At 65.7% G+C, this 55,740-nt stretch carries 57 protein-coding genes and 1 pseudogene (2 of these 58 cut by a window edge); 21 read left to right on the forward strand and 37 right to left on the reverse strand.

Features of this window, described 5'->3' with window-relative positions:
- Window positions 1-439, forward strand: partial view of a tRNA (N6-threonylcarbamoyladenosine(37)-N6)-methyltransferase TrmO gene (gene tsaA / locus I6J77_RS15435; protein ID WP_204109701.1) — the 3' portion only. Its footprint begins 134 nt before the window's first position; the window shows 439 of its 573 coding nt (coding positions 135-573); its start codon lies off the left edge, out of view; it ends in the stop codon at window positions 437-439.
- On the opposite strand, the gene I6J77_RS15440 is transcribed toward tsaA, so the two are convergent.
- Window positions 434-679 (reverse strand): hypothetical protein, encoded by a 246-nt coding sequence (locus I6J77_RS15440; RefSeq protein ID WP_204109702.1) that lies wholly within the window; start codon window positions 677-679, stop codon window positions 434-436. The genes tsaA and I6J77_RS15440 overlap by 6 nt on opposite strands.
- 374 nt (window positions 680-1,053) lie before the next feature.
- Between I6J77_RS15440 and I6J77_RS15445 the strand changes: the two genes are divergently transcribed.
- Window positions 1,054-1,857, forward strand: coding sequence for an META and DUF4377 domain-containing protein (locus tag I6J77_RS15445; RefSeq protein WP_204109703.1), 804 nt, complete (start codon window positions 1,054-1,056; stop codon window positions 1,855-1,857).
- 23 nt (window positions 1,858-1,880) lie between these two features.
- On the opposite strand, the gene I6J77_RS15450 is transcribed toward I6J77_RS15445, so the two are convergent.
- From I6J77_RS15450 to I6J77_RS15460, 3 genes are all read right to left on the reverse strand, one after another.
- Window positions 1,881-2,255: a hypothetical protein gene (locus I6J77_RS15450; protein ID WP_239309043.1), complete on the reverse strand. Its 375-nt coding sequence runs from the start codon at window positions 2,253-2,255 to the stop codon at window positions 1,881-1,883.
- A gap of 148 nt (window positions 2,256-2,403) precedes the next feature.
- A complete protein-coding gene (locus I6J77_RS15455; RefSeq protein WP_204109705.1) occupies window positions 2,404-4,596 on the reverse strand; it encodes a M3 family metallopeptidase in 2,193 nt (730 codons plus the stop codon).
- 142 nt (window positions 4,597-4,738) lie between these two features.
- Window positions 4,739-4,933: a hypothetical protein gene (locus I6J77_RS15460; protein WP_204109706.1), complete on the reverse strand. Its 195-nt coding sequence runs from the start codon at window positions 4,931-4,933 to the stop codon at window positions 4,739-4,741.
- Window positions 4,934-5,183: 250 nt separating this feature from the next.
- Between I6J77_RS15460 and I6J77_RS15465 the strand changes: the two genes are divergently transcribed.
- Complete coding sequence (locus I6J77_RS15465) at window positions 5,184-5,591, forward strand: DUF4087 domain-containing protein (RefSeq protein ID WP_239309045.1); 408 nt, start codon at window positions 5,184-5,186, stop codon at window positions 5,589-5,591.
- Window positions 5,592-5,631: 40 nt separating this feature from the next.
- Here I6J77_RS15465 and I6J77_RS15470 read toward each other — a convergent pair whose 3' ends face one another.
- The 3 genes from I6J77_RS15470 to I6J77_RS15480 form a co-directional block, all read right to left on the reverse strand.
- Window positions 5,632-6,555 carry a M14 family metallocarboxypeptidase gene (locus I6J77_RS15470; protein WP_204109707.1) on the reverse strand — a complete coding sequence of 308 codons (924 nt, stop codon included), beginning with the start codon at window positions 6,553-6,555 and terminating at the stop codon, window positions 5,632-5,634.
- Between the two features lie 57 nt (window positions 6,556-6,612).
- Window positions 6,613-7,128: a DUF3016 domain-containing protein gene (locus I6J77_RS15475; RefSeq protein ID WP_204109708.1), complete on the reverse strand. Its 516-nt coding sequence runs from the start codon at window positions 7,126-7,128 to the stop codon at window positions 6,613-6,615.
- Window positions 7,129-7,285: 157 nt separating this feature from the next.
- Entirely contained in the window at window positions 7,286-9,049 is a 1,764-nt protein-coding gene (locus I6J77_RS15480) for a diguanylate cyclase (RefSeq protein ID WP_204109709.1), read from the reverse strand.
- Window positions 9,050-9,294: 245 nt separating this feature from the next.
- Here I6J77_RS15480 and I6J77_RS15485 point away from each other — a divergent pair, with 245 nt between their 5' ends.
- Window positions 9,295-9,735: a CHRD domain-containing protein gene (locus I6J77_RS15485; RefSeq protein WP_204109710.1), complete on the forward strand. Its 441-nt coding sequence runs from the start codon at window positions 9,295-9,297 to the stop codon at window positions 9,733-9,735.
- A gap of 52 nt (window positions 9,736-9,787) precedes the next feature.
- On the opposite strand, the gene I6J77_RS15490 is transcribed toward I6J77_RS15485, so the two are convergent.
- The gene (locus I6J77_RS15490; RefSeq protein WP_204109711.1) at window positions 9,788-10,807 is read right to left on the reverse strand and encodes a hypothetical protein; all 1,020 of its coding nucleotides are present in this window, start codon (window positions 10,805-10,807) and stop codon (window positions 9,788-9,790) included.
- Window positions 10,808-10,978: 171 nt separating this feature from the next.
- Here I6J77_RS15490 and I6J77_RS15495 point away from each other — a divergent pair, with 171 nt between their 5' ends.
- The 3 genes from I6J77_RS15495 to I6J77_RS15505 all read left to right on the forward strand — a co-directional run bounded on the left by I6J77_RS15495 (window position 10,979) and on the right by I6J77_RS15505 (window position 13,312).
- Window positions 10,979-12,373 carry an Hsp70 family protein gene (locus I6J77_RS15495; protein ID WP_204111514.1) on the forward strand — a complete coding sequence of 465 codons (1,395 nt, stop codon included), beginning with the start codon at window positions 10,979-10,981 and terminating at the stop codon, window positions 12,371-12,373.
- 113 nt (window positions 12,374-12,486) lie between these two features.
- Window positions 12,487-12,978 carry an SRPBCC family protein gene (locus I6J77_RS15500; RefSeq protein ID WP_204109712.1) on the forward strand — a complete coding sequence of 164 codons (492 nt, stop codon included), beginning with the start codon at window positions 12,487-12,489 and terminating at the stop codon, window positions 12,976-12,978.
- Window positions 12,962-13,312 carry a helix-turn-helix transcriptional regulator gene (locus I6J77_RS15505; protein ID WP_204109713.1) on the forward strand — a complete coding sequence of 117 codons (351 nt, stop codon included), beginning with the start codon at window positions 12,962-12,964 and terminating at the stop codon, window positions 13,310-13,312. The genes I6J77_RS15500 and I6J77_RS15505 overlap by 17 nt, the downstream gene beginning before the upstream one ends.
- 9 nt (window positions 13,313-13,321) lie before the next feature.
- Here the strand turns inward: I6J77_RS15505 and I6J77_RS15510 are convergent, their stop codons facing one another.
- A complete protein-coding gene (locus I6J77_RS15510; protein ID WP_204109714.1) occupies window positions 13,322-14,311 on the reverse strand; it encodes a mechanosensitive ion channel family protein in 990 nt (329 codons plus the stop codon).
- 247 nt (window positions 14,312-14,558) lie between these two features.
- On the opposite strand from I6J77_RS15510, the gene I6J77_RS15515 reads away from it, so the two are divergent.
- Complete coding sequence (locus I6J77_RS15515; RefSeq protein WP_204109715.1) at window positions 14,559-14,900, forward strand: cupin domain-containing protein; 342 nt, start codon at window positions 14,559-14,561, stop codon at window positions 14,898-14,900.
- A 39-nt stretch (window positions 14,901-14,939) separates the two neighbouring features.
- Here I6J77_RS15515 and I6J77_RS15520 read toward each other — a convergent pair whose 3' ends face one another.
- The gene (locus I6J77_RS15520; RefSeq protein WP_204109716.1) at window positions 14,940-15,479 is read right to left on the reverse strand and encodes a DinB family protein; all 540 of its coding nucleotides are present in this window, start codon (window positions 15,477-15,479) and stop codon (window positions 14,940-14,942) included.
- 116 nt (window positions 15,480-15,595) lie between these two features.
- Window positions 15,596-16,393, reverse strand: coding sequence for a hypothetical protein (locus I6J77_RS15525; RefSeq protein ID WP_204109717.1), 798 nt, complete (start codon window positions 16,391-16,393; stop codon window positions 15,596-15,598).
- A 186-nt stretch (window positions 16,394-16,579) separates the two neighbouring features.
- On the opposite strand from I6J77_RS15525, the gene I6J77_RS15530 reads away from it, so the two are divergent.
- Window positions 16,580-17,212, forward strand: coding sequence for a hypothetical protein (locus tag I6J77_RS15530; RefSeq protein ID WP_204109718.1), 633 nt, complete (start codon window positions 16,580-16,582; stop codon window positions 17,210-17,212).
- 136 nt (window positions 17,213-17,348) lie between these two features.
- On the opposite strand, the gene I6J77_RS15535 is transcribed toward I6J77_RS15530, so the two are convergent.
- From I6J77_RS15535 to ggt, 3 genes are all read right to left on the reverse strand, one after another.
- On the reverse strand, window positions 17,349-17,555 hold the full coding sequence (locus I6J77_RS15535) for a hypothetical protein (protein WP_204109719.1): 207 nt from the start codon (window positions 17,553-17,555) through the stop codon (window positions 17,349-17,351).
- A 46-nt stretch (window positions 17,556-17,601) separates the two neighbouring features.
- The gene (locus I6J77_RS15540) at window positions 17,602-18,864 is read right to left on the reverse strand and encodes a phosphatidylserine/phosphatidylglycerophosphate/cardiolipin synthase family protein (RefSeq protein ID WP_204111515.1); all 1,263 of its coding nucleotides are present in this window, start codon (window positions 18,862-18,864) and stop codon (window positions 17,602-17,604) included.
- 155 nt (window positions 18,865-19,019) lie between these two features.
- Window positions 19,020-20,834, reverse strand: a complete 1,815-nt coding sequence (gene ggt / locus I6J77_RS15545) for a gamma-glutamyltransferase (protein ID WP_239309049.1) — start codon at window positions 20,832-20,834, stop codon at window positions 19,020-19,022.
- 98 nt (window positions 20,835-20,932) lie between these two features.
- Here ggt and I6J77_RS15550 point away from each other — a divergent pair, with 98 nt between their 5' ends.
- The 4 genes and pseudogenes from I6J77_RS15550 to I6J77_RS15565 all read left to right on the forward strand — a co-directional run bounded on the left by I6J77_RS15550 (window position 20,933) and on the right by I6J77_RS15565 (window position 24,284).
- Entirely contained in the window at window positions 20,933-22,156 is a 1,224-nt protein-coding gene (locus tag I6J77_RS15550) for a serine hydrolase (protein WP_204109720.1), read from the forward strand.
- Between the two features lie 102 nt (window positions 22,157-22,258).
- Window positions 22,259-22,414 (forward strand): annotated as a pseudogene (locus tag I6J77_RS15555) (HupB); the annotation flags it as partial.
- 135 nt (window positions 22,415-22,549) lie between these two features.
- Window positions 22,550-22,966, forward strand: coding sequence for a VOC family protein (locus tag I6J77_RS15560; RefSeq protein WP_056718159.1), 417 nt, complete (start codon window positions 22,550-22,552; stop codon window positions 22,964-22,966).
- A 10-nt stretch (window positions 22,967-22,976) separates the two neighbouring features.
- Window positions 22,977-24,284: a glycoside hydrolase family 2 gene (locus I6J77_RS15565; protein ID WP_204109721.1), complete on the forward strand. Its 1,308-nt coding sequence runs from the start codon at window positions 22,977-22,979 to the stop codon at window positions 24,282-24,284.
- A gap of 35 nt (window positions 24,285-24,319) precedes the next feature.
- Here I6J77_RS15565 and I6J77_RS15570 read toward each other — a convergent pair whose 3' ends face one another.
- From I6J77_RS15570 to I6J77_RS15680, 23 genes are all read right to left on the reverse strand, one after another.
- Window positions 24,320-25,942, reverse strand: a complete 1,623-nt coding sequence (locus tag I6J77_RS15570; protein WP_204109722.1) for a cyclic nucleotide-binding domain-containing thioredoxin-disulfide reductase — start codon at window positions 25,940-25,942, stop codon at window positions 24,320-24,322.
- Window positions 25,943-26,048: 106 nt separating this feature from the next.
- Window positions 26,049-26,411, reverse strand: coding sequence for a UBP-type zinc finger domain-containing protein (locus I6J77_RS15575; RefSeq protein WP_204109723.1), 363 nt, complete (start codon window positions 26,409-26,411; stop codon window positions 26,049-26,051).
- 90 nt (window positions 26,412-26,501) lie between these two features.
- A complete protein-coding gene (locus I6J77_RS15580) occupies window positions 26,502-26,927 on the reverse strand; it encodes a GFA family protein (RefSeq protein WP_204109724.1) in 426 nt (141 codons plus the stop codon).
- A gap of 200 nt (window positions 26,928-27,127) precedes the next feature.
- Entirely contained in the window at window positions 27,128-27,961 is an 834-nt protein-coding gene (locus I6J77_RS15585; RefSeq protein ID WP_204109725.1) for a hypothetical protein, read from the reverse strand.
- Window positions 27,962-28,089: 128 nt separating this feature from the next.
- A complete protein-coding gene (locus tag I6J77_RS15590) occupies window positions 28,090-29,073 on the reverse strand; it encodes a hypothetical protein (RefSeq protein WP_204109726.1) in 984 nt (327 codons plus the stop codon).
- A 517-nt stretch (window positions 29,074-29,590) separates the two neighbouring features.
- Window positions 29,591-29,962: a hypothetical protein gene (locus tag I6J77_RS15595; protein ID WP_204109727.1), complete on the reverse strand. Its 372-nt coding sequence runs from the start codon at window positions 29,960-29,962 to the stop codon at window positions 29,591-29,593.
- Between the two features lie 140 nt (window positions 29,963-30,102).
- Window positions 30,103-30,657 carry a WG repeat-containing protein gene (locus tag I6J77_RS15600; RefSeq protein ID WP_204109728.1) on the reverse strand — a complete coding sequence of 185 codons (555 nt, stop codon included), beginning with the start codon at window positions 30,655-30,657 and terminating at the stop codon, window positions 30,103-30,105.
- Between the two features lie 106 nt (window positions 30,658-30,763).
- Window positions 30,764-31,252: a GNAT family N-acetyltransferase gene (locus I6J77_RS15605; RefSeq protein WP_204109729.1), complete on the reverse strand. Its 489-nt coding sequence runs from the start codon at window positions 31,250-31,252 to the stop codon at window positions 30,764-30,766.
- Window positions 31,253-31,340: 88 nt separating this feature from the next.
- Window positions 31,341-32,516 carry a hypothetical protein gene (locus tag I6J77_RS15610; RefSeq protein ID WP_204109730.1) on the reverse strand — a complete coding sequence of 392 codons (1,176 nt, stop codon included), beginning with the start codon at window positions 32,514-32,516 and terminating at the stop codon, window positions 31,341-31,343.
- Window positions 32,517-32,897: 381 nt separating this feature from the next.
- Window positions 32,898-33,383, reverse strand: a complete 486-nt coding sequence (locus I6J77_RS15615; protein WP_204109731.1) for a DUF4440 domain-containing protein — start codon at window positions 33,381-33,383, stop codon at window positions 32,898-32,900.
- Window positions 33,370-33,822, reverse strand: coding sequence for a hypothetical protein (locus tag I6J77_RS15620; RefSeq protein ID WP_204109732.1), 453 nt, complete (start codon window positions 33,820-33,822; stop codon window positions 33,370-33,372). Before I6J77_RS15620 ends, I6J77_RS15615 begins: the two co-directional genes overlap by 14 nt.
- A 230-nt stretch (window positions 33,823-34,052) precedes the next feature.
- A complete protein-coding gene (locus tag I6J77_RS15625; RefSeq protein ID WP_204109733.1) occupies window positions 34,053-34,769 on the reverse strand; it encodes a hypothetical protein in 717 nt (238 codons plus the stop codon).
- 247 nt (window positions 34,770-35,016) lie between these two features.
- The gene (locus I6J77_RS15630; RefSeq protein ID WP_204109734.1) at window positions 35,017-35,406 is read right to left on the reverse strand and encodes a TonB family protein; all 390 of its coding nucleotides are present in this window, start codon (window positions 35,404-35,406) and stop codon (window positions 35,017-35,019) included.
- 183 nt (window positions 35,407-35,589) lie between these two features.
- Window positions 35,590-35,952, reverse strand: a complete 363-nt coding sequence (locus I6J77_RS15635) for a hypothetical protein (RefSeq protein WP_204109735.1) — start codon at window positions 35,950-35,952, stop codon at window positions 35,590-35,592.
- An 86-nt stretch (window positions 35,953-36,038) separates the two neighbouring features.
- Window positions 36,039-36,380, reverse strand: a complete 342-nt coding sequence (locus I6J77_RS15640; protein WP_204109736.1) for a transposase — start codon at window positions 36,378-36,380, stop codon at window positions 36,039-36,041.
- 423 nt (window positions 36,381-36,803) lie between these two features.
- Window positions 36,804-37,232, reverse strand: a complete 429-nt coding sequence (locus I6J77_RS15645; RefSeq protein ID WP_204109737.1) for a hypothetical protein — start codon at window positions 37,230-37,232, stop codon at window positions 36,804-36,806.
- A gap of 92 nt (window positions 37,233-37,324) precedes the next feature.
- Window positions 37,325-37,570 carry a hypothetical protein gene (locus I6J77_RS15650; RefSeq protein WP_204109738.1) on the reverse strand — a complete coding sequence of 82 codons (246 nt, stop codon included), beginning with the start codon at window positions 37,568-37,570 and terminating at the stop codon, window positions 37,325-37,327.
- A gap of 21 nt (window positions 37,571-37,591) precedes the next feature.
- On the reverse strand, window positions 37,592-37,927 hold the full coding sequence (locus I6J77_RS15655) for a hypothetical protein (RefSeq protein WP_204109739.1): 336 nt from the start codon (window positions 37,925-37,927) through the stop codon (window positions 37,592-37,594).
- A 660-nt stretch (window positions 37,928-38,587) separates the two neighbouring features.
- On the reverse strand, window positions 38,588-38,845 hold the full coding sequence (locus tag I6J77_RS15660) for a hypothetical protein (protein ID WP_204109740.1): 258 nt from the start codon (window positions 38,843-38,845) through the stop codon (window positions 38,588-38,590).
- Window positions 38,846-39,257: 412 nt separating this feature from the next.
- A complete protein-coding gene (locus tag I6J77_RS15665) occupies window positions 39,258-39,509 on the reverse strand; it encodes a hypothetical protein (RefSeq protein ID WP_204109742.1) in 252 nt (83 codons plus the stop codon).
- Window positions 39,510-39,742: 233 nt separating this feature from the next.
- On the reverse strand, window positions 39,743-40,489 hold the full coding sequence (locus tag I6J77_RS15670; protein ID WP_204109743.1) for an NrdJb: 747 nt from the start codon (window positions 40,487-40,489) through the stop codon (window positions 39,743-39,745).
- Between the two features lie 105 nt (window positions 40,490-40,594).
- Entirely contained in the window at window positions 40,595-41,296 is a 702-nt protein-coding gene (locus tag I6J77_RS15675) for a hypothetical protein (RefSeq protein ID WP_204109745.1), read from the reverse strand.
- A gap of 105 nt (window positions 41,297-41,401) precedes the next feature.
- Window positions 41,402-43,564, reverse strand: a complete 2,163-nt coding sequence (locus tag I6J77_RS15680; RefSeq protein ID WP_204109747.1) for an adenosylcobalamin-dependent ribonucleoside-diphosphate reductase — start codon at window positions 43,562-43,564, stop codon at window positions 41,402-41,404.
- A gap of 350 nt (window positions 43,565-43,914) precedes the next feature.
- Here I6J77_RS15680 and I6J77_RS15685 point away from each other — a divergent pair, with 350 nt between their 5' ends.
- The 8 genes from I6J77_RS15685 to I6J77_RS15720 form a co-directional block, all read left to right on the forward strand.
- Window positions 43,915-45,330, forward strand: coding sequence for a Do family serine endopeptidase (locus tag I6J77_RS15685; RefSeq protein ID WP_204109750.1), 1,416 nt, complete (start codon window positions 43,915-43,917; stop codon window positions 45,328-45,330).
- Window positions 45,331-45,553: 223 nt separating this feature from the next.
- Window positions 45,554-46,891: a substrate-binding domain-containing protein gene (locus I6J77_RS15690; protein WP_204109752.1), complete on the forward strand. Its 1,338-nt coding sequence runs from the start codon at window positions 45,554-45,556 to the stop codon at window positions 46,889-46,891.
- 8 nt (window positions 46,892-46,899) lie between these two features.
- The gene (locus I6J77_RS15695; protein WP_204109754.1) at window positions 46,900-47,604 is read left to right on the forward strand and encodes an HAD family hydrolase; all 705 of its coding nucleotides are present in this window, start codon (window positions 46,900-46,902) and stop codon (window positions 47,602-47,604) included.
- A 139-nt stretch (window positions 47,605-47,743) separates the two neighbouring features.
- Window positions 47,744-49,123: a M17 family metallopeptidase gene (locus I6J77_RS15700; protein ID WP_204109755.1), complete on the forward strand. Its 1,380-nt coding sequence runs from the start codon at window positions 47,744-47,746 to the stop codon at window positions 49,121-49,123.
- A 101-nt stretch (window positions 49,124-49,224) separates the two neighbouring features.
- Window positions 49,225-50,961 (forward strand): M1 family metallopeptidase, encoded by a 1,737-nt coding sequence (locus I6J77_RS15705; RefSeq protein WP_204109757.1) that lies wholly within the window; start codon window positions 49,225-49,227, stop codon window positions 50,959-50,961.
- Window positions 50,962-51,186: 225 nt separating this feature from the next.
- Entirely contained in the window at window positions 51,187-52,524 is a 1,338-nt protein-coding gene (locus tag I6J77_RS15710) for an aspartyl/asparaginyl beta-hydroxylase domain-containing protein (protein WP_204109758.1), read from the forward strand.
- Window positions 52,525-52,711: 187 nt separating this feature from the next.
- Complete coding sequence (locus tag I6J77_RS15715) at window positions 52,712-55,594, forward strand: TonB-dependent receptor (RefSeq protein WP_239309051.1); 2,883 nt, start codon at window positions 52,712-52,714, stop codon at window positions 55,592-55,594.
- A gap of 111 nt (window positions 55,595-55,705) precedes the next feature.
- Window positions 55,706-55,740, forward strand: the beginning of a protein-coding gene (locus I6J77_RS15720; protein WP_204109760.1) for a sulfotransferase. It continues 1,825 nt past the right edge of the window; the window shows 35 of its 1,860 coding nt (coding positions 1-35); it begins with the start codon at window positions 55,706-55,708; its stop codon lies off the right edge, out of view.

The raw sequence follows: 55,740 nt of genomic DNA on the forward strand, positions 1-55,740 counted from the left end.
CGAGGCCACGATCGAATTCGTGGCGGACTTCCCCGTGGCGGCCTATCGCGACCTGACCGGCTTCGAGCGGATCTGGCTGGTGTTCGCCTTCCATCGCAGCGAAGGCTGGAAGGCCGAGGTGCGCCCGCCCCGGGGCGGCGGCAAGCGCAGCGTGCTGGCCACGCGTTCGCCGCACCGACCGAATGCGATCGGCCTGTCGGCGGTGGAACTGGTCGCGGTGGGCGATGGCGCGCTGCAGGTGCGCGGCGTCGACCTGCTCGACGGCACGCCGATCCTCGACATCAAGCCCTACGTGCCCTACGCCGACGCCTTCCCGGCCGCGCGTGCCGGCTGGATCGACGCGATCGACGCCAGCCAGGGCCGGCACTCCGCCCCCGGCCCGCGCAAGCCGCGCGCGAAGACGGCCCGCGGCGACAAGGACGCGCTCAGCGGATCATGAGCAGCTGCCGCAGCAGGTGCTGCCGCCGCTGACGTGGATCTGCCGCGGTTCGGACACGCGGCTGGCCTGGTAGCCCGCTTCCTGCAGCGCGCTGATGACCTGGCCGGACGTCAGTTGCGCCGACACGTCGATCTGTCCCGCGGCGACATCGCCGGTGACTTTCGCGTTGGCGTCAAGGGCCCGCAGGATGGCGGCGATGGCGCCGGTGTCACCGGCAAGATCCTTCACTTCGAACAGCATCGGTACAGTCTCCAGGACAGGCGGCGGGACATCCGCCATCGGCCATATTGCCGACCCTTCGGGCCAGCCGCCCTGATCCCGGTCAGGCCGGTCCGAAACTGTGAGACCGGGCCTGGCTACCTTGCGCGAGCTGTCGCGAGTCCTTCGTCGCCGGCGCCCGACGCACCTGGCAGTGGTCGGTTCAAACCTTTGCCGCGCCCGGCCCCGCCTGGCGCGGCTTTTTTTGATCGCGGGTCCCGGCGAATCGGCTCCGTGCCAGCTGCCGCGATGCGCCGGCTCCCCCGCCACCGTGCTGCGTGCACTGATTCGGGGTTCACACGGGCTGCAGCATGATGCCGGCAAGGCATACGCCAGCCCAATCGTGGAGGCATCCCATGAAAATCCTGCTCTGGTCATCGCTGTTGCCCCTGACGCTCGCCGCCTGCAGTCCGTCCCATGCACCGGACCCGGCGGCAGCGGCGCCCGTGGCCACGACGGCACCGGCCCTGGGCGGCCATCACTGGCAGTTGCACGATGCCGTCGATGGCAACAACCAGCGCCTGGACGGGCTGTTCGACGGTTCCGGCAAACCCCTGCAACTGGACTTCACCGACGATCGCATCAGCGTCAGCCATGCCTGCAACGGCATCGGCGGCAGCTACAAGATCGTCGATGGCCACCTGCTCACCGGGCCGCTGATGCAGACCATGATGGCCTGCGCCGATCCCGTCCTCATGCAGCGCGAGAAGACCATCAAGCACGTGCTTGGGGCGAAGCCCGCGCTGATCACATCCAGCGCCGATGGCCAGACCCTGCTCAGCCTGGCCGCCGCCGACGGGACCACGCTGACCTTCGCCGGCCAGCCCACCGCCGAACAGCGCTACGGGGGTCCCGGCACGATCGAGTTCCTGGAGGTCGCGGCCGAACCGGTCAGCTGCCAGCATCCGCTGCCGCCGGCGAACAACTGCCTCCAGGTTCGCCAGCTGCATTACGACGACCAGGGTTTGCGGGTGGGCGATGCCGGCCCATGGCAACCGCTGGCGCAGCCGATCGAAGGCTACGAACACCAGCCCGGGGTGCGCAACGTGCTGCGGGTCAAGCGCTACGCATGGCCAAACCCGCCGGCCGGCGCAGCGTCGAGCGCCTATGTGCTGGACATGGTGGTGGAAAGCGGAACGGCGACCCCTGACGCGAAATAGCCGCCGTCACGACCGCCTTCGCTTCACCGCCGGGCGCCAAGCAGCCCGACGTGGTAGCCGGCGGCACGCAGCCTGGCGGTGGCCTTCGCGTTCAGCACCAGCAGCACGATCAGGCTCACCAGCGGCACGAACATCAGCACCAGCAGGATCACCCGGCTGGCCATCGAGAAACCCATGCCGGTGCACAGCTTGAACGTGCCCACCAGCGCGGCGCAGACCACCAGCACCAGCAGCAACGCGGCGAACAGGCCAAGCACGCCCTGCAAGGCGATGGCGGCGAAGTAGCCGAGGATCGCGTAGATGATCAGCCTCTGCGCGCTGGCCACCTGCTCGATGCCCGCGTCCGCCACGAAGGGTTCGGCCACGACGGCCTGCGGTGCCTGATACGGATTCTGCATGGTCATTCGGTTCCCCTGTGGATGTGTCGAAGTGGTGCCCGCCCGCTTGGGTCGCAGTATGCCCGAGCGCGCGCCACCCCACCGGAAAGGAAAAGGCCGCCCGGTGCGATCCGGACGGCCAATTCCTGATCAGCGGTGCGAGCGCGAATCAGTCCACCGACGCATCCAGACCGCGACGCTTCAGCAGCGGCTCGATCTGCGGTTCGTGGCCGGCGAAATCACGGAACAGCTGCAGCGCGTCCTTGCTGCCGCCGCGCGACAACAGGGTCGAGCGGAAACGGTCGCCGTTGGCGCGGGTCAGGCCGCCGTTGGCCTTGATCCACTCCACCGTGTTCGCGTCCAGCACCTCGGACCAGATGTAGGCGTAGTAACCCGCCGCGTAGCCGCCCATGATGTGGCTGAAGTACGGCGTGCGGTAGCGCGGCGGCACCGCCGCGTAGTCGGTGCCGTTGGCCTTCAGCGCGGCCGCCTCGAACGCCATCACGCCGCCGGCTTCGGGGATCCTGTCCGCACCGACCTGGTGCCAGCTCTGGTCGAGCATCGCCGAACCCAGGTACTCGGTGGTGGCGAAGCCCTGGTTGAATTTCGAAGTGGCCAGCACCTTGTCCAGCAATTCCTTGGGCATCGGCGCGCCGGTCTGGTAATGCCTGGCGTAGTTGGCCAGCACGCCGGGCCAGTCGGACCACATCTCGTTCACCTGCGAAGGGAATTCGACGAAGTCGCGCGGCACGCTGGTGCCGCTGAAGTACGGGTACTGCACGTTCGAGAACATGCCGTGCAGCGCATGGCCGAACTCGTGGAACATCGTGGTCACCTCGTCCCAGGTCAGCAGGGTCGGGCCGCTGGCCGGCTTGGTGATGTTGAGGTGGTTGGCCACGACCGGCAGGTTGCCGGTGAGACCGGACTGCTGCACGTAGGAGTTCATCCACGCGCCACCGCGCTTGGACGGGCGCGCGTACATGTCGGCCAGGAAGATCGCCAGCTGCTTGCCGTCGGCGTCGAACACGTCGTAGACCAGCACGTCGGGCTGGTACACCGGCAGGTCGGTGCGCTGCCTGAAGCTGAGTCCGTAGAGCTGGCCGGCGGCGTAGAACACGCCGTTCTCCAGCACGTTCTTCATCTCCAGGTACGGCTTCAACTGGCTCTCGTCGAAGTCGTATTTCTCGGCGCGCACCTTCTCGGTGTAGTACGCCCAGTCCCAGGCCGCCAGCTGGAAGCTCGGCTCGCCCCTGGCCTTCTGTTCCTTGTCGATCATCGCCTGCAGCGCCGCGCCCTCGCGCTTCGCATTGGCCACCGCCGGCGGCGCCAGCCTGGTCAGCATCGCGTTGACCGCTTCGGGCGTCTGCGCCGTCTCGTCGGCCAGCACGTAGGCGGCGTAGGTGGGATAGCCCAGCATCTGCGCCTTTTCCGCCCGCAGCTTCAGCACCTGCGACACGATCGCGGTGTTGTCATACGCATTGCCGCGGCTGCCACGGGCCACCGACGCCTCGAAGATGCGCTGCCGCAACGCGCGGTTCTGCAGCTGCGCCAGCGGCGGCTGGCCGGTGGTGTTGAGCAGGGCGATCACGTACTTGCCGTCCAGCCCCTTCGCCTTGGCGGCGGCCGCGGCGGCGCCGATCTGCTCCTCGGTGAGGCCGGCCAGTTCTTCCTTCGTATCGACCGTCACCGCCGAATCGTTCACCTCGGCCAGCACGTTCTGGCTGAACTTGGTGCCCAGCCTGGCCAGCTCGCCGTTGATCTGCTTCAGGTGCGCCTTGTCGGCGTCGGACAGCTTGGCGCCCGCGCGCACGAAGTCGGTGTGGTAACGCTCGACCAGGCGCACGCCCTCGGCGTCCAGGCCCAACTGGTCGCGCGTGTCGTACAGCTTCTGGATGCGCGCGAACAACGCCGGGTTCAGCGAGACCGCATCGCGATGCGCCGCCAGCTTCGGCGCGTAGTCGGCCTGGATCGCCTTGCGCGCGTCATTGGTGTCGGCGCCGACCAGGCTGAAGAACACGGTCGAGGTGCGGTCCAGGATCTGTCCGGACTTTTCCAGCGCGACGATGGTGTTGTCGAACGTGGGCGCCGCGGCGTTGCCGGCGATCGCGTCGATCTCCTTCAGGTGCTCGGCCATGCCGCGGTCGAACGCCGGGCCGAAGTCGGCATCCCTGATCTTGTCGAACTGCGGATAGTGCAGCGGCAGCGGGCTTTCGCTGAAGAACGGGTTGCCGGCGTCAGTCGCCACCGTGTCGGTGTGCGCCTGGGTGCTGGCGGTTTCGCCCTTGCCGCTGCCGGCGTCGCTGCAGCCGGCCATGGAGCCTGACAGGGCAATGGCCAGGGCCAGCGCGATGGGATGCTTCATGGATGGTGTCCCGTTGATGGTGGACACCCGATCCTAATCGAAGGCCGCTGCCATCACCCATGACTAAAGTTATGGACACGGAGCAAGCCGCGTGCCGGCAGCAGCGTGGACCCTGATGGAAGCAGCCACCAGGCCATTCGCCTCAGGCATCGGGACAAGTTGTCGCACTCGTCGCCTTGGCGCAGCCCGGCGTCGTGGCCGACTGGATCGCGGAATGCTGCGCGCCGGCCAGTGTCACCGTGCGGGGCGAGGCGGTCAGCATCGCGCCCATCACCAGGGTGCACAGGGCGAAGCAGGCGACGAACAGGCTGGCGAGGATCATCGATTCGAATTTCATGGGATGGCTCCGATCATCAGGCGAAAGTGCCTTGTGATGTATCCAGAGCAATCGCCGTGCCAACCCGAAAATTTCTCGCAAGTCGTTGTTTTCATGTAGTCATCCGGGATCGGTCGCCGATCAGCGGAGTTGTCCGCGGACATCGTCCACCCGATTCCGGACAGCCACGCCTCGCGAAATGACTGGCCCATCGCAGATCGCCCGCAGGCGCCACGCTATCCTGCCGCCAGACTTGGCACCGGGAGTCGGCATGCGCGTGTCATCGACAGGACTGCTCCGCGTGATGCTGGCCATCGCGCTGTGCGGATGGATGCTGACGCCGGCGCTGGCCACGGACCATGGAGCGGGTGTGCGGCGCTGCGGCTGGTTCGAGAATCCCACCCCGGGCAATGCCACGCTGACCGATCGCGATGGCGAATGGGAAATCGGCATCCAGGGCGGCCACCAGGCCGACGGCGACTGGCCCGAATTCAGCGATGCGCAGTGGGTGGAAACCAACGGCCATTATGGTTACGGCTGCGCCTGCATGACCATGACGACCGACCACCAGCAGCACACCGTGTTATCGATCGGCAGCGCCACGGGCAGGCCGCTCGCCGTGTGCCGCGGCGACAGGCATCTGCACGAACCCGTGCACGCGTTCGACGACGAAAACTGAGGTCGCGGCCAGACGCCGATCGTCGATCGGCGCAACGCTTTCAGCGCGGGTGCGCCAAGGCGAAATCGATCGCGGCGCAAACCGCCGCCGCCTGCGCGGCGTTGCATTGTTCCGGCGTTGCCCGCGGGCTGTCCGGATAGACCTCGGTGGTGGTCTTGTAGGTCGCCTCGGTGATGCCTGCGCACAAACCCAGCTCGCGCAGCGCGTACTGGATGACGCCTTCGGCGACCACCGGTGAACCGATGATCTCGCCGTGTTCGTCGGCCGGCGCGATATGCGTAACCTTCGCCACCGCCTCGATGATCGAGCGCTGGAAGGCGGGCTGCGGATGCGCCGTATCGTCGACCAGGTAGAAGCCGTCGGGGATTTCGCCCGGCTCATGCGGCAAGCCGTCGCGCGCGGCCAGCGCGGGGCGGAATTCGGACTCGTCGCTGTCGGTGGTTTCGTGCAGGTCGATATGCATCAGCACGCGATTGTGCAGCGGCGCCACCATGGACATCAGCGCCGCCGATTCCGGCGCCGGGCTGTTCGCGCGGAACGAACGGTTCGGGTCCAGCGCAGCGGGATTCCAGCGGTGGATGCGCTCGTACGCCCACGGGCTCACGCAAGGCGCCACCACCAGGTTGGCCCGCCCGGCGTAATCCGCCGCGTGACGGTCGAGGAAAAGCAGGGCGCCATGCACGCCGCTGGTTTCGTAACCATGCACGCCGCCGGTCACCAGCATGGTGGGCAGCGCATCGTTCCAGTCGCGACTGCGCACGACGAACAGCGGGTAGCTGGCCGGCGGATAGTCCAGCCGGCCGTACTCCGCTACGTCGAAACGCGGGCGCAGCCTGTCGATGACGCTGACGACTTCGGCCTGATAGCCGCGCTTCACCGCCTGGCTCTCGCGCCACTGCGCGACCTCGGCGTCGCCCCAGCGCACGCCGGGGGTGCCGATCGGATGGGAGGTCGGATGGTTCATCGCGCTGCTTGCTCCGCTGGCTGTCGAGACCCCCGGCACTTTATCACCAGCCCGGAATCAGAGCCCCGCCGCACCCTTGCGCAGCCAGCGGTCGACCAGCGCCTTCTCGTAGCGCAAGCTGTCCTGGTCGACGGCGCTCGCGCGGGCCATGAAGGCCAGGTCACGCAGGCTGCGACTGCCGCTGCGCAGCACCTTGCCGTCGGCGCCGTACAGGGTGAAGTCCAGATCGATGCGCGGCGGGTAGATGTCCTTGACGATGCGCACGTTGTTGAAGTCCGGGCCCCGCCAGGGCTCGTACTCTCCCGCCAGATCGACGTCGGTCACCTCGACGTCCAGCCGCTGGCCGGGCGCCAGGATGCGGGCCGCACGCTGCGCGATGTAAGCCTTGAGCGGCTTCAGGTACGCATCGGCATCGTTCGCGTTCAGTCCGAAGCTGCGCTTCGCCTCGGTGAAGTGCGCAGGGTCGCGGTAATGCACGCTGACGTTGTCCGGTGGCTGCGCCGCCCGCGCGGCCATCGCGGACAGGGCAAGCAGGACAAGGCACGACAGGCGCGACAACGAAAAGAACGTCATGGCGATTCTCCGGAGGCTGGCCAGGTGATGGCCGACGATCGGTTGGCAGTATAGATCCGCGCGACATGGGCTCACCGCAGCCGGCTGCTGCAGAGTGCGAACACAGCCGTCGATTCCACAATGCCGCGGCGTGGCGGATGCGCTTGTCGAAGAGTGATCAGTGCCGCCCCGCCTTCCCCCGCGCCTCGCGCTTGCGGTACAGCTGGTGGTCGGCCTCGGCCATGCCCTGATCCAGCGTGACCTCGTGGCCGAAGGTGGACCAGCCCAGGGTGAACGCGATCGGCGCGTCGGCGCGATCGTGCTCGATGCGCGACACCACGCCTTCGACCGCGCCATCGGCGGCATCGCCCAGCAGCACCATGAATTCGTCGCCGCCCAGCCTGATCACGGCATCGCCGGGCCGGACGTGGCGTGACAGGAAATGCGCCATCGCCACCAGTACCTCGTCGCCGCGCTGATGGCCGTAGGTGTCGTTGACCTGCTTGAAGTGGTCCAGATCGATGACGATGCAACCCCAGCGACCCTGCGTGCTTCGTCTGGCGACATCGTCGAGGAAGCGCCGGTTGTAGCAGCCGGTCAGCGGGTCGCGCACCGACATCTCGTGCAGGTTCAACGCCTGTTGATACTGTTCGGTGATGTCCTGGGCGTGGCCCAGCACGTAGGGATCTTCGTCCTCGTCGTCCAGCATGTTCTGGTACTGCCAGATGCGCAGCGTGCCGTCCTTCGCCACCAGTTCCAGCACGCCTTCGTCGCGATCGCTGCGGAACATCCGCAGCAGGTAGGCGCGGAATGCCGCATGGCGCTCCGGCCGCATGAAGTCGGTCAACGGGCGACCCAGCAGTTCGCCGATCGAGTAGCCCAGCGAACGCGCCGCGGCGGGATTGACCGAAAGCAGCACACCCTCGTAGTCGTGCGTGCAGATCAGCCCCAGGCTGTACTCGAACAGCTTGCGGAAACGGCGATCACTGGCTTCCAGCGCGGTGACCACGCGCCGGCGAATGCTCACGTCCTGGATGGCACCGACCAGACGCACCGGCTTGCCGTCGTCGTCAAACAAGATGCTGCCGATCGTGCGCACCCAGATCTTGCGGCCGGTCGCGGTCACCAGCGGCAGTTCCAGGTCCCAGCCCGTGCGATCGGCGGTGCCCTTGGTCATCGCCGCGGAAATCACCTCGCGCGCCTTCGGCGGGTAGAACGCCAGCGCCTCCTGGACGGTGGGTCGATAGCCGGCCGGCACTTCGTGGATGCGGCAGGTCTCGTCGGTCCACTGCACTTCATCGGTACCCAGATCGACCTGCCATCCACCCACTCCGGCAAGACGGCCGGTGCGATCGAGGAAGGCCTCGCTGGCGCGCAGTTTCTGACCAAGCCGGGCAGCCTCGTCGCCGCCCTGCGGGGCAGACCCGGTCACGGCGGGATGGCGCTCCAGCGCCAGCATGCGCAGCTCCAGCGCCTCGCTCGCGACCAGCGCCAGTGACAGCAAGGCCTGGCGCTGCGCTTCATCGAGCGAGCGCGGTTCGCGATCGAACACGCACAACGCGCCCACCCGCAAGCCGTCGCCGAGCTGCAGTGGCGCGCCGGCATGGAAGCGCACGTGCGGGCTGCCGGTGACCAGCGGATTGTCGGCAAAGCGCGGATCGGCCCGCGCATCGACCACTTCCATCAGCCCCTCGGCCAGCATCGCGTATTCGCTGAAGTCGCCGGCGCGCGGCGTCTTGTCCAGTCCGGCAAGCCCGACGCGGGACTTGAACCACGGCCGCTCCCCGTCGACCAGGGCAAGCAACGCCATCGGCGCCCCGGTGACCAGGGCCGCGCTGCGGGTCAGTGCGTCGAACAGCGGTTCGGTCCCGGAATCCAGCACGGACAGTGCGTGCAGGCGGGCCAGTCGTTGCGCTTCCTCGGCAGGAACCGGAGCGGGCATGCCATCTCTCTCAAAAGGCCTGGCGCGAGTATCGACCGGAGCAGAGCAAGGTTCCGTGATTCGTTCGCCTGTACATGTGGCTTGCGCACGACAGACCCGGCCCGGCCGCCCATCCGTTGTCGCCACGTACACACGCCGCGGACCACAGTGGGCGGCGCTTCGACTGCCATGGAAGACATCGCCTCAAACCGCCCGGCAGCCCCGCCGGGCACAGTCCGTACCAACGACTACCGGAGGAACCGATCATGCATCAGACACTGCGCAAGATCCTGCCATTGGCCGCCGCCGCACTGCTGGCGTTCTCCACCGTCGCCGCCGCGAAGGACGTCTCGCTCAGCGGCGATTTCGCCGGCGAGAACGGTGCCACCAACCAGCCCAGCGGGCACGTCAGCGCCACCCTGGACACGGTGACCCACCAGCTCAGGTACACGATCGAATACCAGGGTTTGAGTGGACCGGTCACCATCGCGCACTTCCACGGTCCGGCCGGTCCGGACGTGGCCGCGGGCGTGATGCAGCTGATCCCCGGCCCGTACCAGAGCGGCATGAGCAACAGCGTGACCATCGATGCCGCGACCCAGTCCGCCCTGCTCAACGGACTGACCTACGTGAACCTGCACACCAAGGCACACCCGAAAGGCGAGGCGCGCGCGCAGATGACGGTCAGTCCGTCGCCGGGGATGTAGGCATCAGGACCTGTGATTGCCGGGGCGAGACCCGGCAATCAGCTGGCCTGGCCTAACGCGCCCACAGGCGCATGATCCACGGCCACGCCATCAGCAGCACGATCAGCAGCAGGAACAGCGCCAGCATCCAGCGCTGCTTCTTCGCCTGGCGCCTGTGCTCGGCGGCGATCAGGGCCATGTCGGCATTCATCTGCGCCATCGCCTGTTCCATCTGCTCCGGATGGGCCAGCGTGGCCGCCATCGCACCCGGCTCGTCCAGGCGCGCAGCAAGGGCACCGGCCCGCTTCATCGCCTCGTTGTAGGCGTCCGACTGCAACGGGCTCCATTCGTAGTCGTTGCCCGTCGACTGCTTCCACAACTGCCGGGCCAGTGCGTACACCGCTGCCGGCGGGTCCTTTTTCGACGGCAGGCTCACGTTGACCACGCCCCTGGCCAGGGCTCCGAGATGGAACACCGCAAGCAGACGATCGGTCCAGTGGATGCGCGGCGCCACGCGCGCGAACCGCTGCACGCGAAACATCAGGAAGAAGCTTTCACTGCCGTTGCGCTGCGTCACCGTGCGCAGGCAGATGCCGGACACTTCACGCCAGGGAATGCGCCCGGTCAGCGGGGTGGCAAAGCCGACGCCGTCCAGCTCCAGCGCCGGCTGTCCCACGCCCGCCAGGGCACGCAGCAGGAGCAGCAGGCCCATGGGCACCAGCAGCACGCCGAGCATCAGCGGGATGACGTCGTGCCTGACGTCGGCCGACGCCATGATCACGACCGCCACGCCGAGCAGGGCCAGCAACAAGCCGGCGAGGACGTAGCGAAGTCCGCCATGCACCTGCAGCGTCTGCGACGAACCGGCCGGCCTGCGCGCGAACTCGTCGATGCGTTGCTGGATCGCGGCGCGCTTGTGCTGCTCCGCGCGCCGCTCGCGTCCACGATCACTGAAGTACGCCAGGGCGATCAGCGCAAGGCCAAGTACCAGCAGCAACAGCGCCAAAGCCGGCTGGTTGCGCCACAAGACCAGGCCGCTGCCCGCGGCGATCACGCCGAAAATCACCAGGAAAAGATTGACCAGCTGCAACATCGCGTGACCTGCACCGCTCCATGGCGAGGCGGCCATTGTGGGGAGGCGCAGCACCGCCCGGCAAGCGGGAAGGCGGGAAGCCGTGACCCCGTCCACGCAACGTTCGCTGTTTGGGTTGTCGACCGGCCGGCCTCATACTGCGCGGCTGCGATCAGACATCCCGTGACTTCCATGCTTATCGGTATCGACTTCGGCACCAGCTATTCGGCGGCTGGCGCCATCATCGACGGCGAACTGCAGCTGGTGCGCTTCGGCGACACCGAGCAGTTCCGCACCGCGGTGTATTTCCCCGAGCTGGTGCCCGACCCGGCGGACTTCCAGCTGACGCCCGAACTGCAGGCGCAGCTGGAAGTGGAGCTGCGCCTGGCGCGCACCCGCCAGCGCGAGATGGCGTCGGCTGCCGCCGCGCGCGGGCAGACCCCGGCGGTACGCGGCGAAGGCGACCTGCAGCGCGAGGCCCTGCGCGTGGTGCGCCGGCAGTGGATGGAGCAGCAGACCCGCGAGGCCACCGCCTCGGTCGCCAGCTTCCAGCACGCGCTGTTCGGCGAAGAGGCGGTGGAAGGCTACCTGGACAGCGGCGGCGGCAACCTGATCGAGTCGCCCAAGTCGATGTTCGGCTATCGACTGGACCCGCAGGTGCGCAAGGTGATCGTGCACATCGCCACGCACATCCTCGAACACATCAGGCTATGCGCCAGCCGCCAGTTCGGCGTGCCGGTGCGTGGTGCGGTGATCGGCCGTCCGGTGGAGTTCCGCAGTTCGATGGGTGCGCAGGGGTCGCAGCAGGCGATCGATATCCTGCGCGAAGCGGCCGGCGTGGCCGGCTTCGACGAGGTGAGCTTCCTGGAAGAGCCGGCCGCGGCAGCCATGCACTATCACCGGAGCCTCGACGCGCGACAGCACGCGCTGATCGTCGACATCGGCGGCGGCACCACCGACGTGGCGCATGCCGAACTCGGCGGCGGCGCGGCGCCACGCATCGCGCGCAGCTGGGGCCTGCCCAAGGGCGGCACCGACCTCGACGTGAGCCTCAGCCTGCACAGCTTCATGCCGCTGCTGGGCAAGGACAGCGTGCGCATCCCGCAGCACCAGTTCGTCGAAGCGGCCAGCGTGCACAACCTGCCCAAGCAGCGCGAGTTCCGCCGGCAGGACTATCGCCTGGTGGACGAGCCTTACGGCACGCGCTTGCGCGCCCTGCAGGAGCTCGGCGCCACCACGCGCCTCAACCAGCTGGCCGAACGCACCAAGATCGTCCTGAGCAGGACACCCGGCCATCGTGTCGAGCTGGACTTCGTCGAACCCGGTCTTGCCGTCGATGCCGGAAGGGAAGATTTCGACGCAGCCATCGAACCCTTCCTGGGCCAGCTCGAACGCACGCTGGAACGCGTGCGTGGCGACCTGACCGAACTGCCCGCCAGCGTCTTCCTCACCGGCGGCAGCTCGCGCTCGCCGCAGATCAGCACCCGCGTGCAGGCCTGCTTCCCGGAGATTCCGCTGGTTCATGGCGACCCGTCGCTGGGCGTGGTCTCCGGCCTGGCCGTGGCGGCAAGCGAACTCGGCGGATAACTACGCCAATCCGGAAGCGCCAAGGACAAGCCAACATGCAACTTTCAGGTTGCATGCATGAAAGCAGCGGATCATCATGCAACCTCCGGATTGCATGACATCGAGGAAGTTCCGTGAACACATCGACCGATCGCATCGAGCAACAGATCCTGCTGCACGCACCGCTGGAACGCGTGTGGCACGCGCTGGCCGACCCGGGCGCGCTCGGCGCCTGGTTCGGCATGGCCTTCGACGGGCCGTTCGTGGCCGGCCAGCCGGTGACCGGCAGGATCGTGCCGACCCAGGTCGACCCCGAGGTGGCCAGGCTGCAGGAACCCTACACCGGCACGCCATTCAGGCTCCTGATCGAGCGCATCGAGCCGATGCGGGCGTTCGCCTGGCGCTGGCATCCCTACGCCGTCGACCACGACACCGACTACGAGCAGGAGCCGACCACGCTGGTCACCTTCGGGCTTGAAGTCGTCGAGCACGGCACCTTGCTGCGACTCACCGAGTCGGGTTTCGACCGCCTGCCGCCGGCACGCCGCGCCGACGCGCTGCGCGCGAACGAGGGTGGCTGGACCATGCAGATGAGCAACATCGCCCGCTATGTCGCCGCGCACTGACCGCGCCCGCCGAGCCGCGGCGCTGGCCAGGAGCGCGCCGATCTTCGCCGCGCTGGGCGATGCCACGCGGCTGCGCCTGGTTGCGACGCTGTGCGCCGGCAGCGCGATGTCGATCGCCCAGCTCACCGTCGGCACCACCATCACCCGCCAGGCCGTCACCAGGCACCTGACCGTGCTGGCCGAGGCCGGCCTGGTCCAGGACCTGTGGCGCGGTCGCGAGCGCCTGTGGGCGTTCGAACCGTCGCGGCTGGACGAGGCGCGCAAGGCGCTGGACGCGATCAACGCCGAATGGGCCGGCGCGCTGTCGCGGCTGCAGCGCTTCGTGGAGCACTGAAGACTCGGCTCAGCGGTTGTCGCCCCTGGGAAAGCGCACGCGGTCCGGCTGGGTATTGAGTTGCTGCAACATCACCAGCAGCAGGCGCGACTTGACGCTGCCGGCGTGTTTCGGATCCACCACGTAGCGCACCCGGGCGTCGATCCAGGTATTGGCATTGACCCTGAACAGCACCGTGGGCCGCTCCTTCACCTCCACCTCGTCTACCGGCGTCCTGGCCAGGATGTCGCGATACGTGCGCACGCGCCGGATCATCGCCTCGCCCAGTTCCCTTTCGGCCGCCTGCTGCATCACCTCGCTGACAAAGGCGAGGTCGCTGTCGTAGGCGATCTGAAACGATATCTCGTCCCAGATGTAGGGAAACATTTCCCACGAAAAGTTGTAGACGGCGCTGGTCAGCACGTTGGCATTGGGAAACTTGACCAGCCGTCCGCTGGGGTGGCTGCTGGACACGTACGGCCCACCCACCTCCCACAGCGTGGTATCCAGATAGGTCACCTCGATCACGTCGCCGGTGGCTTCGCCGATGCTGATGCGATCGCCCACCCGATACGGCCGGCGCGCCAGGATGTAGATCCAGCCGATGAAGCTGGTGATCGGCGTCTGCAGTGCAAAACCCAGCACCAGAGAGATCAGTCCCAGCGATGCCACCGCCGCGTACCAGTTCGCGAACAGCATCGACACGACGATCAGCGCGATCAGCACGAACACCACCAGCCCCGCGATCCGCTGCAGGTTGTAGCGGGTCACCGCATTCTCGATCCGGTCGATCGCCCTGGCGCGGATCAGTCGCGCCAGCGCCAGGATCAGCACGATCGCCATCAAGCCGACCACGATCCGGCGCAGCGGAGGAAGATAGCGCGGCGCCAGTGGCACCAGGTCGAGCCGAAGCACGTAGTAGATCGCCGCCAGTACCAGCAGGAGGATCGCGTACGCGCCCAGCCACAGCGCATGGCCGCGACTTGCGGCCGCGTATTTCGTACTGGCGTCGTTGCCCATGCGTACCCTCCGATCTCCGCCACACGCTGCCATCGCACGCGTGTTCGGTGTGTCGACGAGCGCGCATCGCTCGTCGGTGCGCCAGCCGTATGGCAGCGATGAGGGAGCCGGCTGCCTCACCACCATTTCACCGCGCCCGGCACAGGCTAGACGCTACCCCGCTTTCCTGAGCCGGCAAACAACCACGTTCCAGCCACGACGCCGGGTCATGTCATCCGGGTTTCGCAATGCTTCGAAGAGGTGCGTCATGCAATTGAAGAGACTGACCCTGCAGGACGGGTTCGAGGTGGCGGGCACCGTACGTGAGGTGCAGGGCGCGCAGATGGTGCTGGCACCGGGAAGCAGCACCGGCGGCCCCGGCAACCGCCATGCCGGGGCTGACCAGTGGCTCTACGTGGTTTCCGGGAGCGGCGCGGCCATCGTAGAGGGCGAGCAGCATTCGCTGCGAGCCGGCACGTTGCTGGTGATCGAGCGTGGCGAGGCCCACGAGATCCGCGCTACCGGAGACCAGCCGCTGTCCACCGTCAATTTCTATTCGCCCGCAGCCTATGCCGACAACGGCGATCCGCTGCCGGCGGGCGAGGCGTGACGTCACGCGGGCTGTTCGCGTTCCGTGACGCTGTCCGGCTCAGGCCGCGCACTCCGGAATCAGCGCGGAGAGGTCGGTCACGCCGACGTCGATGCCGAGCTGGCTGAACAAGGTGGTGACCTGGCCCCGATGATGGGTCTGGTGGTTGAACACATGGCGCAGCACCAGAGCACTGGTCTTGACGTGCCTTTCGCCAGCGCTGTTGGCATAGCTCAGGGGCTGCGCGTAGAGCTCGTCGGTCGCTTCGGCGGTGAACGCGATGATGGCCTCGTCCAGTGCCTCGCGATCGGCGCGCAGCGCGGCGAAGTCGGGAAACGTGATGCCACGGACCAGCGGCGGCAGCGGCGCGGCGCGCACCGGGTCCAGCGAGGCGAGTCCGGGCATCGCCCCGGCGAAGCGTTTCAGCCAGTGCATGTCGGCCGCCAGGATGTGTGCCAGCGTGGCCAGGATCGAGCCGAAGAAGGCGCCCCGATCCGCCCGCAGTTCCGCCTCGTCCAGGTTCGCGGCCGCCGCATACAGGCGCGCATTCATCCACTGGTTGTAGCGGGCCATCAGTTCGAAATCGGATTTCAGGGACATCGTTTTCCTCGCGACATGGGGATGGGAGACGGGGGTGGCCGTTCGTGCTTATCGCCTCAATCCGCTGCAACCGACATGCCGCGGCAGGCGCGAGATTCCTGTGTACTACGGCGACATCAGATCCGCCCCGCGCCAGTCAGCCGGCGAGCCAGCGCCAGCACCAGCATCCATCCGACACTGCACGCACCCCACAACACAATCTCGAATGGCCAGAGGTTGTGCGAGGTGGGATCGCGAACGACGTCCACGAAAAGACGCAACACCACGAACACCATCCCCAGCAGGGGCACGGCCGCAGCCCATCGCCAATGCCGGCGCCATCGCCACAGCCCCCACAGCGGCGCGGCGAAGCCCAGCACGCCCAGTACGCACATCGCCAGCATGAAGCCGCTGAAAAGCGCGACGTCGCCGGCGCTCGGCACCGTGTTCAGGTGCTTCTCGCGATCGGCGCGCTGCGCCGCGTCGTCGGCGGCTTCGAGTGTGCCGATCCACGCCGGTGCCGGCGCTTTCCCGGCGACCTCGGTGCTGCAGGTCACCGATACCGGGTAGACGGCCACCACGTGGGTGCCGCCGAACGATCCATCGCCGGCGCTGATTCGCACTTCGTCCACGCGCACGCCCGGGCTGGACAGGAAGAACCATCCCAGCGCTTCACCACTGCCTGCCGGATAGCTTCGCGACGGATTGCTGCCGGCATGGGCCGGCTTGCCTTCGAAGTACGGCCGCGCCCAGATCTTCACGGGCCGGTCGCTGCTGTAGTCGAGGTGCAGGTAGAAGTTCTGGTCGCGACCCAAGGTAACCACGTCGCCGGCAGGGTACGTCCCGGTCACCTTCACCAGGACTGGCGCCTGTCCGGCACCGACGCCACTCAGCGCCAGCGCCGCCGCGCACAGGATTGTCGTCCATCCGAACATCGCAGCCCCGGCCTTTCCGCTCGAAGAGAGCATAACAAAGCGGGGCGGCGCGTCTTCGGATCAGCGCGCGCCACGCTTGCTGAAAATCACGGCGTCCATTCCTGCAACTGCCGGCACGGGTGCGCGACACGTGGCCGGTGTGCCAAGAGTCGGCTGTGAACGCCTGAACGCGGGGATTAGAGTTGAGTGCATCAACTCAAGCCCCGGCCCCGCGCCACTCCGTCATCACGGGCGGACGGCGGCGTGGCTCACAGTCGAAGGAATGCACCGATGAACCGACCGAAACGATTCCACCCGTCGGGCGTTGCCCTGGCCGCGCTTGCCCTGCTCGTCGCGGGCTGCTCCGGCGTGGCCACCCGGGATATCGAAGCCGAGCGCGCTGCGCTGCATCGCGACCCTGTCAGCATGAACGCGAAGAATCTGCCGGAAGCGCACATCGACGCTTCCGGCGCGGTGAAGGTCGGCACGGATCAGCTGCCGCTGACCGACGGACAACGCGCGCTGACCCGCGATTACCGCGCCGCCGTGATCGAACTGGTTGACCTGACCCTGTCCGGCACCGCGCGGATCACCGATCACGCCATGAGCCGGGTGCTCCTTGCATCGCTGATCGGTCGGGGCGACGAGGCGGGGGAAAAGGTCGGCCGGCAGGCCGAAGCCATGGTCCACTCGCCGCAGTTCTGCCAGCTGCTGGACAAGGTGCAGCGGAGCCAGGACCGTATGGTGCAGTCGGTGGTGACGCTGCGGCCCTACGCGAAGATCGATGCACGCGCGGTCGAGAATTGCCGGGCCGGAAAGCCCTACGACGCCAGCATCTAGCCAGCGCGATGTGGCGGCGGCGCATGCGGGCGCTGCGAAAAGTTGCGGGCCGACCGCGATGCGTTCGTTGTGCGTCCTGTCTCATCCGCCTGGCCGCGCCCGATCCACCGACTCTTTCGCGGCGGGTGCCGCCGGCTCATTGATCGCTGGAACGGATCAGCGCCAGGCCCGCGGGGGTCAGCTGCAAGGAGGCCGGGGCGACTTCGCTCGCTTCCATCTGCAGGACCAGACCCGCCGCGATCAACCGTTCCGCGGCGGCCTCGTCCACGGTGGCAGCCTGCCCCTGCGCCACCCGGGCCAGGTTCTCGTAATCGCGTGGACCAGGTTGCGTTGGCATGGGCATGCGGGTTCTCCGGGTCGTGGTTTCGATCTCGCCCTGGCAATCGATGCTACAGCTGCGCGGACATGGTCGAGGACAGCCAGTCCGTGGCGCGCTGGCGCCACGGCCGTGCGCGCCACTGCGGCAGGGTCAGTTCGTGCGAGCGTGTCAGGTCCTGCTCGATCACGTCGATCATGTGCGCGGCAAACGCATGGTCGTAGATGGCGATGTTGGATTCGTCGTTGAGCTGGAACGAACGGTTGTCGAAGTTGGCCGATCCGGCGATGGTCAGATAGCCATCCACCACCATCAGCTTGTTGTGGAACAGCGACGGCTGGTAGCGGTGCATCCGCGCGCCGGCCTGCAGCATGCTGCCCCACTTTGCCTGCGAGGCGTCGCGCACCACCGTGCTGTCCACGTGGGGTCCGGGCACCACCAGGCGCACGCGCACGCCCCTGGCCAGCGCATCGCGCAGCGCGGTCAGGGTGAGCTGGTCGGGCACGAAGTAGGCGCATTCCAAGTCAATGCTGCGCCGCGCGCCGTTGATCGCCATCAGGTACATCAGCTGCATGTTCTGGCTGCCACCCTGGGGCGAGCTGGCGTAAGCCTGCACGTCGAGGTCGCCGCCGGCGGGAATGTCGGGGTAGTAGTCCGGACCAAGCAGGACCTCGCCGGTGGTGGCGAGCCAGTTGCTGCCGAAGATCGCCTGCATCTGCGCGGCCGCCGGGCCCTCCACGCGGAACTGCATGTCGCGCCAGTGATCGGGCTGGGTGCCGTCGCCGTCCCATGCGTCGGCGATGCCGACGCCGCCGTTGAACGCCACCTTTCCGTCGACCACCATCAGCTTGCGGTGGGTGCGGTTGTTGACGCGGTCGATCGCGTACCAGCTCAATGGATGGAAGTATTCGAAGCGCACCCCGCCGGCGCGCAGCGCGTCGATCACCTCCTGCTTCATGCGGGTGGAGCCGACCCAGTCGGCCAGCACGCGCACCTTCACGCCCGCCCGCGCCCGTTCCGTCAGCGCGGCAACGAACTCCTTCGAGACGTTGCCGGACCAGTAGATGTAGGTTTCCAGATTGATGCTGTGCCGGGCCGCGTGGATCGAGGCCAGCATCGCGGGGAAGATCTCCGCGCCATTCTGGAAGTCCTGCACCGCGTTGCCCGCGCTGACGCCGGTGCCCAGCAGTGCACCCAGCTCGCGCCGGAACTGCACGCTCTCCACCGCACTGACGTGGCCTGTGCGCTGCTGCAGGCCGCGCGTGTGCGGCCACAGGTTGAGCAGCACGATGCCCACCAGACACGCGGCAAGCACGCCCAGACCCAGCCACAGCAGACGCCGCCGCCATCGCACCGCTGAAACCATCGTGATTCCTCATCCGGCAGTGGCACCAGCCTGCCTTCGAGGATGCAACGGGAGCGTGATGCAGGCGCGTGGACCACGCTCAGCGCGAGCGGGGCCGTGTCACCGTTTCAGGCATCGCCGAATCACTAGTAACCCGCCGCCAGACCCGCCGGCCGACGCGGATCGTTGGCGCCCTCGAGCAAGCCGGTCTTCGGATTGAGCAGGATCGCCTCGACCGCACCGCCGCCGAACTGCTTGAACGTATAGCCCATCGATTCCAGCGTCTGCTGCGATTCGGGCGTGAGCAGGCCCTGGCCCGCGTAGACCACGTCGGGATACCACTGCTGGTGCAGGCGCGGCGCATTGACGGCCTGCTGCATGTTCATGCCGAAGTCGACCACGTTGAGGAAGCTGCCCAGCACCGAGGAGATGATGGTGGCGCTGCCGGGGCTGCCGGTAAGCATGAACGGCTTGCCGTCGCGCAGCACGATGGTCGGCGTCATCGAGCTCAACGGCCGCTTGCCCGGTTCCACCTGGTTGATCACGCCCTGCACCAGGCCGGCGCCGTTGGCCACGCCCGGCTTGCCGGTGAAGTCGTCCATCTCGTCGTTGAGGAAGAAACCGGTGTCGCCGGCGATCTGCTTGTTGCCGAACAGGAAGTTGACGGTGTACGTGGTGGAGACGGCGTTGCCGTCCTTGTCGACCACCGAATAGTGCGTGGTGTGGTTGCCTTCGGGTGCGCCGAGGCTGCCCGTGATCTCGGACGATGGCGTGGCCCTGTCCGGCTTGATGGTCGCGCGAAGCCCGGCCGCGTGTGCGTCCGAGAGCAGCGTGTCGATCGGGTTCTGCACGAAGGCCGGATCACCGAGGTAGGTGTTGCGATCGGCAAACGCGCGACGCTCGGCTTCGACCAGGTAGTGCACGCTGTTGACCGAACCGTAGCCCCACTTGGCCAGCGGGTACGGCTTGACGATCTGCAGGATCAGGCACAGCGTGGTGCCGCCCGAGCTGGGCGGTGGCGCCGACACCACGGTGTAGCCGTGGTATTCGCACTGGATCGGCTTCTCCCACTGCGCGGTGTAATCGGCGAAGTCGCGCAACGACAGGATGCCGCCGTTGGCGTCACTGCCCTTGACCACGGCGCGGGCGATCGGCCCTTCGTAGAAAGCCCGGGCACCGCCGTTCGCGATCAGCTCCAGGGTATGCGCCAGGTCCTTCTGCACCAGCCGCTCGCCGACCTTGAACGGCTTGCCGTGGTTGAGGAAGATCGCGGCCACGTTGGCATGTTTCGCGAGGCCGTCGTTGCCGGAACGCAGGCTGTCGACGTCGCCCTGCTGGAGGATGTAGCCCTCGCGGGCCAGCTTGATGGCCGGCGCGATGACCTGCTTCAGCGACATCGTGCCGTAGGCCTTCAACGCGGTGTCGAAACCCATCACCGTGCCGGGCACGCCCACGCCGAGATAGGTGTCGGTGCTGCGGCCTTCGACCACGTTGCCTGCGGCATCCTGGAACATCGTGGGCGTGGCCTTCGCCGGCGCCTTCTCGCGGAAGTTGAGGAACAGGTTGCGACCATCCTTCAGGTGGATGGTCATGAAGCCGCCGCCGCCGATGTTGCCGCAGCACGGATGCACCACGGCCTCGGCAAAACCCACCGCCACCGCGGCGTCCACCGCATTGCCGCCGCGCTTGAGGATGTCCACGCCCACCATCGTGGCCAGGTGCTGGGCGCTGACCACCATCGCATGCTTCGCGGTCACCGGCCTCGCGTGCTGCAAGGCCTCGCGCGTGTTGTCCGGCTCATGCCCGGTCTCGTCGGGATTGACCTGCTGGGCCAGCGCCGGGGCGATGAACGCCGTCAGCATCGCCACCAGCAGGGCGCGACGTGGCCAGCGGCGATGGTGGAACGCCTCGGCGGCGATGGCTGGGCTGCAATCGATGCGCGGCGTGTTCGTATCGGGCATGGGTTCATCCTCGGCAGTGATCGATCCAGCATAGCCCCACCCGCCCGCATCATGAAAAGCCGCAGTATCTTTCGGTAGCTTCCCGACTGGAGTGAATCATGGCCATGCGCTGGATCGTCTGTCTGCTGCTGCTTCTCTGCGCCGATGCCCGCGCGGGCAGGCCCGCGACCAGCGAGCCCGCGTCCAGCGAACCCGTGGCCAGCGTGCGCGTGGCGTTCGATCGCGACGGCATCACCGCCACGCGGGTGCATGGACTGGCCGACAAGTCCACCGGCCGCAAGCTCAGCGCGGACGATCCCGTGCGCATCGCCTCGATCTCCAAGCTGGTCACCACGCTGGGCGTGATGCGGCTGGTGGAGGCCGGCAAGCTCGACCTGGATGCGGACGCCTCCGCCCTGCTGGGCTGGCGCCTGCGCAATCCGGCTTTTCCGGAGGCGCCGATCACCCTGCGCCTGCTGCTGTCGCACCGCTCCAGCCTCACCGACGCGGCCGGCTACTGGCAGACGCCGCTGGGCGGCCAGCTGCGCGACATCGTCGAGGATCCGCGCGCGTGGGACACCCGCCATGCGCCGGGCACGTATTTCCGCTACACCAACCTCAACTTTCCGCTGGTGGCGCAGATCATGGAGCGCGCCACCGGCGAGCGCTTCGACCAGCTGATGGAGCGCCTGGTGCTGCAGCCGCTGGGCATCCACGGCTGTTTCAACTGGGACCGCTGCGACGCGGCGACCGCGGCGCGCGCCGTGGTGCTGTACGACGCGGACGGCAAGCCGGTGAAGGACGACAACCACGGCCGCAAACCCGACTGCCCGGTGACGCCGGCCGCCGAAGGCAGCTGCGACCTGTCGCAATGGCGGGCCGGCGACAACGGCGCGCTGTTCTCGCCGCAGGGCGGCCTGCGCATTTCCGCCAACGGCCTGGCCCGCATCGGCCGCCTGCTGCTGGGCAACGGCAGCATCGACGGCCGGCGCCTGCTCAAGCCCGCCTCCGTGCAGGCGATGATCACCCCGCAATGGCGCTACCGTGCCGGCAACGGCCTGACCTACGAAGAAGATACCGGCGATGCCGACGCCGGCTTCTTCTGTCGCTACGGCCTGGCCGTGCAGACCCTGGCCACGCCCGTGCAGGGCTGCCGTGACGACCCGTTCGGCGACGGCGTGGCGCGCATCGGCCATTCCGGTTCCGCCTACGGACTGCAGGCCGGGCTGTGGGTCGACCGCAAGGGCGGCACCGGCGTGGTGTGGTTCGCCACCGGCATGCCGGACGAGCGCACCGGCGGGAAGTCGGCGTTCAGCGCGGTGGAGGAGGCGCTCGCGCACTGAGCCCTCCGTCGACGCCTTGACGCCATCGTCCTCGATCGACCACCTCGCGTTAACCCGGCGCCGCCTAGCGTGCTTTGCTCCATCCCGTGAAGGAGCAGCGTCATGTCCAAGGGCGACAAGTCGTCGTACACCGACAAGCAGAAACGCGAAGCCGCGCACATCAAGCAGAGCGAGAAGAAGGAGGGCAAATCGGAAAAGACCGCCGAGCGCATCGCCTGGGCCACGGTCAACAAGCAGGACGGCGGCGGCAAGAAGTCCTGAGCCGCCGGGCATGCCTCACCGCGTCGCGAGAGTCGGCCAGGCTTGTCGATTCGGCCGCGGGTCGTTCGTCGTACGGTCGACGCTCCACGAGCGTAGAGTCTCCACACTTCGTGCCACTCGGGGAATGCCGCCATGACAAAGAAGCTCTTCATCAGCCTGCCGATCGCCGACCTCAAGGCCTCGGTCGACTTCTACCGCGCCCTGGGGTTCGAACAGAACCTGCAGTTCAGCGACGACAGCGGCGCCTGCATGGTGTGGAGCGAGGCGATCCAGGTGATGGTGATCACCCACGCCAAGTGGCGCACGTTCACCGATCGGCCGTTCCCGCCGGCGGGAAGCTGCAACTCGATGCTCTCGCTGGCGCTGGACAGCCGCGAGGCGGTAGACGCGATGAACGAAGCTGCGGCAGCCCACGGCGGCCAGGCCGACGTGAACCCGGCCGAGGACATGGGCTTCATGTACACGCGCGATCTCGCCGATCCCGACGGCCACATGTGGGCGGCGCTGTGGATGGACCCGGCGGCAATGCCTGCTGCCGAACAGGGCTGAGTCCCGCTCCATGGCGCCATGGTTGGACGCGACCCGACGCAGACCGATCCTCGCCATCATCGTGACGACGCTGATGGCAGTCATCGTGGTGATCGTCGACCTGGCCAGCGGCGGCCGTCCTGATCCGCCGGAGCTGCGCGCAGCGGCGACCCTGCTCGATGGCGGCTGGCGATTCCATACTGGCGACGATCCGCGCTGGGCCGACCCCGATACGGACGATGCGGCGTGGGAAGTCATCGACATGACCGCCCCGCCCGGCAGCCACGACGGCGACGTGGGCCTGCCCGATTACGTCGACGGCTGGATGGCGCACGGCCATCCCGGCTATCGCGGCTACGCCTGGTATCGACGCGCGGTGACGGTGCCGGCAGGCAGCGCGGCTTGGGACGTCCTCGGTCCCACCCTCGTCGAGGACGGCTACGAACTGTACTGGAACGGCCAGCGGCTGGGCGGCTCGGGAAGGCTCGGCGCCGCCCCGCGCGTCGTCGGCACGCGGCCGCTGCGGTTTGCCCTTCCCGCCGATGCGGCGGGCACTCGCGGCGTGCTCGCGGTCCGCACCTACATGCTTCCCGCTTCCGCGATCAGCGCCACCGGCGGCGGCATGCACAGCGCGCCCATCCTTGCACCGCGGCCGATAGCCGCCGCACTCCACCGCGTGCAATGGCAGCGAACCATTGCCGGCTATATCGTCGACGTGATCGAACCGATCGCCATGCTGGCGCTCATCGGCCTGGCGCTGGCCTGCGGGTCGCGCAGCCGGCGCAGGGGCTTCCTGATCTTCGCCAGCATTGCGCTGGCGCTTGCCGCAACCAGGCGCCTCGACAATGCAATCGTTTCATGGACCGACCTGCAGGACCTGACCACCTATGCGTGGCTGGCATCGGTGCTGTGGGTGCCGACGATCGCCGCCTGGTTGCTGGCCTGGAACCGCTGGTGCCTGCCCCCGTGGCGAAGCATCGATGTGCTGGCCATCGTGCTGGCGATGGCCGGGACGGTCGGCGCCATGACGCAATCGGCGAGCTGGACCGGCGGCACTCGGCTCGGGGCGATCGCGCTGTTCGTCGTCATCGCGGCGCGCATGGCGCGCCACGGCCCGATGCGAATCCTGTCGCTGGTCACGCTGGCCTCGATCATGGCCGGGCTGTTCGGCGGCGAGCTGCTCGATCCGATCGGCGTGCCGGGCATCTGGTTTCCGTTCGGCATCGGCGTGTCACGCACGCAGTACGTCTACGCGATCGCCATCCCGCTCCTGGCCGTCCTGGTCGTGCGCACTCTCGCCCCGGACAGGGATCCGGGACTGAGCGATTCGGTCGGGTGACCTGCTTCGATACGGCCCATGCCGAACTGGTCGGTTCAGCCGCCAGCGTCGACGAAGGCCCAGACCCGGGAGATCACCACCGAGCCCTCGCCGACGGCCGAGGCCACGCGCTTCACCGATCCGCTGCGCACGTCGCCCACGGCAAAGATGCCGGGCCGCGAAGTCTCGAACAGCGAGCTGGCGCCGACCGCCGCGCCGGTGAGCACGAAGCCGTGCTGGTCGAGCCTGACCAGGTCCGCCAGCCAACCGGTATTGGGGGCGGCGCCGACCATCACGAACAGCGCCCGGCTCGGCACCGTCTCTTCGGCGCCGCTGGCGGCATGGCGGATCGTCACTGCCTCGAGCTGGTCGTCGCCGTGCAGCGCGCCGACTTCGGCGCCGTACTCGATGGTGATCGTGGACTCGGCCTCGAGCCGGCTCGACAGGTAGCTCGACATCGACGCGGCCAGTGACTGGCCGCGCACCAGCAGGCGCACCCGGCTCGCCGTGCGGCTGAGGAACATCGCGGCCTGGCCGGCCGAATTGCCACCGCCGATGATGATCGCCTCGGTGCCCTTGCTGTAGCGCGCCTCGATATCGGTCGCGGCGTAATACACGCCGGCGCCTTCGAATTCGGTCAGCCGCGGAATCGGCAGGCGGCGATACTGCACGCCGGTCGCCACCACCACCGCCTTGCCCCGGACCCGCTTGCCGTTGTCGAAGGTGGCGCAGAAGCCGCCGTCGGGCAGCGCTTCGAGCCGGGCCACGCGGCGGGGCATGGCGAAACGCGTGCCGAACTTCATCGCCTGGATCTGGCCGCGCCAGACCAGGTCGGCACCGGAGATCCCGGTGGGAAAACCCATGTAGTTTTCGATCCGGCTGGACGTGCCGGCCTGACCGCCGATGGCGACGTCCTCGGTCACCAGCGCGCACAGGCCCTCGGCGCCGGCATAGACACCGGCGGCCACGCCCGCCGGCCCGCCGCCCACGATCAGCACGTCGAAATCCTCGTCGTCGACCAGGTCGAGATTGAGGCCGAGCAGGCGCGCGATCTTGTCCGGCGTGGGATCGTCGATGACCGTGTCGCGGCCGAAGATCACCGCGGGCCGGCCGGGCGCCAGCGAACAGGTGGCAGCCAGCGCATCCGCCCCGGCGCTGCCCAGTGCATGCGAGGCGTAGGGAATGCGGTTGCGGTCGGCGAATTCGGCGATGCAGCGGACCTCGCGGTCGCGCTCTTCGCCGATCAGCACCAGCGTGCTGTCCCGCTGCTCGATCTGCCGGCGGCGACGCGCGGCAAAGACGGTGATGATGATGTCCGACATCTCGGGAATCCGCGACATCAGGGTCAGCATCGTGGCGCGCGGCACCTCGATCACCGAGGTGTCGCGCACGGCACGCATCGCCATCGAGGCGTTGCCGCCGTTGAGGAACGATATCTCGCCCATGAACTGGGTCGGCCCCAGCGTCGAGGGCAGGTGGCGCTCATCGGTATACGCGTTGACCACCTCGATCTCGCCGTCGAGGACATAGACAAAGCGATCGGCCAACTGACCGGGCCGCGCCAGGTACGTGCCGGCCGTGTAGCTCACCTGCCTGCCCGCCTCGCGCAACGCGGCGACGTGCGCAGGCGCCAGCGGCGTGCGCTGCATCTCGCTCAGGTTGGCGCCGATCGATTCCATGGTCCTGTCCTTGCGGTGGGCGGGTCGGCCACCCTGCGCGGGTGGCTCGGGGGGAGTCGCGTCCGGCGGATCATGCCACCCGGGCGAACTCCGGCGATGGCCCGCGTCAGTCGTTGAGCAGATCCATCCAGTTCCGCGGCACCTGTCCCGCGGGACCGGGCACCGGCTGATCGAGCGGATGCATGTGCGGTGCGCGCAACGTCGGGCCGTTGAAGGTGGCCCCGCTGCGGTAGTCGTAGAACCAGTCCTCCCCGGGCTCGAAGCTGGTGATGACCGGGTGGCCCGTCTCGCGGAAATGCGCGGTCGCATGCTGATGGGGTGACGTGTCGCAACAGCCGACATGTCCGCACGTGGCGCATCGGCGAAGGTGCAACCACCACTGGCCAGCCTGCAGACATTCCACGCAACCGGTGCCCGAAGGCGCCACCGCAGGATCGATATCGTCACTGTCGTGCGGATCATGCGTCATGGTGGATTCCTCGGCTCGGGTCGTCCCCCGAAAACGTCGCAGAGTCGACGCGATCCTGTCCGGAAGAACGGTTCGGTGAATGCGGTCCGGCTACGCCTGCTTCTGCGCGGACGGCGACTGCGCAAAATGCGGCAACGCTTCATCCAAGCAAACCCACGATGGCGCGCTGGACGTCCAGATGTCCAGTGCCGGCCGGAAGCCACTGGTGTCGTCCAGGCTGCTGAAGCGGATGGACATGAAATCCGGCCTCGCCTCACCCATGGTGAACAAGGGGCTGCCGCAGGTGGCGCAAAAGCTCCGCGTGACCAGGAGACCACTGGATACGCTAACCGCATATTCCTGCGGCGAGCCCGTGATGTCGACGGACGCCCTCGGCACCACCACGCCCGAGGCAAACGGTGCGCCGCTCGATTGCTGACAATCGCGGCAATGGCAGTTCAGCATGGCCAGCGGCTCGCTGGAACACGCGTAGCGGATGCTGCCGCAGGCGCAGCCGCCCGAGAACGGGACCTTCATGGGAGCCTCTTGAATATATGGGTTGTGGATGGCGAATGATGTCACGGGCAATCGCCATCAGGCCACGGGAAACTGACCCCGGCACCGGATACCTTCGCCTGCTCGTCAGCAGGCCTGCTCTTGCGCCGAACCCGCATGACAACTGAGAGCAGTGCGAAGCCAGGCGGATGACGCGGCAATGCCCCCACGCACGCCGCCCCCTAGGGATTGTGGGTGAATCCCGCCGCGGCAATGACCTGCTGCGATCCCCGCGTGAAGTATTGGCTCGCATCGGCGGGCGTCAGATAGAAGTTGCCGCTGATGACGCAGGCACCCGGATGGTGGGGGCCGCCCGCGGCGGCGAAGACGTCCGGCAGGGAAATGCCGCCGATGAGCTTGCCCTGGCCGGCGAGCTCCAGCGTGTATTCGGCAATCCCCGTGGCGAACACGGTGAGCCAGACATCGCACGCGCCGGCCGTCACTGAGGGGGTGTAGCTGTATTGCCGAATCCGGCTGCCCTCCTCCTCGAACTGAAGCCGCCACCCCGGCATGTCGTAGATCTGCCGGAACCTGCCCGTGGTATCCGCAAAGCCGGGGTCGACCAGTATCAGGTTCAAGTCGACCCGCTGCCGGATACAGTATTGGAGCAGCGAATCAGGGCATTGTTGGCGCTTGATCGAATCTTCGCCATGTCCATGGTCGAAGCAACCGATGCCAATGAACGTCATCTCGTCCGGCCCAAGTTCTCCGGCCGACAGCCGCAGGAAGGCCTGCAGCTTCGCCAATACGTTGTCGATCGGGGCGTCTTCCCGGCGGGCGGGAAGTTCGACGGAAATCGTCTTGTGCGCCTGGACATTCATGTCGCCCAGCGTGAGCGTAGCTTTTGCGACAAGCTTGCCGTCATAGAAAATCTTCAGCTTGTCGTCTGGCGGGAGTTCGTCATGCGGCCGAAGCTCTCGGTACGCCTGCTCGACCACACTGCGGAAAGTGGCGTCGGGACCTGCAGCGAGTTCAACGTGTTTTTCATCCTGAAACTTCACGAATATCCTGGGCATGTCCGTGCTCCTGATGAATGGCGTTTTTCCGAAGTGCGTTCCACAAGCAGATTTCGTTTACGAAATAAAAACAAAGGCATCAATAATGACACCGTTCATTTTGCGTCATGAAAATTCCAAACAAGCCGCTACGGAAGGGCGGCCTTGACGCCTTCCGCCTCCAGCACAACTTCCTTTTTGCCTACTTCGGCTTCCGCGTAGAGGTGTGCACAATCCTTCCAGTCAAATCTGCGCGCGTCAGCCTCTTTTATATTCGAAATGAAAGCTTCTCGCGCTTCATTGCTGCCATTGCTCATGGCTGACACCATCAAACCTCGCGCCAGTCCGTAAATTGCATGTTCCTGCACCAAGCTTCTACCAAAACGAAAGTAGTAATCCATATAATTATAACGGACCGGTTGAACGTGCGGCATTCTCAATCTCAACCACGTCCGATTGAGAAAAAACAGCACCTCACCTGCCTCAAACACGTGCACCCTGCTGTTACTCTTGTTCTTCGTCCGGAAAAAAGCACGCGGCGAGGAATTGAAAGCTACAGCATTCACTCCGTCAAATCGTAGAGACATGTTCATCGCCAGCGCACCACCGAGCGAATGCCCGGTAGTCGTGATCTGAGCGAACGGATGCAATCTACGCAAACCAGCAATGAAAGTTGCCGCCTCCTTGTTCTGACCAGGCTCGATGGGCGCGATATTGGCCACCCAGTCCTTTAGATGGTTGAACTCGGTCCCACGAAACGCGACGACGATTTCCTTCGGATTGGAGCCGTCACGTTCGTAGACGTCAAACTCAAGATCGTTTTTCGTTTCATAACGATCAGTTCTGGTCCAACCGGGAATATAGAACTGGTCGGGCGTATCATACGCATTACTTGCCATCATGGCGTATTTGAAATACTTCCATGCCTCCGTGTCGGGGTAGAAGCTACCTTTCTTCTTCGCTGCCGCGATTTCTGCATCACTCCTGTGATAGAAATTCGTGTCGCAACTCAGATATGCATATCGTTGGTCTATTATGTGCTCTTCGCCCGGCCGGGGTGGATCTACGCGGACCAGAGACGTAGCAGCACAACCTGTCAAAAGAAGAAGAAAAGAGCTCAGGACGAATGACATTGTAATTCGCATACCACCCTCCATGGATCAGCCAGTTAAGGATATTAAGCACTTTAAAGCAACAGAACAGAAATTATATCCATGCAGTTCCCATGCAGCCTGGTAAATTTCCAACAAAAATATGTCTTTGGCATGCCTTCGAAACTCCGGAGGCCAGCCCTTTATTGGAAGCCAGGGCCGGCAGCTGGGATCTAGGAGACCCAGAGTCAAAGTCACCTTTCCTTCGGGGTCAGATATCAAAGTACGCTCCGCCCCTGCCTTGTCTCGATGATTCGAGTTCCAGAGCACCTGCATGGACACCACCTTGCCGCCGTCGACCCGCCGCTGCTCGACCTCTTCGAAGCCTTGCCTGGCATGAAAATCTGCGAGGCCGGGTTGAGCGTATCGATATCGAATTTGCCGGCAACCAGAGGGAACGGAGGTAACTACGCCGACTTAATTACCTCCACCCCCCTTTGCCCTGCATGCGGCCTGATCAACCTGCCCCTCTCCCGAGCGGCGCCCCCGCCCCTGCGGCCTACAAGTTCACCCGCTTGCCGACGACCCATCCGGGCGTGTGCCAGTCGATATCGTACGTGGCGCCCTTCTCGTCGTGGTGCGAGCCCACTCCGATCACGCTGCCGACCTCACCGGGCTCGAGCGTGAAGAACAGGGTGACGTGGCCGGCGCCCTTGCCCGTGGTGATATGCCGAATGCTTTTGCCATTGTGCCGAACGACCGAGCCATTACCGCGCCCGTCGTGGCCGAGCACGTTGCCTGCCGCCGTCAGAAGACTTGCCTTCCAGGCGGGCGATCCGCCCCCGACCTTGGAAGTGATGAACGCGGCAATGTCTTCCGCCGTCATTGAACCGTGCTTTCCGCCTATCTTCTCGCCCCAGATCACTGCCATTTCCATCTCCTTGTTGGCTCACGCGACTCTCTTCGACATCCGCTTGGCAAAGGCCATGGCATTGAAATGATGAAAACGTCGAGACGCCATGCACTTCTAATTCGCCTTTTATACGCTTCCCTGTTCCCGGGGGCATCGACTCATCGAATTTTTCTTCCGCGCCGATCCAGCGTGATCCAGTCGCCTCCTTCGAACCAGCTGTGCTCGCCATCGGTCTTCGAGCGGCATCCGGTGCAGACTCTCCATCCCAGGCCTGGCTGGTAGTCGAGGATGCCGTCATAACTCGGCGGCACCACCAACCTTCCCTCCTCGTCCGCCAGCCCCCACTTGCCATCCTGATTGACGCGAACCAGCCCGTGGTGGAACGCGCTGGCATCGTTGTCCATCGTAGCCACGTGACGCACCACGACTTTCCCGCTTCGATCGATGTACGACCAGCCGCTGTCGGGAAGAATCCTCGCCACCAGATGCTCGCGGCTGCCACTGAAGAGCTTCGGCAGGTAGCGTGCCGCCACGTAAGCGTGGCCATGTCGGGTTTCCATCGCGCAGGGCGGCAGGCTCCACGTCTCGCCATCCACGACACACGCGGCCGGTGGCGCGTTCGGCGGCGGCCAGGCCGATGCCGTCAGGCAGGACAAGACACCAAGCAGTCCAACAATCCAGTGAAGACTTGACGAGTGCTTCATGAGTCCCATTCCGTCACCGTGGATCGACGATCGCCAGGGTCAAGGCAGGGAGGTTCGGCTTCCTGGCTGAAGCACGTGAACCCGATGCTGAAGCAGTTGCCGGCAGTCCACCAACTCAGCGGACAGCTACGTCGAGCACCTGCATGGACACCACCTTGCCGCCGTCGACCCGTCGCTGCCCGACTTCGTGGAAGCCTTGCCTGGCATGAAAACGTGCGGAGGCCGGGTTGGGCGGATCGATATCGAATTCGCAGGCGATCAGCGGCACCGCGTCCGCCGAAGCCAGCGCACGGACGTCGGCATAGAGCCGACTGCCGATGCCCCCGGCCTGCCCGCCACCGGCGACCACGATGCGATCCACGTACAGGAAGCGCGCATGGCGCTGTGCGAACCAGCGGTAGTTGGCGCCGTCGTAATCCGCGCCCTCGCGGAAGGCGAGCAGGAAAGCCTCGATCCGCCCATCCCGCTCGACCACCCGATGCACGGCCGCCTGCGCATGCAACTGCGCCAGGCGCCCTGCGTCCAGCGGACTGAGCACGGCGACGAAGGCCTCGTTGAGGGCGAGGATCGCGGGGAAGTCGGCAGGATGGGCGTTTCGAAGCATCGGGCGACCTTACACGGATTCATGCGGGAAGCGACGCGCCTGCATCGGGCAAACGCGTCCCTCCATCCGGTTTCACGGGTTCGTCCACTCAGGACGGCGTCAGCTGCCGATTCAAGTGTGACGGCAAGGCGCCGGCATTGTGTCGCCAGTGCGTCGCGCCCAGCTCCACGATGTCGTAGTAGTCGGTGCGCCAGGCCGCGTATTGCATGGAGCCCAGGAACGCCTGCGGCAGGCTGGATGCGTAGGCGCCCGGGTTGTAGGGCAGGCCCGCCTTGCTCGCCACCGCCATGGACTCGTGGTAGCTGTGCATGCCGCCGCCGACGAGATAACCCACGATGGCGAGCACGTACTGCTTGAGCGGCTCCCCGCGAAACACGCCGGCGAAGGCGAAGGCCGATTGCAGCAGCGAGCCGGTGGTGCCCGAGATGCCGGCGCCGAACAGCAGATTGCGCGCGTCGACGTCATCGTAATAGGCGTCCGCTTCCGGCTGGCGCGTGCGCGCGGTGTCGCGCTGGAACATGTCGACGCCGCGACCCCGCGCGATCGCCGTGGTGCCCACCGCCCCGGCCTGCTCCGGCCTCACGATTCCCCCGACACTGGTGGCGCCAGCGCGCTGCGCGGCCGGCTTGCGGCCACGCTTGGCGGCGTCGTCGAACCAGTCCTGGCGCAGGATCGGCCCCCAATGGTTGTACGCCGCCAGTTGCTCGCCACCCAGGGCGGGGAGCACCTTGCGGCCGACGGCGTCATGGATCGATATCTTCTGGTCCAGCCGTCCCCGCGCCAGCGCATTGAAGATGCCCTTGCGCACGCCATCAGGCCCGAGCGCCGTCTTGGCCACCGTATCGATGCGGCCGAAGCCGCTGCCGCCGCCGGTGTAGAAATACTGGCCGATGGCGAACAGCTCCCTCGTCAGCGCGGCCCGATTGGTCACCAGCTGATGGTCCAGGTACTTCTGGATGGCCAGATTGACCTGACCGACCCCTTCGGCCGTGAACTGCGGATGATCCAGCGCCATCAAGCCGAGCGCCGACTCGGCGAGGCGACGGCGATCCTGGCTGACCAGGCTGTCGTAAGGCCGCAAACCCGCCGACCCGCCCCGCCAACTGGTGTGCTCGCCGGTCTTGGCATACACCACCCGCCGGTCGGCCGTGAGCGCCCAGGGCACGTAACTCTCCACCGACGTGCGCGGCAGCACCCCCTGCGGAAAATTCTGCGGCGTGAAACTGCGCGGGTCGCCAAAGCTGCGGATGAGGAACTCGGACATCGACTTGCTCCAGGACAGGAACCACCGGTGGAGACGAGCGGCGCGATGCCCGCGATGGCGCAATCTGCCGTGACCAAAGCTTTCAGAGACAGAGAACACTACTCGCCAGGCGGTATCGCAGTCACGCCGCGGGAGCGTGTCGAGCCCGGGCCGCCGTGCCGGCTTGCTTCCGGCAACCCGAATTTCATGCGCAACTGTCCGCGACTCGACCAACGGACACGAGAGTTCCGAGGCCCGACTTCCCAACGCAGAAAGAGTGCTGCCTCTATGGAGAAACGATCGGTCGGTGGCCGTAGCTGAAGATGCGGGTCGCTTCCCATTTCCCGGCCTGCTGTCGCCAGACGATCAGGAACTTGGCCTCGCCAAAACACTGGCCGGTCTTCAGGTCGCAGAACTTGTGCCCCCTTGCTCGATCGCACCGAAATCCTTGATCGGGAAAACCTCGAGACTGCCGGTGACCAGCTCGCGCCGGAAATGTCCGCAGACGTTCTTCTCCGTATTCGCGAGGTAGGCGGCACGCGTCCAGGTCACGCCACCCTTGTCGTGATAGAACTCCAGATCCCTCGCCAGGTAGCCCGCGTGCTTTTGCAGTTCCCCAGGGGTGTCGCAATGATTGAAGGCATCGAACAAGCCGGCATCCAGGCGGGTCACCGTCCTGGACAGCGCAACCCCTTCGGAGGCAGCGCTGTCCAGGCCTGAAGCAGCCGCCGCGCTCACCGCGACGGCTGCGAGCAGGATGCCGAAGAAGGGGCGATTCTGTTCACGTCGATTTCCCTGGTGGTTCGGCAAAAGTGCACTCTGACCCCGGTTTTTGTTCCGGTTTTTGTTCTGTTCCGGTTTTTGGTTTTTGGTGCTAACAACCTTCAAGGACGACCGCAGGATTCAATTCGGTCAGGCGATTGAGGAAGGTATGAAAGTCATCGAACTGGGCGATGAAGCGCAGCGTTCCGCCTCGATGCTCCAGCTGCAAATAGCCAAGCTGGCCGCGTCCGGGGCTGATGGAGACGACATCCTGCGCGCGCATGCGCGTTTCGCCGAGCGGGCTGCGGAAGCTGAGCCACCCGCCGGGTTCGATGGCGATGCGACGAGGCATGGAAAGGGTGTTGTATGTCACCCACAGCACCACGCAGATCCACACGACCAGAAAACCGAAATTGAAATCGGTCACCTGGACTCTTCGAAGAGCTGAAGCAATCAGCACCACCAGGCCGAACGCCAGCATCAACAACGGGATGACGACGGGCAGCAGCGCCGAAGCGCTGGCGCTGTTCAAACGCCATTCCCGCGCTGTTTCGTTCAGTGTCATGGACCGCTCCCTTGTCCTTCTTGCGCAGTTGGCATCGCATGCCGCCTCGTTCATTCAAATGTGGAAGCCGCTTTCCTCATCCCGACGCCCCCGTTTTCTCGCCGGCTGCCTACACTGCTTCCCACAACCAGAAGCACGGAGGCAGTAACGCCACTCACCTATCTCCGCGGTGTCCGTCAAACCCGGGCCAGCTCACTTCGTCTCTTTCCCGGAGCACCGTCAGAGGCCATCTAGATTTTCTGTCCCGGAGCCGCAAGGAACGGAGGCAAGGTTGGGGCGGGCTGGCTTGGCGCGCGCAGAAACGGAGGCACCTCCTTCCGCGGCCGGGAAGGATGGGCCATCTTGTACTGATGCAGATTCACGATGGCCTTGTCCGGGGCAAGGGCGTAGGCAGCCTGATCGATGATGAATTCGCGAGCCGGAGGATCGCTCTTGCCGTTGCTCCTGATGTAGTCGACCAGCAGGTCGAGCACGGACTGGGCCTTCATGAGGACGGTTTTTTCCGGCAGCTTGTCGCCGTACATGGACACCATCGCCCTTGAATGCCACGTCGTGATGGTTTGCCCGGGAATATAGATGTATCCGCCCGCGCCACCGACCTCGACCAGACGACCATCATCCTGGTCGGTGAGCACGGCGGGCACCAACTGTGCGCCGACATCACCATCCGGCGCATAGCCACTGTTGTGCAGATGGTCATCCGCTTCCAGCGAGAAGTAGATGTAGCCATTGCTCCGTGTCAGTTCGGCGCAACGATAGATCCAGAAGTACCAGACCCTGTCCTTGGACGCATAGCCATTGCCGTCGAACTCGACGACATAGTGGGAGCTGTCCACCTTCTGTTCGCTGTACCCACCCGTGATGCCGCGTTTTCCGTAAGCCGTCGCACACCCGTGCAACATCAACAGGGCCGCCATCAGCAGGCCCACCTTCCATACCTTCTTCATGCTCCCCCCGTTCTCCGGAACACCTCCGGATGCATTGCGTCTGACCGGCCGCACACGCCGCGCCCCTCTTCCATCCTGCCCGCAGCGGCTTCCCGCGCGAGCTGCAGCGACGTGGCGGACAACCATGGTGAGGCCAGCTCCATACGGCCCCCTCCCTCTCTCGTCCATCCTCTCGAAACAGTACCGATTCAGCCCATCAGCGCAGCTATGGCCCCATTAGCCGGCCATGATTGATGACACCGGGGTTTCACCGAGTCAACGTTTCGAGCAGTTCGGCGACGGGACGAGTTTGACAGTAAGCCTTGGGGTAACCCGGAGGCGTTCGCAGTTCTGGCGGCAATGTGGTGAACTCGATCGGCATGCGTACATAGCCTGAAACCGCAACTCCATTCCTGCTTGCTGGACGAAGGTGCTGTTCGGCCAGCCACTGCACGGCCAACTGGTCGAGCTCCACATGGTCGCTGGTGCGATTGATACACGCCTCGGTCACGCTCCCAGTCGCGTCCACAAGCGCCATGACCAGCGTAGTGCCTTGAAGCTTATGTCCCGAAGTATCCAATGGCCAAGGATGTCCATGAAACTCGGGATGCTCCGGCACAAGCGGAACCTGCTGCCGCATCGGTTGTTGCGTCGACATCGGTGCACATCCATTCAATAGCGACAACGCAGCCACCAACCATGGAGCCATTCCAAGACGACCAATGCAATGACGCATGCTTGCTCCCGGCGCACGTAGTTGTTTAAACATGTATCGAGGCCAAGGATCGACTTTCCCAAAAGCCTTCACATTCGAAGTGCACTTTGACCCCTGTTTCGTTTTTTACGGAACGGTACGCAAGGTAAAGGATCCGTCAGCAGTATCCGTAGGTGTCTTGTCGAAAGATCCAGCTAGAACTACCTGAGCGCGTGCATGGCGTGACATCACCATTCTGATCATCGCGGCAACTTTTTTGTTTTTGTAAAGCTCTTTGGCAATGATAAGCCGGATCGCACCCAAGTCACTGTTACACCGGTCATCTATCAGCACGCCGCCATGCATCCCGAGTATCAACTCAGCGTGAACTTCAACGATTTTTCCATCGTACCTGATGGGACTACCAAGCAGATCGCAGACCGTTACTGATGGTGCGCCATTTTTTGCATAAACCATTGGCGCGTGAAATATCAGCAATAAAATAGCCACGAGGAATGCTATAAATCGGTGTCTATTCACTGCAATGAAATCCCTTATCTTGTCGCGCACAAGCCGCCTGACGTCGCACATCTTGCCTACGGATCAATTTTCAGCGCTCGTAGGCATTTAAAAAATGCGTAACACAACACAACAAAGGTATCAGACTCAGTACCCTCCGCGGAATAATGAACCTGACCCCTTTTCTTGCGGAATAATGAACCTGACCCCTTTTCTCCTTCTTTGTCCACGGCCACACCCTTCGTCATGATCAAACCCTCGCGCGCCTGTTTGCGCCAACGAGACAGCATGAACGGATGGATGTAAAGCGACGCGGCAATGTCTCCCACCGCGACGCCAGGTAGCTGGCTCAAACGGACGGCGGTTGCCTTGAACTGATCGGTGTAGCGATAGGTGGTTCGCGGACCTGGCTTGGGCATGTCGTGGACTCCTGAAAAGTTAGTTCAGGGTGTCCACTAAAGCGTAGGAACTGTCCCGTCCGCCTCGAACGAGATGTTAGGCGCCGGCATGAGGATTGAGCTCCACAAGTTCATGCACGAGCCTTGCAGTCATCACAGCGCCACAACTGGAACAAATACCACCTGCTGCCGCTGACCCACAAAGGGGGCAGTAGAGATTACCAAGCTTGAACGAAACTGGCAGAGAATGGTTGCCTGACGCTGCTGGCCAAATCTGCTCAAACTGCGCGCGCATAGACCGACTGAAGTTTGCGCCTGTTGAAGGGCAACGAAGTTCGCCATTTGACGCCTCAGCGAGCACGACGGAACAGTAAGGACAGTGCATTGGGTTGCGCCTAACGCTGGAGTTAAGCGGCGGCGCAGCCGTCCGCCTTGAACGAGTTGTTAGACGCACATCCAGAGGTACAGCGACTTGCCGTTTTGTTGTGCATTGCGCGCCAATCGCGACGCGGCATTGATGATCGGGATGACGTGGGACGGCTCGCACGACATGTACGCAAGCTCTCCGGTTTGGACCCATTTGGCGGCAGCGGTCGAAGTGCTGGCATCGTCGAGAGATGCGAGCTTGGAGACGAACTCGGCAGGGAAGCGATTGATGAGGCGTTCGCCGCTACCGACAACCAATACTGACTCGAAAGCATCTGCGTGCTGCGGCGTGGCTTCGGTTCCCTGGAGGATGGCCCAAAGATCAGCCAGTTCGTTGTAGGTGAGGCCGCTGAACTCGGCGCGCTCTGAGCCTGGGAGAGCACGATTCGTGTCGTAAGCAACGGCAGCTTCGGGTGTGGCAACGTAGAAATCAGAGAGTAATGACATGTGCGTCCGTGCCTGCTCAAACTTGGTGGGTGACGTGGAAGGTCTAACGCTGGAGTTAAGCGGCGGCGAAGCCGTCCGCCTTGAACGAGATGTTAGCCGCCTTGCGCAGACGTACCAACTGCGACAACCAAGGCTGGTGAATTTTCGAACTGATGCAGAGTGTCTGATAAATGCATGTGATCAAAGCTCTTGCCCAGTTGATCCATGGTCTTAGCGGCATGGAGCAAAAAGCCAGCGATTTCCCTGAGCTCTTCGGGGCTGGCAGCCAGGGTCACCTCGGCGAGCTCCGAGGGAGCGTACTGCTCTGGAGTTGATGAAAGAAAGCCAAAGAGCTTCATGCCGGTGAATCTCCCATACGGCTAACGCTTGAGTTGAGCGGCGGCGTAGCCGTCCGCCTCGAACGAGTGGTTAGGGCCCGCTGCGGCTACTAGTTTGTCTACCAACTCACCAAACGTAGCCGAGCCGGAATGCTCCCAAAATGTTTTGCCCATTTGTGTGCCTACGAACTCTTCGATAACTCCAATAGCATCACGAACATCCGTAGTGTCAAGGGCGCCGAACTTCGGGCCACTGGCAATGACCGCCACATTGTCACTAGGCAGGAAGAACGGCTTGGACCAGCCGCAATATTTGGCGAAGGCGGCGCCTGCGACGGTAGCAACGGCTTTGCGCGCGGCGCCGCCCCAAACCTCCATGGACGCAGCGGAGCGAGATGCTTGATTAGTGCGAAGGTCTTTTAGAAATGACAGATCTGGACCAAGCCACCTCACGCCGATAAAGAAGCGCTTCCACCTGGTCACAGGCGGAAAGTGAGCGGGATACTGAAGTGGCTCGCTAGGCTGCATGGTAAGGGCCCTAACGCTTGAGTTGAGCGGCGGCGGAGCCGTCCGCCTCGAACGAATTGTTAGCCATTGCCTACTGGCGGAAGTGTGGCAGCAAGGTAAGTAAGGGCAACAGCTGCAATAGTCTTAACGGTAATCCCAGTTGCCATACAGCGCCAGCAGTACCCGCGTTCTCGCTGTGTTGCAAAGTCGAATACTCCGCTAAGTAGATGAGAGCCAAGGGCGAGCCATGCCCACATTGGCGTTGCGGATGGCTTGTACCACGGGCATAGAGCGCATAGCACGAGACAAAAACACATGCTATAGATCAAGTACTTCTTTATGTCACCTGCCAACGGATTCCGATCCTGATAGATGGCGACAGCCTGGATTTCAGGGGATGCCGTAGCGGCGCCTCCCAAATAGCCAACAATGCCGTGAGCGACGGCAATTACCTTCATGTAGAGGAGAGCATTTTCCATTGGCTAACGCTGGAGTTAAGCGGCGGCGTAGCCGTCCGCCTTGAACGAAATGTTAGGCATTGTGCCGCGTGGTGACGATCTTGGCGCCAAACACCGACAAGCCCACTGCTACGCCAAGGACAAAAGGAAATACCGCATCTGAGACGGGCCAAACCAGTCTTGCAGCCATTGCGGCGGTGATGCCTACGGCGATTGCAACTGCGCTGAAGTAATTTGGCTTATTGCCGACGACGTGGAAAAGTAAAGCCACGGCGAGCGCTGCTGCCAAACTCATCGCGAACACCACTAGCAAAATTACAAGGTTGTGCATTGCCAGTTTCCTTTCGTGCCTAACGCTGGAGTTAAGCGGCGGCGGTACGCCGTCCGTTTGGACGAGGTGTTAGGCATGGGTCGAAAGCAGCGTGAGCTGCTGGCCCAGCCATGACTTGAATTGCTGCTCCGTAAGCGGATCTGGCGAATGCCCCCATTCGTTCCAGCGCCGATCAACAACTTGAGACCAATCGTCCACGACTCGGACAATCGCTGGGTGGCCGCCCCAGAACCGAGCCGCGACACGGCACTGGCTGACACGGCCGTTTAGCTCTTGCATGGAGCAATTGCCACCTAAGTAGCGTTGGCCTGCCTCTAGCATTTGCCGGAACTCGGTAATTTCGACAGACATTACGTTGACGCCTAACGCTGGAGTTAAGCGGCGGCGGTACGCCGTCCGCTTAGACGAGATGTTAGGGCGCGGACTCTGTTTGTGCGACCCCACCGAGCACTACGACCCGAACGCCAAGTGCCAAGAGATGCGCAATTGCTGCCGACGCCAGCGTCTCGTTGTTGATATGGAGATCGAAAGCGCGACCATCCCGGCCAACGTAGCAGATCACTTCCGAGACTGGTGTGCGCTCGACATAGTAGTCGTCTACGCCCAATCCAGAACCAAACAGGAACTCCTCAACTTCCGGGGCAGGTTCTTGCGGCATTGTCATGAAGAGCGGCCTAACACTAAGTAGATTTCATTTTGCAGTCTAATACAGCGGCCTAATCCCGACATCCGAATGTCGACTTATGCAGCTGCCGCAATCAAATCAATAGCTTGTCATTCTTCGCGCAGCCTAATCCGGCAATCTAATCACGCCATGCATTTCACCGGCAACAGCCAGTAAAAAGGGCAGCCTCCCGGCCACCCTTTCCGTGGTCGCTTCAATGTGCGGGCCCTATTTCACCCGCACTTCGAATACCCACAATTCAGACAAGTCTGGCAATTGTCCATCAGCACCAAGGCCTTGGTGTTGCACTTGTCGCACATCATCGAGCCCGGCGGAAACGTCAGCGCGTCGGTGGCGGCCGTGCCGGTGGTGGCGCTGGCATCGGTCTTTGCGCTGGCGGCCTCGTAGGCTTTCCGCTTGTCGGCGATCAGCTGCCGCGTGGCCGCATCCATCTCCGGGTCATGGATCAGCCCGATGTTCTTCATGTGCTGCTCCACCACCGAGCCGATCTCGGCCACGATGCTGGACATGTAGACGCCGCCGGCCTTGAAGTAGCCGCCGCGCGGGTCGAACACGGCTTTCAGTTCTTCGACCACGAAGGTGACGTCGCCGCCCTTGCGGAACACGGCGGACATCAGGCGGGTGAGCGCCACGATCCACTGGAAGTGGTCCATGTTCTTCGAGTTGATGAAGATCTCGAACGGGCGGCGTTGCTCGTGCCTGGTGCCGGCGTTGAGCACGATGTCGTTGATGGTGACGTACAGGGCATGTTCGAACAGCGGCGACTTGATCTTGAAGGTGGAGCCGACCAGGGTTTCCGGTCGCTCGACACTTTCGTGCATCTGGATCACTTCGGCCTGCTTGGGCTCGCCGACTTTGTCGCTGACTCGCGCGTCTTTCGCGGCGGCCGGGGCGGCAACCTTGTCTTCGGGCTTGACCACGTTGTAGCCGGTGATCTTCTTGTCGATCTTGATTGCCATGATGTTCGCTTCGTTGCTTCTTGAGTGGTGGGTGCCGGGCTGCTCACGGCGTGTAACGGGAGATCATCCGGCCCGGCGCTGGGGCCGGGCCGGATGCGGTGTTGCTTACTTGCGTTTTGCAGCGGCCTTCTTGCCGGCAGCCTTTTTCACCGGGCGTGCCGACTTGACGCTCGCCTTCTTGCTGGCAGTGGACCTCTTTGCCGTCTTGGCGACGGCTTTCTTGCTGGCGGACTTCTTGACTGCCGCCTTTTTCGGTGCGGCCTTCTTGCTGGCCGACTTCTTGCTGCTGACCTTCCTTGCGACCTTGGCGGCTTTCTTCTTCACCACCTTGGCGACTTTCTTTGCGGCCTTTTTCGGCGCCGCCTTTTTCGCGGCAGCCTTCTTCACGGCCTTCCTGGGAGCCGCCTTTTTCACGGCTTTCTTCGGTGCCGCCTTTTTCGCTGCCGCCTTCTTCGGCGCCGCCTTCTTCACGGCTTTCTTCGCCGTCTTCTTCACCGCTTTCTTGGCAGCTGCCTTCTTGGCGGCCTTTTTCGGAGCCGCCTTCTTTGCGGCAGCCTTCTTGGGAGCAGCCTTCTTCGCTGCAGCCTTCTTGGGAGCGGCCTTCTTCGCCGCAGCCTTCTTGGGAGCCGCCTTCTTTGCAGCCGCCTTCTTCGGCGCGGCCTTCTTCCTGGCGGCGGTCTTCTTCACCGCCACCGGAGCGGCCACCGGAGCGGCCGCGGGCACGTCCGGCAGGACCGGGAGGGCGACGGCCGGTGCTTCGACGGCAACGGGTGTGCTGCTTGCTTCAACTTCGTTATCGATGGACATGCTGGTATTCCCCTCCGAATTGATGTCAGTACGTGACGCGGCCTTTCGGGAATCGACGCCTCCTGGGGGAACACCGCACACCTCGGTGCGAGGTGCGTGTGCTGCCTAGAACTTGCCGTAATACCCTTCCTTCAAGGCATCGAAGAGGTTGGCGGCCGAATGCATCTCGCCGTCGTATTCCACCTGCTCATTGCCTTTCAGTTCGACAACACTACCGTCGTCCAGCTCGAAGCGGTAGAGGGTGTTTTCAAGATCGGAATCCTTGACCAGCACGCCCTGGAATGCCGCCGGGTTGAAGCGGAACGTGGTGCATCCCTTCAGGCCCTGCTTGTAGGCGTAGAAGTAGATGTCCTTGAAGTCTTCGTAGGGGTAGTCGGTGGGCACGTTCGCGGTCTTGGAGATCGACGAGTCGATCCACTTCTGCGAGGCGGCCTGGATGTCCACGTGCTGCTTCGGGCTGATGTCGTCGGCCGCCACGAAGTAGTCCGGCAGCTTGTTGCCGGCCTCTTCGGTATACGGCTTGGCCTCGGCATTGATCAGCGCGCGGTAGGCCAGCAGCTCGAAGCTGAGCACCTCGACCTTTTCCTTGGACTTCTTGCCTTCGCGGATCACGTTGCGCGAATAGCTGTGCGCGAAGCTGGGCTCGATGCCGTTGCTGGCGTTGTTGGCCAGGCTCAGGCTGATGGTGCCGGTGGGCGCGATCGAGGTGTGGTGGGTGAAGCGCGCGCCGGTTTCGGCCAGCTGCTCGACCAGGTTCGGCGCCACGGTGGCGATGCGCTGCATGTAGCGGCTGTATTTCGCGTGGAGCACGCGGCCGGGGATGGCGTCGCCGACCTTGTAGCCGTCGGCGACCATTTCCGGACGCTTGCGCAGCATGTCGCCGGTGACGGTGAAGTCGCGCAGCAGCACCGGGGCGGCGCCCTTTTCCCTGGCCAGTTCCAGCGCCACTTCCCAGCCGGCCACCGCCATCTCGCGCGAGACTTCCTCGGTGAAGGCGACTGCCTCGGCGCTGCCGTAGCTGTGCTTGAGCATGGTCACGGTGGAACCCAGGCCCAGGAAGCCCATGCCGTGGCGGCGCTTGCCCATGATCTCGTTGCGCTGCTGTTCCAGCGGCAGGCCGTTGATCTCGACCACGTTGTCGAGCATGCGGGTGAACACCTTGACCACTTCGCGGTATTCGTTCCAGTCGAAGCTGGCCTTGGGGCCGAACGGGTCGCGCACGAACTTGGTCAGGTTGACCGAACCGAGCAGGCAGGAGCCGTAGGGCGGCAGCGGCTGTTCGCCGCAGGGGTTGGTGGCGCGGATGTGCTCGCACCACCAGTTGTTGTTCATCTCGTTGACCTTGTCGATCAGGATGAAACCCGGCTCGGCATAGTCGTAGGTGGACACCATGATCATGTCCCACAGGTGCCGTGCCCGGATGTGGCCGTAGATCTTGCAGGCGACCAGGCCATCCTCGCGGTCCACGTAGTTCTCGTGGGTGGGCCACTCGCGCCACACCACGTGGGCCGGGTCATTGACGTCGACCTCGCCCTTTTCCTTGACGTGCACCGGGAACACCAGCGGCCAGTCCTGGTCGTGCTCGACCGCCTGCATGAAGCCGTCGGTGATCAGCAGGCTCAGGTTGAACTGGCGCAGGCGGCCGTCTTCGCGCTTGGCGCGGATGAATTCCTTGGCGTCCGGATGGCTGATGTCGAACGTGCCCATCTGCGCGCCGCGGCGACCGCCGGCGGACGACACGGTGAAGCACATCTTGTCGTAGATATCCATGAACGACAGCGGGCCGCTGGTGTACGCGCCGGCGCCGGAGACGTAGGCGTTGCGCGGACGCAGGGTGCTGAACTCGTAGCCGATGCCGCAGCCGGCCTTCAGGGTGAGGCCCGCTTCGTGGACCTTCTCCAGGATGTCGTCCATCGAATCGTGGATGGTGCCCGACACGGTGCAGTTGATCGTGCTGGTGGCCGGCTTGTGCGCCAGCGCGCCCGCGTTGGAGGTGATGCGGCCGGCGGGGATCGCGCCGCGGCGCAGCGCCCACAGGAACTTTTCGTACCAGTGGGCGCGCAGCTCGTCGGTGGCTTCCACGTCGGACAGGGCGCGCGCCACGCGCTGGTAGGTCTCGTCGATGGTGGCGTCGACCGGCTCGCCGGATTTCGCCTTCAGCCGGTACTTCTTGTCCCAGATGTCCCAGGACGCGGGTTGCAGGGGGATTTCCACGACGGCATCACGACCGGTGGCGGAACTGGCGGCTGGGGCACTCACTGTGCTCATCGGCTTCTGGGACCTCTCGCTGCGGCCTTCCGGCCGGCGTTGTTTTTATGTGTGGCGGCACGCCGCTCATGACTGTTTCGATGGCGGCGCGAGCCCGTGAGGATTGCCCTCCGGCCCACGCTGCCAGCGCTTTTCCGACAACAACGACTCCCCCTCAAGAGTGCGATGTTCGACACCAGCGCTAGTTAAAGCACCAAGTTCTCAACACAAGATGTTGTGGTTGCTACCGGGTAGGCAAGTTAACCCCGACGTCGACCGATGTAAAGTCCCACGACAGCCATCGGCGTTGCGGAACCGTGGCGCGGTGTTCCGGTCGAAGCAGCGCCGTCATCGATGCCCAAGGAGGACCCATGTCGTACTCATCTGCATGCCCGGCGCGCTGGCTTGGCGCTGCGCTGGCCGCGCTGTTCGTGGCGCTGGCCCCGCTGCCCGGCCAGGCCGCCAGCCTGCCCGCCGCGATCGACGGCCAGCCGATGCCCTCGCTGGCGCCGATGCTGACCCGGGTGACCCCGGCCGTGGTGAACATCTCCACCACCACGCGGGTGCCGGTGCGCGATGCGTATTTCGACGACCCGATGATGCGGCGCTTCTTCGGCCTGCCCAGCACGCCGCGCGAGCGCGTCGAGCAGAGCCTGGGCTCGGGCGTGATCGTGGACGCGGCGAAGGGCTACGTGCTGACCAACAACCACGTGGTCGGCGGCGCCGACGACATCAGCGTGACGCTGCAGGACGGGCGCACGTTCAAGGGCAAGCTGATCGGCACCGACGCCGCCACCGACGTGGCGGTGGTGCAGATCCCGGCCCAGAAGCTGCAGGCGCTGCCGCTGGCCGATTCCTCGCGCCTGCAGGTGGGCGACTACGTGGTGGCGGTGGGCGACCCGTTCGGGCTGGGCCAGACGGTCACCGCCGGCATCGTCTCGGCGCTGGGCCGCTCCGGGCTGGGCAGCAACGCGTCGGGCCGGAATTTTTCGGGCGTGGGCGGCTACCAGAACTTCATCCAGACCGATGCCTCGATCAACCCGGGCAACTCCGGCGGCGCCCTGGTCAACCTGCGCGGCGAGCTGGTCGGCATCAATACGATGATCTTCTCGCCCTCGGGCGGCAACGTCGGCATCGGTTTCGCGATCCCCAGCAACCTCACCAGCGAGGTGATGGCGCAGCTGCTGGCGCACGGCAAGGTGCAGCGCGGCAGCCTGGGCGTGCAGACCCAGCTGATCACGCCGCGCATCGCCAGCGCGCTGCAGCTGAAGGACCGTGACGGCGTGCTGGTCACCGGCGTGCGCGATGGCTCGGCCGCCGAGCGTGCCGGCCTGCAGGCGGGCGACGTGCTGACCACGCTGAACGGCAAGCCGCTGCACACCGTGCAGGAACTGAACAATGCCGAGGGCCTGCTGCCGCTGGGCAGCACGCTGCGGCTGGGCGTGTTGCGCGGGGGCAAGCTCAGCGAGGTCAGCGCCACACTCACCGCCGAGAAGCTGGCTACCGCCGAGGGCGGCGATCTCGATCCGCGGCTGGCCGGCGTGCGCTTCAGCGAGCTGAGCCAGGAGCAGCGCAACCAGGGCTGGTACGGCGTGGCGGTCAGCGCGGTGCAGCCGGGCAGTCGCGCCGCGCGCGCGGGCCTCACCACCGACGACGTGGTGATCGGCGTGGGCAGCCAGCGCATCACCAGCCTGCACGTGTTGCGCGGGCTGGCCGGGGTGAAGCCGCGCCAGCTGGTGCTGGTGGTGGCCGGCGACGACGGCACCCGCTACGTGGTGATCAACTGAACGGGGCCGGCCCGTTCAGCCAAAAGCGTGGCGGGGATCGCTCCCTGCGCGTGTTCCGGCGCACAGGCCGGACCGCCGAGGGAGCGCAAATGCATGAAAGTGCTTGATGTTCCGCACCCGGGCCGATGAAATAGCCGCATCGCTTCAGCCTGCGTGCGCCCGCGAGGCGCCATACTCGCGTCAAAAACATCCAACCATCATCACGCCGGGGTTCTCCGCCACCATGTCCGTTCGTCTTGTCCGCCTGCTGTCCGTCGCCCTGATCGGGGCCTGCCTCACCACTCCCGCCGTCGCCAAGAGCCATCCCAAGGCAAAGGCGAGTGCGCCGGCCAAGAGCAGCCTGGTCTGGCGTGGTGACGTGGCGACGGCCAACGGCGTGGTCGGCGAAGTGGCCAAGGCGTGGGAGAAGAGCGGCCATGGCCGCATCGAACTGCAGCCGTTCAACACCGCCTCGGGCATCGACGCGGTGGCCAGCGGCACCGCCGACCTCGCCGGCAGCGCACGCCCGTCCGACAACAGCGCGCAGAACGCCCGCCTCACCTTCACCCCGGTGGCGTGGGACGGCCTGGTGATCGTCACCCAGTCGTCGAACCCGATCAGCGGACTCACGCTGAAGCAGGTGCACGACATCTACTACGGCAAGATCCACAACTGGAGCGAAGTCGGCGGCCGCAACGCGCCGATCGACGTGTACGCGGTGGCCAGCCCCGGCGACGGCGTGGAATACAGCCTGCGCACCCTGCTGTTCGGCCGCGGCAACCAGCCGGTGGCCGCGCCGCGGCTGTACGTCAACACGCGCAAGCTGGAAGAAGGCATCGCGCTGAACCCGAACGGCTTTGGCGTGGCCACGCTGTCCGGCATCAGCGGCAACGCGAAGCTGAAGGCGATTCCGGTCAACGGCAAGCGGGCCACCGTGGCCAACATCGCCGACGGCAGCTATCCGCTGTTCATCCCGCTGTACCTGGTGACCAACCCGAGCAGCCCGAAGGCGAGCCAGGCGCAGGCCTTCGTCGACTTCGTACAGAGCGAGCCGGGCAAGGCCGCGCTGCGCAAGCACGCGGTGCTGCCGTACCAGGACGGCGGCGCGCTCGTCGCGCTGGACAGCTCGCGCCGCAGCAGGATCCTGGCCGAGGTCGGCGCCCGCGTTCCCCATGGCACGCCGGTGTCGGCGCCGGGCGCCACCTACGCGGCACGCGCCGCCATCGCGCCGACCTCGGCCGATACGCTGGCCGCGCGCATGGCGGTGGAAAAGCGTGAGGACGACAAGAAGCAGAACGCGCGCCTGAGCAAGATCCAGGGCAGCGTCAGCGACGTCAGCGTGACCAGCACGGCGCACGCCAGCGGCAGCGCCACCACGGTCAGCCGCAACGACAGCGCGAATTTCGGCAAGGTCAGCGCCAGCACCAGCCAGACCACGACCACCTACAAGGTGGTCAAGGGCGACACGCTGTCGACGATCGCCAAGCGCCACTCGGTCGACGTGGCCAAGCTGCGCGAGTGGAACCACCTGAAGGGCGACCAGATCAAGCTGGGCCAGGTGCTGCGCATCAGCAAGCTCTGAGCGCCGGCGTGGCGCCGATACTCGCGCTGACGCTGGACCTGGACGACACCTTGTGGCCGGTGCTGCCGGCCCTGGAACGCGCCGACCAGGCGGTGGACGCCTGGCTGCGGCAACACCATCCCGAGGTGGCGCAGGCGTGGCCGATCGCCGCGATGCGCGAGCTGCGCGCCCGGGTCGCCGCCGAACGGCTCGACCTGGCGCACGACTTCACCACCCAGCGCCAGCTCACCCTGCAGCATGCGTTCGCCAGCTGCGGGGTGGCCGACGCGCCGATCGACGCGCTGTGGGAAATCTATTTCGCCGCCCGCAACAGCGTCGAGCTATATCCGGACAGCCTGCCCGCGCTGCAGCGGATCACCGCGCGCTGGCCGCTGGCCAGCCTGACCAATGGCAACGCCGACCTGCAGCGCATCGGCATCCACGCGCATTTCGCCCATCACATCTGCGCCCGCGACAGCGGCATGGCCAAACCGGACGCGCGGATCTTCCTGGCCGCCGCCGAGCGGCTGGGCGTGCCGGCTCGGCAGATCCTGCACGTGGGCGACGATCCGTCGATGGACGTGGCCGGCGCCCGCGACGCCGGGCTGCGCACCGCCTGGCTCAATCGCGACGGCGCCCGCTGGCCCGACGACATGGGCGAGCCGCCCGAACTGGACCTGCGCGACATGACCGCGCTGGCCGACTGGCTCGAAGCGCAGCACCCCATCCCGTAGATCTCCCGCCCGTAGATCTCCCGGCAGCGGCGTGTAGGCAAGCGGCGGCGATTGCGCGCATCATTGGCGTTTTGGCCCGTCGCCGAAAGCCATTCGTCGAGTCCGGCAGCATTGCCGGCGCCAGTCCGAAGGAACCCGCATGTCCGCCCTGATCGAACGCCAGTCCGGCAACCGTCACAGCATCGCCATCGAAACCACCGACGCCGCGCACTACGCCGCGAGCAAGCGGCGGCTCACCGCCGCGCAGAAGCGCTGGCTGGGCGACAGCGGTTTCGCGGCGGCGCCGGGCACGTTCGCGCTGTTGTCCGATGCGGCCGGCAAGCTGGTGCGCGTGCTGGTCGGGGTGGAGCCGCGGCAGCCGCTGGCGGCGCTGGCCGCGCTGCCGTTCGGCCTGCCCGAGGCCACCTACCACCTCGCCGACGAAGGCGTGCTGGACGATCGCAGCCAGGCGGCGCTGGGCTGGGCCCTGGGCGCGTACCAGTTCGATCGCTATCGCCAGCCGAAGCGCGCGCCGGCGCGACTCGCGGTGAGCGCCGCCGAACGGCAGGCGCTGGCGCCGCTGGTCGAGGCCACCGCGCTGGTCCGCGACTTGGTCAACACGCCGACCGAGGACATGGGTCCGGAACAGTTGAGCGACGCCATCCGCCGGCTCGGCAAGACGCACAAGGCCAAGGTGCGCGACTGGGTCGGCGACGAGCTGCTCAAGGCGAACTTCCCGACCATCCACGCGGTGGGCCGCGCCAGCCATCGCGAACCGCGGCTGGTCGAACTTAGCTGGGGTCGCAAGGAGCACCCGCGACTGGTCGTGGTCGGCAAGGGCGTGTGCTTCGACACCGGCGGGCTCGACCTGAAATCGTCCGACGGCATGCGCTGGATGAAGAAGGACATGGGCGGCGCCGCCCATGCGATCGCGCTGGCCGGGCTGGTGATGCAGGCCAACCTGCCGGTGCGGCTGACCCTGCTGGTGCCCGCGGTGGAGAACGCGGTGGCCGGCAACGCGATGCGCCCGGGCGAGGTGATCACCACCCGCGCCGGCCACACGGTGGAAGTCGACAACACCGACGCCGAGGGCCGGCTGGTGCTGTGCGATGCGCTGGCCTACGGCGCCGAGCAGCAGCCCGACCTGCTGCTCGACTTCGCCACGCTGACCGGCGCCGCCCGCGTGGCGCTGGGCCCGGACCTGCCCGCGCTGTTCGCCAACGACGATGCCGCGGCCGCCGCGCTGCTGGCCGCCGGTCGCGCGGTCGACGATCCGCTGTGGCAGATGCCGTTGTGGCGGCCGTACCGCAAGATGCTCGACTCGTACCTGGCCGACTTCGCCAATGCCGGCCCGTCGCGTCATGCCGGCGCGATCACCGCGGCGCTGTACCTGGAGCGTTTCGTGCCGGACGGCACGCCGTGGCTGCACCTGGACACCTACGCCTGGAACGACGCGGATCGCCCCGGCCGTCCCCGCGGCGGCGAGGCGATGGGCGTGCGCGCGATGTTCGCCTACCTGCAGCAGCGCTACGCCGGCTGAGCGAACCGCGGAGGCATCACGTCCGGCCATGACTTCTGGCGTTGTCGCCCGTCGCTGAAAGATTGCATGCTGCGGGAGATACCCTCCCCGGAAGCCATCCCATGTCCGCTCGCCTGCATCTGCTTGCCCTCGGCGTCGCACTCGGCCTTGCCAGTTTCGGCAGCGCCGCGGCCGACACCGCCACCCAGCCGGCGCTGACCGCGCTGACCATGAACTCCGGCGGCGTGATGCCGGCCGAACAGGCGCGGGTGCATTTCGATCATGCCGAGCTGCACTTCACCGTCGACGCCGCAAAACAGCGCATCGACGCCAGCGCCACGCTGAGCTTCACCGCGAAGTCGGCCACCGACGTGCTGCTGCTGGACCTGGATCGCAACCTGCCGATCAGCGGCATCGAGCTCGACGGCAAGCCGCTGGCCGCCAGCCGCTGGAGCAACCCCGACGGCCGCCTGCGCGTGCAGCTGCCCGCCGCGCTCGCGGCCGGCGGCAAGGTCAGCGTCACCGTGCGCTACGGCGGCAAGCCGCACGTGGCCAAGCACGCGCCGTGGGACGGCGGCTTCGTGTGGAGCCACACCGCCGACGGCCAGCCGTGGGTGGCCAGCGCGGTCGAAGGCGAAGGCTGCGACCTGTTCTGGCCGTGCATCGACCAGCCGCAGGGCGAACCCGACCTGGTCGACACCTGGATCACCGTGCCGAAGACGCTGGCCGCGCCCGGCAACGGCGTGCTGATCGGCATCACCGACCACGGCGACCAGCACACCTATCACTGGCGCGCCAAGCACCCGGACACCTACGCGATCTCGATCAACGTGGGCCCGTTCAAGCTGCTCAAGGGCGATTACGCCAGCCGCTACGGCAACACCATCCCGCTGGAGCTGTGGTACCTGCCCGAGCATGCGGAAGGCGCGCAGCGGCTGTTCGGCGAGTTCCCGCGCATGCTGGATTTCTTCGAGCAGCAGATCGGTCCCTACCCGTTCGGCGACGAGAAGATGGGCGTGGTGGAAACCCCGCACCTGGGCATGGAGCACCAGACCATCAACGCCTACGGCAACGGCTATCCGCGCAGCGAGTACGGCTTCGACTGGCTGCTGCAGCACGAGTTCTCGCACGAATGGTTCGGCAACCAGGTGACCAATGCCGACTGGGACGACATGTGGCTGCACGAGGGTTTCGGCACCTACATGCAGCCGCTGTACGGCCAGTACCTGCACGGCGACATGGCGTATTTCGCGATGCTGCACACCGAGCGCATGTCGTTGCGCAACAAGTACCCGGTCGTTTCCGGCCACAGCCAGGACGAACACGAGGTGTACGACGCCGAGCACGGCCCGGGCAACGACATCTACTACAAGGGTTCGCTGATGCTGCACACGCTGCGGCAGCTGATCGGCGACAAGGACTTCTTCGCGAGCATCCGCAGCCTGGTCTACGGCCGCTCCGACCCGAAGCCGGGCAACTTCCGGCCGCGCTATTCGAGCACCCGGGACTACGTGGCGATCGTCGACAGGATCACCGGGCGCAAGCTCGACTGGTTCTTCGACGTCTACCTGCGTGACGCCGCGTTGCCGCGGCTGGACGAGCAGCGCGTGGGCGACACCTTGAAGCTGCGCTGGGTCACCGAGCACGGCAAGCCGTTCCCGATGCCGATCGAGGTGCAGGTAGGCGACACCGTGCACACCGTGCCGATGAGCGACGGCAGCGGCCAGCTGCAGGTGCCGGCGGGCAGCCTGCTGGTGATCGACCCGCGTTCGAAGGTGCTGCGCGAGGCGCCCTACGTCGGGGAGTACCAGCAATGGATGAAGCAGCAGCGGGCGAAGCAGCAGGCGGCGAAGAAATAGCGGCGCCGCTGAGAGGTTGTGATTTTTTCAACCTCTCAGGCCGGCCAGGGACGGCCGGGCGCGGATCGGTCACGCAAGTGACTGATTCGCGTGAGCGAGTCCGGGCGTGTACCGGGCTCGCGATAGAAGAAAACCACAGGAAGTGGTTTTCTTCACAAGCTCGGAGCGCTGGCGCTCGGCCCGCGTTCCCATGATCATCGGCGAGCCGCCACAGCGAGCCTGCCGATGAACCAGCCACCCGATGCCACCTCCGCGAGCTGCCGCGAGCAGGCGCTCGCCGCGTGGCAGCGCGGCGACCTGGCCGCAGCCGAGGTTGCTTTCCGGCGTCTGCTCGAACGCCAGCCCCACGATGCCGAGGCCTTGCAGTTCCTGGCCGACCGCCAGTGGGCGGCGGGCAACGCGGCGGGTGCGCTCGAGCTGCTGCAGGCGGCGCATCGCGCCGAGCCGCAGGACGCCGGCGTGCTGCATCGGCTGGGCGAGCTGCAGATGCTGGCCGGCGCATGGCCCGACGCCGTCGACAGCTTGCGCAAGGCCCTGCAGCTCGCGCCCGGCCTGTTCGTGGCGGGGCTGCGCCTGGGCGTGGCGCTCGAGCGCCAAGGCAGCCGGCATGCCGCGATGCTGGCCTATCTCGGCGCGATCGACACCGCGCAGGCGCAGGGGCGCTGGCTCAGCGACGACACCACGGCGCCCGGCCTGCGCGACGCGGTGAAGCACGCCACGCGCTTCGTGGCGTCCGCTCGGCGCGAACTGTTCGACGCGATCATCGAACCGCTGCGGCAGCGCTACGGACGCTCCGAGCTGGCCCGCGTCGACCAGTGCCTGGCGATCTATCTCGGCGAGCAGGCGGCCAACCTGCCGGACCCGCGGCAGCGGCCGAAATTCCTGTACTTCCCCGGCATCCCCAGTCAGACCTTCTATCCGCCCGAACGCTTTCCGGCGCATGCGCGGCTGGAGGCGGCCTGCGACACGATCCGCGAGGAACTGCGCGCGGTGCTGGCGCATGCGGCGGACACCCTGGTGCCGTTCCTGGGCGCGCCTTCGAGCGCGGCCGTGGCGGCCGAGCTGCTGGCCGCCTCCGGTCCGCAGGACGCGGCGTGGGACGCGTTCTTCTTCCAGCGGCATGGCGTGCGCCACGACGCGCACTGCCTGCGCTGCCCACGGACCAGTGCGCTGCTGGACTCGCTGCCGCTGGTGCGGATTCGCGAGCACGCGCCGGAAACGCTGTACTCGGTGCTGCGCCCCGGCACGCATATCCTGCCCCACCGCGGCGTCACCAACACGCGCCTGGTCACCCATCTGCCGCTGATCGTGCCGGCGGACTGCGCCTTGCGCGTGGGCGGCGAGACGCACGTCTGGCAGGAAGGCCACTGCGTCACCTTCGACGACACCTTCGAACACGAGGCGTGGAACCACAGCGACCGCGACCGCGTGGTGTTGATCCTGGACAGCTGGAACCCCGACCTCAGTGAGGCGGAGCGGGCGGCGGTGGCCGACCTGGTCGCCGCCATCGGCGATTTCAACCGCGCCGGCCAGCCGGCGGCGCCGCCTTCGACGCAGGCCTGATCGGCGGCTGGCGAAAGGACGGCCAAACCCTTTTCTGCCGGTTGCGCGCGGAAGCGGATCTCGGAGTAATCTTCGGGCGGTTGCGCGACGTTGACGAACAACGCCACATCGCGCGACGTGTGCCCGGGGGGGACTCGACAAGGTCGATGGCTGGGAACGGATTACCAACAACCACTGGGGAGACCAAATGAAATACGGCATGAACCACCTGTCACTGGCGGTGCGCCTGGCCCTGACCGCCGGCGCGCTGACGATCGCCGGCCTGGCCCAGGCGCAAGCGCAGACGCCACCGGCCGATACGCCGTCCTCGACGGACCAGAACACGCCACCGTCCAAAAACAAGGCCAAGACCCTGCAGTCGGTCGTGGTGACCGGCTCGCTGATCCGCCGCGTGGAAGTCGAGACGGCCAGCCCGGTGGTGACGCTGGATCGCGACACGCTGACCAACTCCGGCAAGCCGGTTCTGGGCGACGTGCTGCAGCAGATGCCGAGCATCTCCGGCAATGCCACCAACCCGGCGAACAACAGCAACGGCGGCGGCGTGGCCAGCCCCCTGCTGGAAGCCGGCGATGGCGCCTCGCGCGTATCGCTGCGCGGCCTGGGCATCAACCGCACCCTGGTGCTGGTCAACGGCCAGCGCATGTCCAACCCCGACATCAACCTGATCCCGCCGGAGATGATCGATCGCGTCGACGTGCTGGCCGAGGGCGCCTCCACCGTGTACGGCTCGGACGCCATCGGCGGCGTCGTCAATTTCATCCTGCGCAAGGATTTCCAGGGCGCCCAGATCAGCCTGAACGACGGCATCTCCAGCCACGGCGACTCCCAGCGCCGGGGCTTCAACCTGACCGCCGGCGCCACCGGTGACAAGTTCAGCATCGCGGCCGGCCTCGACTACAACAAGTACGACGAGACGCTCGCCTCCCGGCGCAAGTTCTCCAGGCAGCAGCTGTACCTGTCCGGTGGCTCCGTGGTGGCCGCCGGTTCCAGCTCGATCCCGACCGGGCGCATCCAGGTGCCCTCCGCCATCGCCGCGCAGTACGGCTGCGACATCGATCCGGCGACCGACACCGCCATGGTGACGCTGGCCCAGGGTGACGGCTCCAGCCAGGCCGACTACCGTTGCCGGCTCGGCTCGGACACCTACAACTACGCCGCGCTCAACTACATCCAGACCGCGCAGAAGCGCACCAACGGCTTCGTGCTGGGCAGCTACAACTTCACCGACAGCCTCACCGGCTTCGTCGACGCGTTCTACAACCGCACGGAATCCAGCGGACAGGATGCGCCCTCGCCGGTGGGTACCGGCGACGGCCTGATCATCTCGTCGGACAATCCGATCAATCCGTTCGGCGTGACCTTCAGCCACGGCGCCGTGCCCGGCGACCCGGACAGCGGCTACAGCTTCCAGACCCGCCTGACCGGCGCCGGCACCCGCGTGCACAGCTACAAGACCAACACCGCCCAGATCAACACGGGCCTGCGTGGCAACTTCGGCCAGGACAGCAGCTGGATCTGGGACGCCTCGATCAACTACAGCCACACCAAGCGCGACCAGCGCGACACCAACGAGGTGGACATCCCGTCGCTGCAGGCCGCCGTCGACGCCGGTGCGAACATCTTCGACCAGGCCAGCGTCGGCGACCAGCTGAGCAAGGGCGTGAAGACGCCCATCTACGTCTTCACCCAGTCCACCAAGCAGGCCCAGTTCAACGCCAGCGGCGAGCTGTGGGACCTGCCGGCCGGCGCGATGCAGCTCTCCGCCGGCGCGCTGTACCGCAAGCAGATGATGAACTACACGGTCAGCGACTTTGCCGTGCTGGACCCGGTGACCACCACCTGCCAGATCCTGCAGGAAGCCTGCGGCTCGCCCGGGCGCGGCGACTTCGACGTCAAGGAGGTCTACGCGGAAACGCTGATCCCGCTGCTGGCCGACCAGCCCTGGGCGCACTCGCTGAACCTCGACCTGGGCATCCGCAGCTCGAACTACAGCACCACCGGCACGACCACCAACGGCAAGGTCGCGATCGAGTGGCGCCCCACCGCCCAGCTGCTGTTGCGCGGCACGATCTCGCAGGTGTTCCGCGCGCCGAACCTCAACGAGCTCTACGACGGCCGCACCCTGGTCCAGCCGAACCTCAACGACCCCTGCGTGGGCCGCACCGCGGACGAGCTGGCGGCGCACGCGGCCGCCTGCCAGTACGTGCCGGTGAACTGGGCCGGCAACTCGCCGGCGCAGGTCAACACGTTCTACTCCGGCGCCAACACGGTGGGAGCGAAGCTGAAGCCCGAAAAGGGCAAGTCGGTCAACATCGGCCTGGTCTACGACCCGGACTGGATCCCCGGCCTGTCGACCAGCCTCGATTTCTGGCACATCTACCTGTCCGACACGCTGACCGCGATCCAGGCCGACACCGTGGTCAGCTCCTGCTACAACAACGCCAGCAGCCCGTATTGCTCGTTCATCCAGCGCGAGGACAACACCAGCCGGCAACCGGGCCAGGTGTTCCTGATCAACACGCCGGTGGTCAACCTGGGCAACACCAGCACCAGCGGCATCGACTACACCCTGCGCTACAAGATCCCGCACTTCGACCTGGGCGGGATGGACCCCGGCAACTTCCGCGCCGGCCTCAACACCAGCTACACCTCGACCTACAACGTCAACGCCACGCCCGGCGAGCCCGGCGCGAAGACGGTCAACTACGCCGGCACGTTCACCCCGCAGTTCGGCAACATCTCGCGCTGGCGCGGCACGCTCACGCTCAACTGGGACAAGGGCAACTGGAATGCCCAGTGGCAGTCGCGCTACGTGCACCGGCTGACCGCGCTCAACGGTGACGCCGCGGTCGCCGGGGTGAACATCCCGATGGCTTCGGTGCTGTACCACTCGATCCAGCTGGGCTATGCGGTGCCGTCGATCCACACCCGCTTCGACGTGGGCGTGGACAACCTCAGCAACAAGCTGCCGCCGCTGATCTACCAGAACGGCGGAAACTACAACGTCGACACCGCCACCTACGACGTGCTCGGCCGCTACTACTGGGCGCGCGCCACGATCAAGTTCTGAGGTCCCGCTGCAAGCGGGCGCTGCGGAAGTTCCGCAGCGCCCACCCAGGAGGGCCGCGATCCGTCGCGGCCCTCTTGCATAATGCGTACTGGAATGACCGACGGAGCACGCATGTCCACTGCGACGGATCTGGCCAGGGCGATGGC

This window comes from Rhodanobacter sp. FDAARGOS 1247, from assembly GCF_016889805.1.
In the GTDB taxonomy this organism is placed as follows: Bacteria; Pseudomonadota; Gammaproteobacteria; order Xanthomonadales; family Rhodanobacteraceae; genus Rhodanobacter.

Coding starts and splice junctions, on each gene's coding strand:
- I6J77_RS15440 (WP_204109702.1), bottom strand. CDS start 679: ATGCTGTTCGAAGTGAAGGATCTTGCCGGTGACACCGGCGCCATCGCC.
- I6J77_RS15445 (WP_204109703.1), top strand. CDS start 1,054: ATGAAAATCCTGCTCTGGTCATCGCTGTTGCCCCTGACGCTCGCCGCC.
- I6J77_RS15450 (WP_239309043.1), bottom strand. CDS start 2,255: ATGCAGAATCCGTATCAGGCACCGCAGGCCGTCGTGGCCGAACCCTTC.
- I6J77_RS15455 (WP_204109705.1), bottom strand. CDS start 4,596: ATGAAGCATCCCATCGCGCTGGCCCTGGCCATTGCCCTGTCAGGCTCC.
- I6J77_RS15460 (WP_204109706.1), bottom strand. CDS start 4,933: ATGAAATTCGAATCGATGATCCTCGCCAGCCTGTTCGTCGCCTGCTTC.
- I6J77_RS15465 (WP_239309045.1), top strand. CDS start 5,184: ATGCGCGTGTCATCGACAGGACTGCTCCGCGTGATGCTGGCCATCGCG.
- I6J77_RS15470 (WP_204109707.1), bottom strand. CDS start 6,555: ATGAACCATCCGACCTCCCATCCGATCGGCACCCCCGGCGTGCGCTGG.
- I6J77_RS15475 (WP_204109708.1), bottom strand. CDS start 7,128: ATGACGTTCTTTTCGTTGTCGCGCCTGTCGTGCCTTGTCCTGCTTGCC.
- I6J77_RS15480 (WP_204109709.1), bottom strand. CDS start 9,049: ATGCCCGCTCCGGTTCCTGCCGAGGAAGCGCAACGACTGGCCCGCCTG.
- I6J77_RS15485 (WP_204109710.1), top strand. CDS start 9,295: ATGCATCAGACACTGCGCAAGATCCTGCCATTGGCCGCCGCCGCACTG.
- I6J77_RS15490 (WP_204109711.1), bottom strand. CDS start 10,807: ATGTTGCAGCTGGTCAATCTTTTCCTGGTGATTTTCGGCGTGATCGCC.
- I6J77_RS15495 (WP_204111514.1), top strand. CDS start 10,979: ATGCTTATCGGTATCGACTTCGGCACCAGCTATTCGGCGGCTGGCGCC.
- I6J77_RS15505 (WP_204109713.1), top strand. CDS start 12,962: ATGTCGCCGCGCACTGACCGCGCCCGCCGAGCCGCGGCGCTGGCCAGG.
- I6J77_RS15510 (WP_204109714.1), bottom strand. CDS start 14,311: ATGGGCAACGACGCCAGTACGAAATACGCGGCCGCAAGTCGCGGCCAT.
- I6J77_RS15515 (WP_204109715.1), top strand. CDS start 14,559: ATGCAATTGAAGAGACTGACCCTGCAGGACGGGTTCGAGGTGGCGGGC.
- I6J77_RS15520 (WP_204109716.1), bottom strand. CDS start 15,479: ATGTCCCTGAAATCCGATTTCGAACTGATGGCCCGCTACAACCAGTGG.
- I6J77_RS15525 (WP_204109717.1), bottom strand. CDS start 16,393: ATGTTCGGATGGACGACAATCCTGTGCGCGGCGGCGCTGGCGCTGAGT.
- I6J77_RS15535 (WP_204109719.1), bottom strand. CDS start 17,555: ATGCCCATGCCAACGCAACCTGGTCCACGCGATTACGAGAACCTGGCC.
- ggt (WP_239309049.1), bottom strand. CDS start 20,834: ATGCCCGATACGAACACGCCGCGCATCGATTGCAGCCCAGCCATCGCC.
- I6J77_RS15550 (WP_204109720.1), top strand. CDS start 20,933: ATGGCCATGCGCTGGATCGTCTGTCTGCTGCTGCTTCTCTGCGCCGAT.
- I6J77_RS15560 (WP_056718159.1), top strand. CDS start 22,550: ATGACAAAGAAGCTCTTCATCAGCCTGCCGATCGCCGACCTCAAGGCC.
- I6J77_RS15565 (WP_204109721.1), top strand. CDS start 22,977: ATGGCGCCATGGTTGGACGCGACCCGACGCAGACCGATCCTCGCCATC.
- I6J77_RS15570 (WP_204109722.1), bottom strand. CDS start 25,942: ATGGAATCGATCGGCGCCAACCTGAGCGAGATGCAGCGCACGCCGCTG.
- I6J77_RS15575 (WP_204109723.1), bottom strand. CDS start 26,411: ATGACGCATGATCCGCACGACAGTGACGATATCGATCCTGCGGTGGCG.
- I6J77_RS15580 (WP_204109724.1), bottom strand. CDS start 26,927: ATGAAGGTCCCGTTCTCGGGCGGCTGCGCCTGCGGCAGCATCCGCTAC.
- I6J77_RS15585 (WP_204109725.1), bottom strand. CDS start 27,961: ATGCCCAGGATATTCGTGAAGTTTCAGGATGAAAAACACGTTGAACTC.
- I6J77_RS15590 (WP_204109726.1), bottom strand. CDS start 29,073: ATGTCATTCGTCCTGAGCTCTTTTCTTCTTCTTTTGACAGGTTGTGCT.
- I6J77_RS15595 (WP_204109727.1), bottom strand. CDS start 29,962: ATGGCAGTGATCTGGGGCGAGAAGATAGGCGGAAAGCACGGTTCAATG.
- I6J77_RS15600 (WP_204109728.1), bottom strand. CDS start 30,657: ATGGGACTCATGAAGCACTCGTCAAGTCTTCACTGGATTGTTGGACTG.
- I6J77_RS15605 (WP_204109729.1), bottom strand. CDS start 31,252: ATGCTTCGAAACGCCCATCCTGCCGACTTCCCCGCGATCCTCGCCCTC.
- I6J77_RS15610 (WP_204109730.1), bottom strand. CDS start 32,516: ATGTCCGAGTTCCTCATCCGCAGCTTTGGCGACCCGCGCAGTTTCACG.
- I6J77_RS15620 (WP_204109732.1), bottom strand. CDS start 33,822: ATGACACTGAACGAAACAGCGCGGGAATGGCGTTTGAACAGCGCCAGC.
- I6J77_RS15625 (WP_204109733.1), bottom strand. CDS start 34,769: ATGAAGAAGGTATGGAAGGTGGGCCTGCTGATGGCGGCCCTGTTGATG.
- I6J77_RS15630 (WP_204109734.1), bottom strand. CDS start 35,406: ATGTCGACGCAACAACCGATGCGGCAGCAGGTTCCGCTTGTGCCGGAG.
- I6J77_RS15640 (WP_204109736.1), bottom strand. CDS start 36,380: ATGCCCAAGCCAGGTCCGCGAACCACCTATCGCTACACCGATCAGTTC.
- I6J77_RS15645 (WP_204109737.1), bottom strand. CDS start 37,232: ATGTCATTACTCTCTGATTTCTACGTTGCCACACCCGAAGCTGCCGTT.
- I6J77_RS15650 (WP_204109738.1), bottom strand. CDS start 37,570: ATGAAGCTCTTTGGCTTTCTTTCATCAACTCCAGAGCAGTACGCTCCC.
- I6J77_RS15655 (WP_204109739.1), bottom strand. CDS start 37,927: ATGGAGGTTTGGGGCGGCGCCGCGCGCAAAGCCGTTGCTACCGTCGCA.
- I6J77_RS15660 (WP_204109740.1), bottom strand. CDS start 38,845: ATGCACAACCTTGTAATTTTGCTAGTGGTGTTCGCGATGAGTTTGGCA.
- I6J77_RS15665 (WP_204109742.1), bottom strand. CDS start 39,509: ATGACAATGCCGCAAGAACCTGCCCCGGAAGTTGAGGAGTTCCTGTTT.
- I6J77_RS15670 (WP_204109743.1), bottom strand. CDS start 40,489: ATGGCAATCAAGATCGACAAGAAGATCACCGGCTACAACGTGGTCAAG.
- I6J77_RS15675 (WP_204109745.1), bottom strand. CDS start 41,296: ATGTCCATCGATAACGAAGTTGAAGCAAGCAGCACACCCGTTGCCGTC.
- I6J77_RS15680 (WP_204109747.1), bottom strand. CDS start 43,564: ATGAGCACAGTGAGTGCCCCAGCCGCCAGTTCCGCCACCGGTCGTGAT.
- I6J77_RS15685 (WP_204109750.1), top strand. CDS start 43,915: ATGTCGTACTCATCTGCATGCCCGGCGCGCTGGCTTGGCGCTGCGCTG.
- I6J77_RS15690 (WP_204109752.1), top strand. CDS start 45,554: ATGTCCGTTCGTCTTGTCCGCCTGCTGTCCGTCGCCCTGATCGGGGCC.
- I6J77_RS15700 (WP_204109755.1), top strand. CDS start 47,744: ATGTCCGCCCTGATCGAACGCCAGTCCGGCAACCGTCACAGCATCGCC.
- I6J77_RS15705 (WP_204109757.1), top strand. CDS start 49,225: ATGTCCGCTCGCCTGCATCTGCTTGCCCTCGGCGTCGCACTCGGCCTT.
- I6J77_RS15710 (WP_204109758.1), top strand. CDS start 51,187: ATGAACCAGCCACCCGATGCCACCTCCGCGAGCTGCCGCGAGCAGGCG.
- I6J77_RS15715 (WP_239309051.1), top strand. CDS start 52,712: ATGAAATACGGCATGAACCACCTGTCACTGGCGGTGCGCCTGGCCCTG.